The 57,234-nt window shown below is 61.8% G+C and carries 55 protein-coding genes and 2 pseudogenes (1 of these 57 only partly in view); 44 read left to right on the top strand and 13 right to left on the bottom strand.

Features of this window, described 5'->3' with window-relative positions; all coding sequences use genetic code 11:
• Positions 1–94: 94 nt before the first annotated feature.
• From AB0O81_RS10410 to AB0O81_RS10450, 9 genes and pseudogenes are all read left to right on the top strand, one after another.
• Positions 95–1,129: pseudogene (locus AB0O81_RS10410) on the top strand (rhodanese-like domain-containing protein); the annotation flags it as partial.
• A 21-nt stretch (positions 1,130–1,150) separates the two neighbouring features.
• Positions 1,151–1,939, top strand: a complete 789-nt coding sequence (locus tag AB0O81_RS10415; protein ID WP_363583960.1) for a sulfite exporter TauE/SafE family protein — start codon at positions 1,151–1,153, stop codon at positions 1,937–1,939.
• Positions 1,940–1,985: 46 nt separating this feature from the next.
• Entirely contained in the window at positions 1,986–2,360 is a 375-nt protein-coding gene (locus AB0O81_RS10420; RefSeq protein ID WP_363583962.1) for a rhodanese-like domain-containing protein, read from the top strand.
• Between the two features lie 162 nt (positions 2,361–2,522).
• Positions 2,523–4,244 carry an AMP-binding protein gene (locus AB0O81_RS10425; protein ID WP_363583964.1) on the top strand — a complete coding sequence of 574 codons (1,722 nt, stop codon included), beginning with the start codon at positions 2,523–2,525 and terminating at the stop codon, positions 4,242–4,244.
• A gap of 123 nt (positions 4,245–4,367) precedes the next feature.
• Positions 4,368–5,174 carry a universal stress protein gene (locus AB0O81_RS10430; protein ID WP_363583965.1) on the top strand — a complete coding sequence of 269 codons (807 nt, stop codon included), beginning with the start codon at positions 4,368–4,370 and terminating at the stop codon, positions 5,172–5,174.
• Positions 5,175–5,232: 58 nt separating this feature from the next.
• Complete coding sequence (locus AB0O81_RS10435) at positions 5,233–6,894, top strand: GAF domain-containing protein (RefSeq protein WP_363583967.1); 1,662 nt, start codon at positions 5,233–5,235, stop codon at positions 6,892–6,894.
• Positions 6,891–7,535: a response regulator transcription factor gene (locus tag AB0O81_RS10440; RefSeq protein ID WP_363583969.1), complete on the top strand. Its 645-nt coding sequence runs from the start codon at positions 6,891–6,893 to the stop codon at positions 7,533–7,535. Before AB0O81_RS10435 ends, AB0O81_RS10440 begins: the two co-directional genes overlap by 4 nt.
• 103 nt (positions 7,536–7,638) lie before the next feature.
• Complete coding sequence (locus AB0O81_RS10445) at positions 7,639–8,079, top strand: pyridoxamine 5'-phosphate oxidase family protein (protein ID WP_363583971.1); 441 nt, start codon at positions 7,639–7,641, stop codon at positions 8,077–8,079.
• Positions 8,080–8,180: 101 nt separating this feature from the next.
• On the top strand, positions 8,181–8,813 hold the full coding sequence (locus AB0O81_RS10450; protein ID WP_363583973.1) for a pyridoxamine 5'-phosphate oxidase family protein: 633 nt from the start codon (positions 8,181–8,183) through the stop codon (positions 8,811–8,813).
• Positions 8,814–8,857: 44 nt separating this feature from the next.
• Here the strand turns inward: AB0O81_RS10450 and AB0O81_RS10455 are convergent, their stop codons facing one another.
• The 3 genes and pseudogenes from AB0O81_RS10455 to AB0O81_RS10465 form a co-directional block, all read right to left on the bottom strand.
• A complete protein-coding gene (locus AB0O81_RS10455) occupies positions 8,858–9,250 on the bottom strand; it encodes an HsmA family protein (protein ID WP_363583975.1) in 393 nt (130 codons plus the stop codon).
• 27 nt (positions 9,251–9,277) lie between these two features.
• Positions 9,278–10,941 (bottom strand): annotated as a pseudogene (locus AB0O81_RS10460) (SulP family inorganic anion transporter).
• Positions 10,938–11,300, bottom strand: a complete 363-nt coding sequence (locus AB0O81_RS10465) for a metalloregulator ArsR/SmtB family transcription factor (protein ID WP_363583977.1) — start codon at positions 11,298–11,300, stop codon at positions 10,938–10,940. Before AB0O81_RS10465 ends, AB0O81_RS10460 begins: the two are co-directional and overlap by 4 nt.
• Positions 11,301–11,410: 110 nt before the next feature.
• Between AB0O81_RS10465 and AB0O81_RS10470 the strand changes: the two genes are divergently transcribed.
• From AB0O81_RS10470 to AB0O81_RS10495, 6 genes are all read left to right on the top strand, one after another.
• Positions 11,411–11,770, top strand: coding sequence for a DUF2200 domain-containing protein (locus AB0O81_RS10470; RefSeq protein WP_363583980.1), 360 nt, complete (start codon positions 11,411–11,413; stop codon positions 11,768–11,770).
• A 103-nt stretch (positions 11,771–11,873) separates the two neighbouring features.
• Positions 11,874–12,797 (top strand): L,D-transpeptidase, encoded by a 924-nt coding sequence (locus AB0O81_RS10475; RefSeq protein WP_363583982.1) that lies wholly within the window; start codon positions 11,874–11,876, stop codon positions 12,795–12,797.
• Positions 12,798–12,816: 19 nt separating this feature from the next.
• Complete coding sequence (locus AB0O81_RS10480; protein WP_363583984.1) at positions 12,817–13,809, top strand: aldo/keto reductase; 993 nt, start codon at positions 12,817–12,819, stop codon at positions 13,807–13,809.
• A gap of 72 nt (positions 13,810–13,881) precedes the next feature.
• Positions 13,882–14,850, top strand: a complete 969-nt coding sequence (locus tag AB0O81_RS10485) for a hypothetical protein (RefSeq protein WP_363583987.1) — start codon at positions 13,882–13,884, stop codon at positions 14,848–14,850.
• On the top strand, positions 14,820–15,257 hold the full coding sequence (locus AB0O81_RS10490) for an HNH endonuclease signature motif containing protein (protein WP_363583989.1): 438 nt from the start codon (positions 14,820–14,822) through the stop codon (positions 15,255–15,257). The genes AB0O81_RS10485 and AB0O81_RS10490 overlap by 31 nt, the downstream gene beginning before the upstream one ends.
• Positions 15,258–15,327: 70 nt before the next feature.
• On the top strand, positions 15,328–15,792 hold the full coding sequence (locus AB0O81_RS10495; protein ID WP_363583991.1) for a DUF3052 domain-containing protein: 465 nt from the start codon (positions 15,328–15,330) through the stop codon (positions 15,790–15,792).
• A gap of 26 nt (positions 15,793–15,818) precedes the next feature.
• Here AB0O81_RS10495 and AB0O81_RS10500 read toward each other — a convergent pair whose 3' ends face one another.
• Positions 15,819–16,190: a DUF1294 domain-containing protein gene (locus AB0O81_RS10500; RefSeq protein ID WP_363583993.1), complete on the bottom strand. Its 372-nt coding sequence runs from the start codon at positions 16,188–16,190 to the stop codon at positions 15,819–15,821.
• A gap of 158 nt (positions 16,191–16,348) precedes the next feature.
• Between AB0O81_RS10500 and AB0O81_RS10505 the strand changes: the two genes are divergently transcribed.
• The 5 genes from AB0O81_RS10505 (at position 16,349) to AB0O81_RS10525 (ending at position 21,964) form a co-directional block, all read left to right on the top strand.
• Positions 16,349–16,648 (top strand): DUF1905 domain-containing protein, encoded by a 300-nt coding sequence (locus AB0O81_RS10505; protein ID WP_363583995.1) that lies wholly within the window; start codon positions 16,349–16,351, stop codon positions 16,646–16,648.
• Positions 16,649–16,861: 213 nt separating this feature from the next.
• On the top strand, positions 16,862–17,446 hold the full coding sequence (locus AB0O81_RS10510) for an A24 family peptidase (RefSeq protein ID WP_363583997.1): 585 nt from the start codon (positions 16,862–16,864) through the stop codon (positions 17,444–17,446).
• Between the two features lie 101 nt (positions 17,447–17,547).
• Positions 17,548–18,633, top strand: coding sequence for a YihY/virulence factor BrkB family protein (locus AB0O81_RS10515; protein ID WP_363583999.1), 1,086 nt, complete (start codon positions 17,548–17,550; stop codon positions 18,631–18,633).
• Entirely contained in the window at positions 18,630–19,385 is a 756-nt protein-coding gene (locus AB0O81_RS10520; RefSeq protein ID WP_363584001.1) for an NAD(P)H-hydrate epimerase, read from the top strand. The genes AB0O81_RS10515 and AB0O81_RS10520 overlap by 4 nt, the downstream gene beginning before the upstream one ends.
• 92 nt (positions 19,386–19,477) lie before the next feature.
• On the top strand, positions 19,478–21,964 hold the full coding sequence (locus tag AB0O81_RS10525) for a glycogen/starch/alpha-glucan phosphorylase (protein WP_363584003.1): 2,487 nt from the start codon (positions 19,478–19,480) through the stop codon (positions 21,962–21,964).
• 29 nt (positions 21,965–21,993) lie between these two features.
• On the opposite strand, the gene AB0O81_RS10530 is transcribed toward AB0O81_RS10525, so the two are convergent.
• Positions 21,994–22,725, bottom strand: a complete 732-nt coding sequence (locus tag AB0O81_RS10530; RefSeq protein WP_363584005.1) for a glutamine amidotransferase — start codon at positions 22,723–22,725, stop codon at positions 21,994–21,996.
• Between the two features lie 106 nt (positions 22,726–22,831).
• On the opposite strand from AB0O81_RS10530, the gene AB0O81_RS10535 reads away from it, so the two are divergent.
• Both AB0O81_RS10535 and AB0O81_RS10540 read left to right on the top strand, forming a co-directional pair.
• Positions 22,832–23,065: a response regulator gene (locus AB0O81_RS10535; protein ID WP_337337709.1), complete on the top strand. Its 234-nt coding sequence runs from the start codon at positions 22,832–22,834 to the stop codon at positions 23,063–23,065.
• Complete coding sequence (locus AB0O81_RS10540) at positions 23,052–23,696, top strand: CYTH domain-containing protein (protein WP_363584008.1); 645 nt, start codon at positions 23,052–23,054, stop codon at positions 23,694–23,696. Before AB0O81_RS10535 ends, AB0O81_RS10540 begins: the two co-directional genes overlap by 14 nt.
• Before the next feature lie 68 nt (positions 23,697–23,764).
• On the opposite strand, the gene lpdA is transcribed toward AB0O81_RS10540, so the two are convergent.
• Positions 23,765–25,165, bottom strand: coding sequence for a dihydrolipoyl dehydrogenase (lpdA, locus tag AB0O81_RS10545; protein WP_363584010.1), 1,401 nt, complete (start codon positions 25,163–25,165; stop codon positions 23,765–23,767).
• 10 nt (positions 25,166–25,175) lie between these two features.
• Positions 25,176–25,835 carry a copper resistance CopC family protein gene (locus AB0O81_RS10550; protein WP_363584012.1) on the bottom strand — a complete coding sequence of 220 codons (660 nt, stop codon included), beginning with the start codon at positions 25,833–25,835 and terminating at the stop codon, positions 25,176–25,178.
• A 163-nt stretch (positions 25,836–25,998) separates the two neighbouring features.
• Between AB0O81_RS10550 and AB0O81_RS10555 the strand changes: the two genes are divergently transcribed.
• The 3 genes from AB0O81_RS10555 to AB0O81_RS10565 all read left to right on the top strand — a co-directional run bounded on the left by AB0O81_RS10555 (position 25,999) and on the right by AB0O81_RS10565 (position 27,793).
• The gene (locus AB0O81_RS10555; protein WP_363584014.1) at positions 25,999–26,463 is read left to right on the top strand and encodes an FHA domain-containing protein; all 465 of its coding nucleotides are present in this window, start codon (positions 25,999–26,001) and stop codon (positions 26,461–26,463) included.
• Positions 26,463–27,152 carry a MerR family transcriptional regulator gene (locus AB0O81_RS10560; protein WP_363584016.1) on the top strand — a complete coding sequence of 230 codons (690 nt, stop codon included), beginning with the start codon at positions 26,463–26,465 and terminating at the stop codon, positions 27,150–27,152. Before AB0O81_RS10555 ends, AB0O81_RS10560 begins: the two co-directional genes overlap by 1 nt.
• Before the next feature lie 95 nt (positions 27,153–27,247).
• Positions 27,248–27,793, top strand: a complete 546-nt coding sequence (locus tag AB0O81_RS10565; RefSeq protein ID WP_363584018.1) for a MerR family transcriptional regulator — start codon at positions 27,248–27,250, stop codon at positions 27,791–27,793.
• Positions 27,794–27,849: 56 nt separating this feature from the next.
• Here the strand turns inward: AB0O81_RS10565 and AB0O81_RS10570 are convergent, their stop codons facing one another.
• Positions 27,850–28,659 carry a ParA family protein gene (locus AB0O81_RS10570; RefSeq protein ID WP_363584020.1) on the bottom strand — a complete coding sequence of 270 codons (810 nt, stop codon included), beginning with the start codon at positions 28,657–28,659 and terminating at the stop codon, positions 27,850–27,852.
• Between the two features lie 73 nt (positions 28,660–28,732).
• On the opposite strand from AB0O81_RS10570, the gene AB0O81_RS10575 reads away from it, so the two are divergent.
• Genes AB0O81_RS10575 through def form a run of 3 tightly spaced genes read left to right on the top strand, consistent with a single transcriptional unit; the run spans position 28,733 to position 34,147 of the window.
• Complete coding sequence (locus tag AB0O81_RS10575) at positions 28,733–32,140, top strand: pyruvate carboxylase (RefSeq protein WP_363584022.1); 3,408 nt, start codon at positions 28,733–28,735, stop codon at positions 32,138–32,140.
• Between the two features lie 46 nt (positions 32,141–32,186).
• Positions 32,187–33,650 (top strand): AAA family ATPase, encoded by a 1,464-nt coding sequence (locus tag AB0O81_RS10580; RefSeq protein ID WP_363584024.1) that lies wholly within the window; start codon positions 32,187–32,189, stop codon positions 33,648–33,650.
• A gap of 5 nt (positions 33,651–33,655) precedes the next feature.
• The gene (gene def, locus AB0O81_RS10585; protein ID WP_363584026.1) at positions 33,656–34,147 is read left to right on the top strand and encodes a peptide deformylase; all 492 of its coding nucleotides are present in this window, start codon (positions 33,656–33,658) and stop codon (positions 34,145–34,147) included.
• 100 nt (positions 34,148–34,247) lie between these two features.
• Here the strand turns inward: def and AB0O81_RS10590 are convergent, their stop codons facing one another.
• Complete coding sequence (locus tag AB0O81_RS10590) at positions 34,248–36,074, bottom strand: long-chain fatty acid--CoA ligase (RefSeq protein WP_363584028.1); 1,827 nt, start codon at positions 36,072–36,074, stop codon at positions 34,248–34,250.
• A 169-nt stretch (positions 36,075–36,243) separates the two neighbouring features.
• Here AB0O81_RS10590 and AB0O81_RS10595 point away from each other — a divergent pair, with 169 nt between their 5' ends.
• The 3 genes from AB0O81_RS10595 to AB0O81_RS10605 all read left to right on the top strand — a co-directional run bounded on the left by AB0O81_RS10595 (position 36,244) and on the right by AB0O81_RS10605 (position 39,275).
• Positions 36,244–37,179, top strand: a complete 936-nt coding sequence (locus AB0O81_RS10595; RefSeq protein ID WP_363584030.1) for an ROK family glucokinase — start codon at positions 36,244–36,246, stop codon at positions 37,177–37,179.
• A 3-nt stretch (positions 37,180–37,182) separates the two neighbouring features.
• Positions 37,183–37,869 (top strand): lysophospholipid acyltransferase family protein, encoded by a 687-nt coding sequence (locus AB0O81_RS10600; protein ID WP_363584032.1) that lies wholly within the window; start codon positions 37,183–37,185, stop codon positions 37,867–37,869.
• A gap of 68 nt (positions 37,870–37,937) precedes the next feature.
• Positions 37,938–39,275, top strand: a complete 1,338-nt coding sequence (locus AB0O81_RS10605) for a class II 3-deoxy-7-phosphoheptulonate synthase (protein ID WP_363584034.1) — start codon at positions 37,938–37,940, stop codon at positions 39,273–39,275.
• A gap of 128 nt (positions 39,276–39,403) precedes the next feature.
• Here AB0O81_RS10605 and pknB read toward each other — a convergent pair whose 3' ends face one another.
• Complete coding sequence (gene pknB, locus AB0O81_RS10610) at positions 39,404–41,344, bottom strand: Stk1 family PASTA domain-containing Ser/Thr kinase (RefSeq protein ID WP_363584036.1); 1,941 nt, start codon at positions 41,342–41,344, stop codon at positions 39,404–39,406.
• A gap of 82 nt (positions 41,345–41,426) precedes the next feature.
• Complete coding sequence (locus tag AB0O81_RS10615) at positions 41,427–42,689, bottom strand: LysM peptidoglycan-binding domain-containing protein (RefSeq protein WP_363584039.1); 1,263 nt, start codon at positions 42,687–42,689, stop codon at positions 41,427–41,429.
• Positions 42,690–42,878: 189 nt separating this feature from the next.
• Between AB0O81_RS10615 and AB0O81_RS10620 the strand changes: the two genes are divergently transcribed.
• Positions 42,879–43,229: an Rv2175c family DNA-binding protein gene (locus AB0O81_RS10620; protein ID WP_363584041.1), complete on the top strand. Its 351-nt coding sequence runs from the start codon at positions 42,879–42,881 to the stop codon at positions 43,227–43,229.
• A gap of 11 nt (positions 43,230–43,240) precedes the next feature.
• Here the strand turns inward: AB0O81_RS10620 and AB0O81_RS10625 are convergent, their stop codons facing one another.
• Entirely contained in the window at positions 43,241–44,344 is a 1,104-nt protein-coding gene (locus AB0O81_RS10625; RefSeq protein ID WP_363584043.1) for a polyprenyl synthetase family protein, read from the bottom strand.
• A gap of 66 nt (positions 44,345–44,410) precedes the next feature.
• Between AB0O81_RS10625 and AB0O81_RS10630 the strand changes: the two genes are divergently transcribed.
• The 10 genes from AB0O81_RS10630 (at position 44,411) to AB0O81_RS10675 (ending at position 55,226) form a co-directional block, all read left to right on the top strand.
• Positions 44,411–44,785 (top strand): DUF3040 domain-containing protein, encoded by a 375-nt coding sequence (locus AB0O81_RS10630; RefSeq protein WP_363584045.1) that lies wholly within the window; start codon positions 44,411–44,413, stop codon positions 44,783–44,785.
• A 195-nt stretch (positions 44,786–44,980) separates the two neighbouring features.
• Positions 44,981–45,412: a division/cell wall cluster transcriptional repressor MraZ gene (gene mraZ, locus AB0O81_RS10635; protein WP_363584531.1), complete on the top strand. Its 432-nt coding sequence runs from the start codon at positions 44,981–44,983 to the stop codon at positions 45,410–45,412.
• Between the two features lie 103 nt (positions 45,413–45,515).
• Positions 45,516–46,469, top strand: a complete 954-nt coding sequence (gene rsmH, locus AB0O81_RS10640) for a 16S rRNA (cytosine(1402)-N(4))-methyltransferase RsmH (RefSeq protein WP_363584047.1) — start codon at positions 45,516–45,518, stop codon at positions 46,467–46,469.
• Positions 46,466–47,056: a hypothetical protein gene (locus AB0O81_RS10645; protein WP_363584049.1), complete on the top strand. Its 591-nt coding sequence runs from the start codon at positions 46,466–46,468 to the stop codon at positions 47,054–47,056. The genes rsmH and AB0O81_RS10645 overlap by 4 nt, the downstream gene beginning before the upstream one ends.
• Before the next feature lie 4 nt (positions 47,057–47,060).
• Positions 47,061–48,839, top strand: coding sequence for a penicillin-binding protein 2 (locus AB0O81_RS10650; RefSeq protein ID WP_363584051.1), 1,779 nt, complete (start codon positions 47,061–47,063; stop codon positions 48,837–48,839).
• A 25-nt stretch (positions 48,840–48,864) separates the two neighbouring features.
• Positions 48,865–50,277 (top strand): UDP-N-acetylmuramoyl-tripeptide--D-alanyl-D-alanine ligase, encoded by a 1,413-nt coding sequence (gene murF / locus AB0O81_RS10655; RefSeq protein WP_363584053.1) that lies wholly within the window; start codon positions 48,865–48,867, stop codon positions 50,275–50,277.
• Positions 50,274–51,377, top strand: coding sequence for a phospho-N-acetylmuramoyl-pentapeptide-transferase (gene mraY, locus AB0O81_RS10660; RefSeq protein WP_363584055.1), 1,104 nt, complete (start codon positions 50,274–50,276; stop codon positions 51,375–51,377). Before murF ends, mraY begins: the two co-directional genes overlap by 4 nt.
• Entirely contained in the window at positions 51,374–52,912 is a 1,539-nt protein-coding gene (gene murD / locus AB0O81_RS10665; RefSeq protein WP_363584057.1) for a UDP-N-acetylmuramoyl-L-alanine--D-glutamate ligase, read from the top strand. Before mraY ends, murD begins: the two co-directional genes overlap by 4 nt.
• Positions 52,878–54,128: a putative lipid II flippase FtsW gene (gene ftsW, locus AB0O81_RS10670; protein WP_363584059.1), complete on the top strand. Its 1,251-nt coding sequence runs from the start codon at positions 52,878–52,880 to the stop codon at positions 54,126–54,128. The genes murD and ftsW overlap by 35 nt, the downstream gene beginning before the upstream one ends.
• A gap of 9 nt (positions 54,129–54,137) precedes the next feature.
• On the top strand, positions 54,138–55,226 hold the full coding sequence (locus AB0O81_RS10675) for a UDP-N-acetylglucosamine--N-acetylmuramyl-(pentapeptide) pyrophosphoryl-undecaprenol N-acetylglucosamine transferase (RefSeq protein WP_363584061.1): 1,089 nt from the start codon (positions 54,138–54,140) through the stop codon (positions 55,224–55,226).
• Here AB0O81_RS10675 and AB0O81_RS10680 read toward each other — a convergent pair.
• On the bottom strand, positions 55,223–55,594 hold the full coding sequence (locus tag AB0O81_RS10680) for a GntR family transcriptional regulator (RefSeq protein ID WP_363584063.1): 372 nt from the start codon (positions 55,592–55,594) through the stop codon (positions 55,223–55,225). The genes AB0O81_RS10675 and AB0O81_RS10680 overlap by 4 nt on opposite strands.
• 122 nt (positions 55,595–55,716) lie before the next feature.
• Here AB0O81_RS10680 and murC point away from each other — a divergent pair, with 122 nt between their 5' ends.
• Positions 55,717–57,135 carry a UDP-N-acetylmuramate--L-alanine ligase gene (gene murC / locus AB0O81_RS10685; protein WP_363584065.1) on the top strand — a complete coding sequence of 473 codons (1,419 nt, stop codon included), beginning with the start codon at positions 55,717–55,719 and terminating at the stop codon, positions 57,133–57,135.
• 6 nt (positions 57,136–57,141) lie between these two features.
• Positions 57,142–57,234, top strand: partial view of an FtsQ-type POTRA domain-containing protein gene (locus AB0O81_RS10690; RefSeq protein WP_363584067.1) — the 5' end (the start) only. It continues 915 nt past the right edge of the window; 93 of the gene's 1,008 nt are visible here — the first part of the coding sequence; the start codon lies at positions 57,142–57,144; its stop codon lies beyond the right edge, outside the window.

Genomic DNA, 57,234 nt, shown 5'->3' on the forward strand with positions numbered 1-57,234 from the left:
TTGAACTCTTCCGAATACCTCATCATGATCAATTATTCCGATCTCGCCACCCTCGCGGGAAGCGGACAGGAGTCAACCAAACCTTCAGCAGACCCTTGTGACCGACGGTGCGCAGGCGACTGCTCCGGGCTTCATGCTCACCGGAGACTTCGTTTTCGTCGGCGACCTTGGTCGCCCCGACCTTCTTGACGAAGCCGCGGGTTTTGTCGACACGCGCTTCGGGGGAGCGAAAGACCTCTTCGCCAGTCTGCGCGATCAGTTCCTGCCCCTGCCGGACTATGTGCAAGTGCTGCCTGCACATGGTTCAGGTTCGGCGTGTGGCAAGGCCCTCGGCGCGATCGCTTCGTCAACGGTCGGGTACGAACGCAACTTCTCTTGGTGGGCGAAATACCTTGAGAACAATGACGAGCAGGGGTTCGTCAACGAATTGCTCAATGGCCAGCTCGATGCCCACGCATACTTTGCGCGGATGAAGAAGCAAAATAGGCTTGGCCCCGCCGTTATGGGAACGGTCCCTGAGCTGCGTGAATACTCTGTCGACGAGCTGACATCTGCGCTCACCGCTGACAGCGTGATCTTCGTCGACACGCGAGCCAACAGCGCCGTACACGAGGGCACCGTTGAGCGTTCACTGAACGTGCCGGGCGTAGCAAAAGCAGCAAGCTACGGTGCCTGGGTGTATGACCCAGAGCACGAGCAGCGCCCGCTCGTATTGCTCGCTGATTCCCGCGAACAGGCTGAGCAGATGCGCGACCACTTCGTGCGAGTTGGCATTGACACCGTCGACGGCTACGTGCTGTCACTTGCCGGACTTGAGCTCGTGAAGCCCGCAACCGTTGATCCAGCGGATCTTGACTCGGTGGATGCTGCGCTCTTGCTCGACGTGCGAAACCGCACCGAGTATGCCGAGGGGCACTTGCCAGGCGCCGCACAGCTATCGGGCGGTCGCCTCATGTGGCACCTCGACGAGTTGCCCGCGGAAGGCACGATCGTCACCTACTGCCAGAGCGGCGTGCGCAACAGCGTTGCTGCGAGCGAACTGCGCCGCGACGGCTATGACGTGGTGGAGCTCGAGGGTAGCTATCTTGGCTGGCTCGCAGTGCCGGGCAATACCCCTGTTGCTGCATAGCGTGTCTGGTTGCCGTCGCTGATGGAGTCGCTAGTAGTAATTGCGCTGCTTCTCGCCGTGCTGGTGGGAGTCTCGCTCGGCCTGCTCGGCGGCGGTGGGTCGATTCTTACCGTCCCGATCCTGACCTATGTGCTGGGCATGCCACCTAGAGAGGCCATCGCTGCGTCGCTGTTCATCGTCGGAACAACGAGCGCGGTACGCGTGATCTCTCACGCCCGAGCAGGCCGGGTGGTCTGGCGAACCGGCATCATCTTTGGCCTCGCGGGCATGGCGGGTGCATTTGCCGGAGGATTGCTTGGAGGGTTCATTCCCGGGGCGGTGCTTCTCATCCTCTTTGCCGGGATGATGATCGTCACCGCAATCGCGATGATCAAAGGCCGCAAGCCGCGTGCCACGGGCGAATCTGGCGCTGCGCACCCCCTGCCCGTCGTGCGCATCGTGATCGATGGGTTGCTGGTAGGTATCGCCACGGGCCTGGTGGGAGCCGGCGGCGGATTTCTGGTTGTTCCCGCCCTGACCCTGCTGGGTGGGCTTCCGATGGCAGTTGCCGTTGGCACGTCGTTGCTGGTCATCGCGATGAAGTCGTTTGCCGGGCTTGGCGGATATCTGATTTCCGTGCAGCTCGACTGGCCAGTCGTCTTAGGATTCACCGCCGCAGCGGTGGCCGGCTCGTTCGTCGGTGTCGCACTCGCGGGCAAGATTCCCGAGCGTGCGCTTCGACGAGGATTTGGGATCTTCGTCCTCGCGATGGGGGTTTTCATCCTCGTCCAAGAAGTTCCGCAGCTGGTCGCGACGCTCGCCGTCGTGTGACCAAAACAGTTCTTTGATCCAACCGTCTCTACTGAAAGGAACGCTCATGCGTCGCTCCATTCCTCTTGCTATCTCTGCCATCTTTCTCACACTGGGCCTCGCTGCCTGCACGTCGACGACGTCGGCGAGTGACGCCACCCCTGAGCTCAGCGATGACACGATCATTCTTGATGTGCGCACTCAAGAGGAGTACGACGCGGGGCACCTTGAGGGTGCCCAGCTGCTCGACTTCAACGGCGGCGAAGTCGCGGCGGCCATTCCGACGCTAGACCCCGACGCCGAGTATCTCGTCTACTGCCGTAGTGGCAACCGAGCAGGCCAAGCCATAGCGCTCATGGAAGAGGCAGGCTTCTCCGACCTCACCAACCTTGGCTCGCTCGAAGACGCAGCCCAGACAACGAGCATCGAGATCGTCCGCTGAGCGTGGCCCGGCAATGGGCGCAGTCGATCAGGTGCGACTCGAGAGCTAGGTGATGACCGACACCAGCGCGGGTCCTGACGCTCTCGTGGCAGCGAGGAGTGTTCACGCCCGCGCCTGAGCGCGACGTCGTGCGATGCTGTTACGTGGCTTAGGGAGAACCAAATGACATTCGTGCCCCGTCAGGCAACGGCAGCGACAACGGCGATACTTGAGCAGCGCGAGGCGCTGTTCGCGAGCTCGCATGACTATGACACGGCGGTGTCAGGCTTTCGCTGGCCTCAGCTGACGGAGTTCAACTTCGCACTTGAGTGGTTCGACGTTGTCGCCGGCGAGCACCCTGATCGCGCGGCGGTCACGCTGGTTTCGGCCGATCTGAGCACCCGATCGTGGTCGTATGCTGACCTCTCTTCCCGCAGTGATCAGGTGGCTAACTGGCTGACCGAGATCGGCGTGCGCCGTGGCGATCACGTGATCGTCATGCTCGGCAACACCATCGAGCTCTGGGAGGTGATGCTCGCCATCACCAAGATCGGTGCGGTGTCGGTACCAACGTCGACATTGCTTTCGGCAGCCGACCTTGAGTACCGCGTGGAGCACGGCGCCATGCGCGCCATCGTCACCGAGTCGAAGCTGGCACCGATTACCGAAGCGATTGACGCGGACGTGATTCGGGTCGGAACAGGAAGTGTTGCTCCGGAAGGATGGATCCCTTGGGATGACTCCTATGAGGCTGATCCCGCATTCGCCCCGGACGGCCCCACACCCGCGGGTGACGCCGCGTTGTTGTACTTCACATCAGGAACCACATCGCAACCCAAACTCGTGCGCCACACTCATGTGTCTTATCCCGTGGGACACCTGTCCACCATGTGGTGGCTGGGTGTCAAACCGGGCGACATCCATTTGAACATCTCGTCGCCTGGCTGGGGCAAGCACGCGTGGAGCAACTTCTATGCGCCTTTTCTTGCCCAAGCGACGGTGTTCGTCTTCACCTACGAGCGCTTCGACGCAGCCCAGCTGATGCACGTAATGCACACACACGAGGTGACGACTTTCTGTGCACCTCCGACCGTCTGGCGAATGCTGATTCAAGCCGACCTCAGCCTGCTGGCCACTCCGCCTAGAGAGTTGGTAGGCGCCGGTGAGCCGCTCAACCCTGAAGTCATCAGTCGCGTTCGAGCGGCGTGGGGCGCCAGTATTCGCGACGGATACGGACAAACCGAGATGACCTGCGCGATCGGAAACGCACCAGGGCAGCCGATCAAAGACGGTTCGATGGGCAAACCGATGCCCGGGTATCCGGTCGTTCTCGCTGATCCAGTCACTGGCGCGGTACGCGACGACGAAGGCGAGATCTGCCTCGATCTTTCCGTGCACACCCTCGGTCTCATGGACGGATACCACAACGACCTTGCGCGCACCGCCGAGGCGTGCCGCGACGGCATGTACCACACCGGTGACATCGCTTCTCGGGATGCTGATGGGTATCTCACCTATGTGGGCCGAGCCGACGATGTCTTCAAGGCCTCCGACTACAAGATCTCACCGTTCGAAGTTGAGTCGGTGCTCATGGAGCACCCGCTCGTCGTCGAAGCAGCGGTCGTACCAAGCCCCGATGAGCTTCGCCTCGCCGTGCCGAAAGCATACGTGCGTCTCACTGACGCTGGCCACGACCATGAAGCGGCGGCGCGGAGCATCTTCGCTCATTGCGACGAGCGCCTATCCGCCTGGCAGCGCGTGCGCATTCTTGAGTTTGCCGAAGACTTGCCCAAGACCATTTCGGGCAAGATCCGTCGCGTGGAGTTGCGCGGCTGGGAAGCGCAGCGTGTCGCCCAAGGCGGCGATGCTGCCGGTCAGCACTTCGAACGTGACTACCGCGGCTGATCAGTTTAGGCGCCGCCGTGCTCGTGCCACGGGACCTTGGGCCCTGTGGCATCGCCCCTGCCTTCTTTAATCTCGGGACTACGAGCGGTAATGCGTCGCTTGCGCCGATGAGGGGAGTCGTTCGTGGACACCGTGGTGGTTGGATTCGACGGCACAGCGCCCAGCGTGAATGCTCTCGAATGGGCAGCGCACCGCGCAGCGAAGCATATAGCGCAGATAAGAATCGTCACGGTTGCCGTCGCTGCCGAGGATCCGCTTCTCGACGCGGGCGCCGGAGGTGTACAGCAGGCGCAAGCAATCGCACCGGCAGTCGAGATCGTCGCGTCGCACGTGATTGGAAAGATGCCGCAAGCGCTATTGGATGCTGCAGCAGGCGCCACACTTCTCGTAATCGGTGCACACCGCCAACGCCCAGTGCGGGCAGCCCTTGCTGGATGGCCGCCACTGCGGCTGGCATCGAGGGCCGAGGGCCCGGTTGTGGTAGTGCCTGAAGACTGGTCGGATTCTGCCGGCCCGGTTCTGGTGGGAATTGACGACGATGATTCTTCCGCAAGAGCTGTGCAATTCGCTGCCGGCGAGGCTGATCGGCTCGGCCTGCCATTGTTGCTTCTGCACGCGTGGCAGATGCCGTCCCCAACGACGGACGGGGCATTCGCCTACTTGGCATCGCCGCTGGAGCAGAAGACCGTTCACCGCCGCATCCTCGATGACCTTCGCAGCGAGGTGCGAGCTCAGCATCCAGAACTGATTGTCGAGGCAGCCCTCGTGCAAGGTGCACCCAGCGGTGCGCTGCTCAGCGAGGCCAGGCGATGCTCGCTGATGGTGATCGGCACCCATCGCCGCAGCTTGCTCGAGGGCGCACTGCTGGGATCGGTGGCCCAGGATACGCTGAGGGGGTCGCGTATTCCGGTTTGCGTAGTTCCTTCGTAGCGAAGAGCAACCCGAAGTTGGCATAGCGTGACAACCTTCGCCCGACGGGAGACGCGGAATGTTCGAGAGCGGCGATACGCCCCTGCCGACGCCGCGCGAGGCTGAGCCTGAGCAGCACCGGCGCCGCATGCATGACCTGCTGCGCGCGAGCACTTCCATAGTGGAACGGCTCGACCTCGATGTCGTGTTGCGACGCATTGTCGAGGCTGGAATGAGACTGGTTGACGCGAAGTACGGCGCGCTCGGCGTGATCGGCTTAGACGGCGCACTCGAGCGCTTCATCCATGTCGGCATGAACGCACACGTCGTCGCGCAGCTGGGTCACCTGCCCACGGGCAAGGGGCTGCTTGGCGCTGTGATTTCCGCTGGCGAGCCGATCCGCTTGGAACATCTGTCATCGGATCCGCGCTCGGCTGGCGTGCCCGACCATCACCCTGACATGGACTCCTTCCTCGGCGTGCCCGTGAGAGTCGGAGATCAGGTCTACGGCAACCTTTACCTCACCGAGGGAAAGAACGGTGCGTTCAGCGCAGACGACCAAGAACTGATCGTTGCCCTCGCTGCTACCGCCGGCATCGCAATCGAGAACGCTCGCCTCTACGACGCAGCGCGCACTCGCGAGGCCTGGCAGGCGGCTATTGCTGACGTCGTCACCGCCATGCTCGATGTCAGCGGCGACAACGTGTTGGATGTGATCGCCGATAGGGTGGCCGCAGCAATCGAAGCCGATCTCGTGGCGGTCGCTACTCCGCACGGCGACGACGATCTAGAGCTGTCGGCGGTGCACGGCGTCAACGCGGACGCACTACGCGGTCGGGTGTATCCCGCCGAAGGAACGCTGACCGCCCACGCGCTGAATACTCGTCGTGCGGTGAGCGCCGACGCGCAACGTAGCGGCGAGATGTCTGAGTGGCAGACGGCCTTGGGGCCGTCGGTTGCTATTCCGTTGTTCGTAGGTGATGAGCCGCTGGGTGCTCTCGTGGTGTCTCGCAAGTCCGGAGGTCCCGGCTTCACCGCGGCCGACCTCGAGATGGCTTTCACGTTCGCCGCGCAAGCCAGCATCGCGCTTGAGGTGGTGCGTGCCCGAGAGGAACGCAGCCGCACCGCGACCAACCGCGACCGCGCCCGCATCGCCCGCGATCTGCATGATCATGTCGTACAGCGGCTCTTCGGCGCTGGCCTGTCGCTGCAAGCAGTTTCAGCGAGTGTGGATTCGCCCGCATCCGATGCCATCGAAACGCAGATTGACGTGCTCGACGCGACCATCAAAGACATTCGCACCATCATCTTCGCGCTGAGCAGTGGCGACCGAAAGGGGGTCAAGCAGCTGCGCGATCGCCTGCTCGATGTCGTTTCGGACGTGACGGGAACGTGGTCGCCGCCGCCTCACCTGTCGTTTGCAGGACCGGTAGACAGTCTCACGTCGTCGGCGCTCGCCGATGATGTCGTTGCAGTGCTTCGCGAGTTGCTCACCAACGTTGGCAAGCATGCACACGCGACGGTGGTTTCGGTACGCGTCGCTCTTTTTGACGGCTGGATCCAGCTCGAAGTGCAAGACAACGGGCGAGGCATTGCAGAGGGTGCGGCTCGCAGTGGGCTGGCGAATATCGCAGACCGGGCGTTGCTACGCGGTGGGCAATGCGAGATCATCAGTGAGCGAGACGGTGGCACGCACGTGCGGTGGAAGGTGCCTATAGACGACCGGAGCCACGAATCATGATCCGCGTATTTCTCGTCGATGACCATGAAATCGTGCGGCGCGGTATCGCACAACTCGTCGACACTCAGCCTGACCTCGAAGTGGTGGGTGAGGCGGGTACCGTCGCGGAGGCGCTTCGCAGAGTCGACGCGTGCTTGCCCGATGTGGCCGTGCTCGACGTGCGGCTTCCCGACGGGAACGGGGTGGATCTGTGCCGAGAGATTCGCTCGGCGCATCCTGCGGTCGCATGCTTGATCCTCACCGCGTACGACGACGACGAGGCGTTGCGTTCTGCCGTGCTTGCTGGGGCGAGCGGGTACGTGTTGAAGGACATTCGCAGTGGCATGCTCGTGGAGGCGATTCGCCGCGCCGCGGCCGGAGGCACGATTCAGGCATCCGAGGTCATGATGCGTGCGGCACGCACGCTCCACTCCGACCGCGAACGCCGCGATGAGAACAGCGCTCCTGCGCTCTCACTTCGGGAGAGTCAGGTGCTCTCGCTGATCGCTGAAGGGCTTACCAACCGAGAGATCGGCGAACGATTGGGTCTTGCCGAGAAGACGGTCAAGAACTACGTCAGCGGTCTGCTCGCAAAGCTCGGAATGGAGCGGCGCACACAAGCGGCTGTATATGGCGCGGAGCGCAAACACCAGTCGGGCTGATGCTCACGCGCTCACGGGACCTTCGGCCCTTTACTCTCGGGCGATCGAGGAGTTGAGTAAGGGGTAGCACGGCATCAGCCGTACGCAGTCGAAGGGAGACGCCGTGGACTCCGCGATCGAGAGCGTTGTCGAGCAACTCAGCGCCGAGACATGTTGGGAATTGCTCGGTCGCGCGCAACTGGGTCGGCTTGCGCTCGCCGTTCACGATGAGATTGACATCTTTCCAGTCAACTTCGTCGTGCATGAGGGCTCGCTTCTGTTTCGCACGGCCCCGGGCACGAAGCTGTTCGAGCTGACGGTGAATCCGCGCGTCGCTTTCGAAGTGGACGAGTTCGACGAGGGCGTCGCTGCGAGCGTCGTGCTCAAGGGCGAGGCCGAACGGGTGGAGGCTCAAGACGAGGTGGATGAAGCCGACGCGCTCGAACTGAAACCATGGATTCCCACCCTCAAGTATCGGTGGGTGCGAATTACACCCACCTCGCTGAGCGGACGTCGCTTTGTGCGAGCGCCTGAGCCAGATAGGTATGACGTCATCGACGACTGATCCCGCAAGGCGTCGCCCAGAGGCCCCAGAAGTCATCGACAAGAAAGTCCTGCATCACCACGGTCCACAGCAATCACGTTCGAGGAAAGGAGCCGCACATCATGACCAGTTCTGTACCAGCTAAAGGCGACGGTGCACAACAAGTGTCTGCGTCGGAAGTCCAACCACGCACTGAAGCACCCAACCCCTATTTCATCGAGCCGCACAACGAACCCAGCGCCGCGAGCCTCGGTGTGCAAGAGATTCCAGTCGATGAATGTTGGCGGCTGTTGGAATCGGTTGATCTTGGCAGACTGGCGATCGTGGCTGGGGACGGACGCCCCGACGTGTTTCCAATGAACTTCTTGGTCTACGACGGCAGCGTCATCATCCGCACCGCACCTGGCGGAAAATTGCAGGCGTTGCACTCGAACCCGGCGGTGGCGTTCGAAGTGGATGGATCAGACGTGTGGCGACACTGGAGCGTTGTGATGCGCGGCGACGTCGTGCGCATGGACGCCGATGAGCTGATCGAAGCATCAGGTGCGCTGGAGTTGTTCTCGTGGAGTCCGACCGCGAAACACAACTTTCTGAGGTTGACCCCAGACTCTGTCTCGGGTCGTCGCTTTCGCAAACGTTTGCCCACGGCCGCAGCCGAGGGGGAACCCGGGGCCACCGGCGAGGGACAAGACGAAGAAGGTCGCGTGCACGACGAGAAACCATCGCCCATCCCGCACTACGCTCCGCTCGAATGAATCGAACCGCCTAGCCTCACGAAAGGGCAAGCACAACCGGCGTCTCAGCCGATCATGGCACCAGCGGCACCAGCAACATAGGGGATCAGCCAGATCACCCACACGACAACGCTGAACCGGTGGAACGTGTGAATCTCTTTATCGCGACCGCGTAGCAAGACGATGACTGCCCACACCAGGTGGAAGGCCATCAGTGCAATCGCGATCAGGCCGCTCCACGCCATCACGGTGTCTAGAGCGCTTGCCTCAACGCCCGCGGCGCGGCGTTCGTTCGCGATGCTGCTCATCATGAGCGTGCCGGTGGTGTCGGCAGCGAGCCCGAGAGCGAAGAACGCGACGTGCCACCATTTCAGCACCTTTTGGATGCGCTCAGCCCACACCCCGATCGTGTAGAAAACGAGTGCGAGCGTGATGGTGACGATGGCGGCAGGCAGCATAGGGATCCTTTCTGGACTGTTGCGAGCCTACCGGCGGCCGCGCGGCTCGTTGCCCACAGCAGATCGTGCCACGTGTGATCTCGCATGGTCGATCGCGGGTTGTAACTCGGTGAATAGATGGTTGGGATGTCTCAGTGAATCCACCGTGCCCAGTCGCTCGAGCACCTGCAGGTGTTCGGTCCTGATGCCCTTGATCAAGACAGTAACGCCGCGCTGTTCCAAGGTTGTGACGAGCTCGGTCAAGGTGCGGGCTCCGGTCGCATCGATCAACTGCAACTGCGATAAGCGCAGGATCACCACCTCAATACCTTGTTGACCGCTGATGCGATCGAGCAACCGCTCTGCAGCGCCGAAGAACAACGAACCGTCAATTCGGAACAGCCCGATTCTCTCGTCGCCTGGCAGCGCAGGGCTCGGCAGTTCCTCTCGGCGCACGTCGCTCGCTTCGCTGAGAGCACGCAGAGCGAAGAATGCGGCCGCCACAATGCCGATGCCGACCGCAACGATGAGATCGAAGCTCACCGTTATCACCGCGGTGATGACAAACACGACGGCATCTGCTCTGGTGGAGCGCAGCACCAGCGCGATGAGTCGAGGAGACATCATGCGCGCGGCGGTCACCATGAGAACCCCAGAAAGCGCGGCCAGCGGAATAGTTGCGACGACGGATGCTGCCGCGTAGACGACTGTCAGTAGCGCGAGCGAATGCACAAGCGCAGAGACTCTGGTGCGCGCGCCCGAACGCACGTTGACCGCTGTGCGCGCGATCGCTCCGGTCGCAGGCATCCCACCGAAGAAGCCGGAGGCAATAGAAGCGAGACCCTGCCCGACGAGCTCACGGTCGGCGTTGACGGGCCCGGTGTCGGCCATCGACGCAGCAACGCGCGCTGAGAGTAGTGACTCGATCGCGGCAAGCGCAGCCACCGCGAACGCTGGGCCTATCAGGCTCAGCGTGGTGTCCACGGTGAACAGCGGCAGGCTTGGCGCTGGCAGAGAGCGCGGCAGTTCGCCGATCGTCGCGAGCGGCAACGTGAAGATGGCCGCAGCCAGTGTCACGACAACGATGGCGATGAATGATGCTGGTAGGCGGCCGCTCACCTTGCTCAGCAGCACCATGATCAGGGCTACCACAATCACCGCAGCGACAGGCAGCAGTGCGGCAGGCCAGTCAGCATCCGCCACGGATTGAACGGCCGCGACCAGTGCGTTCGTGCTGTGGCCGGTACTGGCGACTCCTACGGCGGCGGGAACCTGCTGAAGAAGATGATGATGCCAATGCCGACCGTAAAGCCCTCGATCACCGGCCATGGGATGTAGCTCACGGTTCGCCCGAGCCGCAACGCTCCGGCGACCAGAACTATGCACCCAGCCAGAATGCTGACGATTACAACGGCCTCGACACCGTGCAGAACCACGATGGGCGCCAGCACGACGACCATCGCCCCCGTCGGGCCAGAGACCTGCACGTTTGATCCGCCGAACACCGCCGCGACGATGCCCGCAACGATCGCGGTGATAAGTCCAGCTTCGGCACCGACACCCGAACTGACGCCAAAAGCGAGGGCCAAGGGCAGAGCGACGATGCCGACGGTGATGCCCGCGGCGACGTCACCTCGCCAGCTTCGGCGCAACCCGCGATAGTCGTCGCGGTTGGGCAACAGGGTGCGCAGCGACCGTGAGGGAGCGCTCATCGGGCGGCGGAGATTGCAGGAAGTGAGTTTGCGATCGCTCTTTGGTCGGCAGACGCGTGCAGCAACTGGTCGAGCAACTGCCGAGCAACCATCAGCAGATCTGCAACCTGCGGGTATGCCAGGCGGTAATACACCACACTCGCTCGGCGCTCCGAGACAACCAGCCCGTAGCGTCGCAGTACCGACAGATGCTGCGAAAGATGGGAGGCTTCAAGCCCGGTTTGCATGAGCATCTCTGAGACGGATGCTTCATCGGCACTCGAGAGAATCTCGAGCACGCGAATGCGATACGGATGCGCGAGCCCCTTGAAGAGGTTTGCTTTGATCTCGTAGAGCGGGCGCTGATCGTTGTCGAACACTGGGTGACTCCGGCCTCTAGAGAATTGCGAATTGATGGAGTCATCATATCGCAGCTGAGTTCACGCGATATCGTGAACACGGTCAGTCCATTCGTCAGCAGGAGCCCTTCATGCCAAGCGATCGCATCCTTCGAATGACTTTCGCGAGCATCTACGTGCTCTATGTGCAGAAGGTTGAGCGCAAAGGCAAAACCAAAGAAGACGTCGATACGGTGATCGAGTGGCTCACCGGTCACGATGAAGAGAGCCTCGCCAAGGCAGTCGCAGATGAGGTCGACCTCGAGACCTTCTTCGCCGAGTCGCCAGCTTTCAATCCCGATGCGTCACTCATCACGGGTGTGATCTGTGGCTACCGTGTCGAAGACATTGAAGACCCGCTAATGCAAAAGATTCGCTATATGGACAAGCTCGTCGACGAAGTTGCACGCGGCAAGAAGATGACATCGATCCTTCGCACGTCCGCAGTCTGAACGGTTCGCGCTGCAGATCGTACAAACCCCATGTCACCTGCCAATGCGCTGAGCAGCGCGGGTCTGTGTTGCGGCACGCGGCCGCGCCCCCGACGATGGAGGAGTGACGACCCCTGACGAGATGACTGCGGCCCCGCGCCGCTGGCCTTGGATCGCCGCAGCCGGTGCCCTGGCGGCCATCGCGGTAGTGGTCTTTTCGATGTGGATGCTACGCCCCGCCGAAACGGCAGCCTCCACGCCCATCGCCACGCCCACGGCGACAGCGATGCCCACAGCCACCCCTACGCCGACGCCCACCCCGACTCCCACCGGGTTCCCGGCAAATACAGCGACGTACGACGTGACGACGCTAGAGCAGGTGAGCGTGTTCTCGGTGCTTGAGAAACTGCCGGTAGATGACGAGCCAGCGGCATCCTTCGTGGGAGAAACCGCCCTTGCTCTCGGAGTCGGCGCGCCCGTCTTCGCCGACCCTGAGGGAGAGCCCGTTGCGTACGTACCGCGCGAGTTCCCCTATGACGGCACCTTGCTTCCGGTAATCGAACGCCAGACCAATTGGGTGAAGGTACTGCTCACTGGTCGGCAGGCCATTCCGTCGACGGGGGATCCGGCACAGGTGAGCGGATGGTTGCGCGTGCAAGACGTTGAACTCGCGCCGAACGATACCGTGGTCAAGGTCGATATCTCAGAGCGCACCCTCGACATCGTGACAGACGGCGAAGCGCAGCGTATCGCCAACGACTTTGCTTGGGGCACGGACGCAACGCCTACCCCGCTCGGGCGCACCTTCATCATGACCACTCGTGTGGTCGAGGAGTTCTGGTACACGCGCGGACATCCGATCGTATATCTCGCCGTGCAATCGCCAACGCTCGATGGTTTCGGGGGAGCGGACGTCGCAATCACCGCATTCCACTACCATGACCAGCGCTCGGGTGCTATCTCGAACGGGTGCATTCGACTGGATGCAGATGCGATAGATACGCTCGCAGAGTTGCCGATCGGCACCCCGGTCGTCATTGAGCAATAACCGTCACACAAGGAACCTCATGAACCAGCGCCCCCTCGCTCGCACCGGTCGAAGCATCTCCGCTATCGGGTTGGGAACCTGGCAGCTCGGTGCGGATTGGGGAGCGGTCAGCGAAGAAGACGCGACCGCGGTACTTGCTGCGTCGGCCGACGCTGGCGTGACGCTGTTCGACACCGCCGATGTCTACGGTGACGGCCGCAGCGAGTCGATCATCGGTGCATTCCTTGCTTCGCGCCCCGGACACGGCATCACCGTTGCCACCAAGATGGGTCGGCGGATGGCGCAGGAGGCAGAGAACTACGGCTCCGAGAACTTTCGCGCGTGGACCGATCGCTCGCGCAAGAACCTCCGCGTGGACGCCCTCGACCTCGTGCAACTGCACTGCCCGCCTACCGCGGTGATCAAAAGTGATGAGACTTACGACGCGTTGGATGCCCTGGTCGCCGACGGCACGATTGCTGCCTATGGCGTCTCGGTAGAGACGGCCGCGCAAGCGCTCGCCGTCATCTCGCGCCCGAACGTGTCGAATGTGCAGATCATTTTCAACCCGTTCCGGTTGAAGCCCCTGGATGAGGTGCTGCCAGCGGCCGATGCGGCAGGCGTTGCGGTCTTCGCGCGCGTGCCTCTTGCCTCAGGATTGCTGTCGGGCAAATACACGGCCAACACGACGTTTGCCGAAAACGATCACCGTACGTACAACCGACACGGCGAGGCCTTCGACCGCGGCGAGACCTTCTCGGGCGTGGACTTCTCTGTGGGCCTCGAGGCGGTAGCGGAGCTGACCAGTGCGTTGCCAGAAGGTGTCACGCTTCCCGCGGCGACTCTCGCGTGGATTGCCTCGCGCCCTGGGGTGACGGCGGTGATCCCTGGCGCGCGCAGCGTTTCGCAAGCGCAGGGAAACGCTGACGCGGGCGAGTTGGCCGAGAGTGGATTTGACGTAGATATGTTCGATTCTGCAGTTCGTGATGTGTACGAGCGATTGTTGCGAGATGCCATGCATCATCAGTGGTGATTCTCTGATTTGCTGGATTCTTTGCAAGGCGGAGGTCTTGTGAGTGTCGTACCTATGTACTAATATGTGGTTATGGATGCGGCGCGTTTCGATGACGATGATCGCTTCGTAGATGATCGCGATCGCGAGGTTTCTGAGGCGTATGCCCGAGATTATGCCGAGATTACGCACGAGCAGATTCTGAGCTTCATGTATGACGCGGTCGAAGAAGATCAGTTCGATGTGAACCGTCGCATGGCCGGTCGTGCAGTGAAATTGGCAGATGCGTTTGCATTCGCGCGAAGCCATCCGTGGATCTATGTCGAAGCGAATATGCCGGATGCTGAGCAGTTTGCCGAGCGCTCTGCGGTGCTCGAAGCATCGTTGAGGTTCAATCTTGCGGAGTCGACCCTCCGGTCGATTGCGCACACGGCTGACGTGGGGCGCGACTGCCTCCCACGGTTGTGGGCACGTGCGCGAGATGGTTTCGCCGGTCTTCCTCAAGTGGATGCTGCAATTGCCCTGTTGCCGCGGTTCCGAGGAGACGCGGCACTGATCCGGCAGTTCGATGACTACGCCGCGGAGGCGGTGCTGCACGGTTCGCCCGCGTCGTTCCGCGCCAAGCTGCGGCGTGCGGCACGACGGCTCGCTCCTGGTTCTGATCCAGCGGCGCACGCTGATGCCTTCGGTCAACGTCGCGTGATCATTGAATCGGTCGCCGACGGTATGTCATGGTTGCACCTGTACGGTGCGACAACCGATCTGTTGGCGATCAAGCGTCGCGCTACTTCGACGGCCAAGCACTTGAAGCGTGTTGTGCATGACGACGGCACGCGAGATGAACGGACTCGTGACCAGATTCGCGCGGACCTGACGGTTGCGTGGCTTCGGGGAGCTGGCACAGCGACTGCGGTCAAGACCAAGGTTTTCGTGACGGTGCCGCTTGACGCTCTTACTCCCGAAGCTCAGCACACGGTGCGCCGCGGGGGAGACCTTCGCGATGGCGGTCTTGATCTCGCTTCGGAGCCCAATTGCTCGGCGACGGCGCGATCGACCCGGTGACTGCGAGGCAGCTGCTTCTCGATGCCGGCCGGTTCACCCGAGTCATCACCGATCCAGTGACGGGCGTGATCCTCGACATGGATCGCCGCTCTCGTCTGGTCACCCGCGCGCAGCGCGAGTGGCTGATGCTCACCCATCATTTGTGCGTTCGAGATGGATGCAATCGGGTCGCGATCGACGCCGAGATCGATCATTGGCAGGAGTATCACGGCCCTGAACGCGGAGCCACAAACATCGCAAACCTTCATCCACTGTGCGGGACTGATCATCGGTTGAAGAGTAGGACCAAGCTTTCGTATCGAAGACGGCGCGATGGTTCCGTGGGAATAGCGTCGCCGACCGGATTTGCTACGCATGTGCCGTGGTGGCGAGTTCCCGCTGTCGTGCCCGAGAAGCCTCCGTTCTAGAACCCTCCGCTCTAGACTCACGAGGTAGTTTCTACTAGACGCACGTCGTGCTCGGCGTTGCGGCCTCGGAATGCTTCATCGCGCTGGTGGCTGGTGGCTGGTGGCTGGTGGCTGGTTGCGGTCGCACCGCTTCTTGACTCACGAATGGATATCCACGATGGTTCGCACGGTCGCCGAGAAACTTCAGATCAAGCCCAACACCGAACTGCTTCTCGGTGCTTCAAGCGCGGATCAGCGCGTACTGCTTGACCCGCTCCCCGATGGGGTGACGGTTGTTGACGGCATCAGCGGTGATACCGACGGAGTCGTCGTGATGTTCGCGCACAACCGCCACGAACTTGATGCTCGGCTGGCCGATGCATTTCCGTTGCTGGTAATGCCGCGTGCAATCTGGCTGGGCTATCCCAAGGGAAACAAAGCAGACATCAACCGCGACAGCATCTGGAAGCGCGCCGAGGAATGCGGGTGGACCCTGAACGGCAATATTTCGCTGTCAGACACGTGGTCGTCGGTTCGTTTTAAACGCGTCGTTTGATTCGGGCGCCCGCCGGCGCGGGGCAATCAGCGGATCACGGGAGACAGCAGAAAGACCAGGATCACCAACGCCACGACATTGACGACGATGCTGAGCCAGAACTTGCGGCGGAACGACCGTTTACGTGTCTTGTGGCGAAACAGTTGCTGCGCGAGTAGTGCGCCGGGCCATCCGGCCAGTAGACCAAGCACGAGCAACGTGCGCTCAGAGACGCGGCGACGTGCTCGGGGTGCGGCTGCTTTGTCGATGCCGTAGGACACGAACGTTACGATGCTCATCGCAACGTAGACGACGGGCAACCACCAGGGGAGCGCGAGCGCGACGTAGGAAACACCGAGCGTCGCAGCGAAGACAATAAGTGTCGTCCAGCTGAGCCCTGCGGGGAGCGGCCGGGTCATGTCCCGGCCGGGTCGCTGCGTCGTGGACGTGGGTGGCAGACGGTTGCTTGCGGGTGTCTTCGACGAGGGGCGCGGGTTGGACGGCACGCGCTCGATCCTATTGGCAGGGGTGTGGAGAAGGAGCACGTACGTGGCTCCGGCTGTGGTGGACTACGTGCATGATCATCGAGTTCGAAGGCGAAGTTTTTCTCTGGGATGCGCGCGCCGATGTAGCCATGCATCTCACGGCAGTGCCGCCGGAACTCAGCGACGACATTCGCGAGATCCCTCGCCCATATCGCGGATTTGGATCAGTACGCGTGATTGCGCGGGTCGGCTGCTCCGAGTGGAAGACATCGGTCTTTCCCGACAAGAAGACTGGAACCTACGTGCTGCCGCTGAAAAAGTCGGTTCGCGATGCGGAGAATCTCATGGACGGTGGGCCTGTTCTGGTGCGTCTTGAGGTACTGGATGGCTAGAGCGGCTACGAACATCTTGGGGCTCACGTGACGGCGGCCCCTACTGTTGCATTGATAGTGCTCGTTGGTGCTTTCGGCGTTGCCGCAGGCTACCTCGTCAATGTTCTGATTGATCGGTTCCCAGCGCCTGCGGTCAAGCACTCGAACGAGCCGCTAGCTGTGACACCACTCCGCACGCGCGCGCACCTTTCGGCGCGACACACAATTGTGAACGTGCTGACGTCCGTAGCCTTTGTGGGGGCGACGTTGTTGATCTGCGCCCGCGCAGCGACGAGCAATGCGCTTGAGGTGTGGTCCTTGGTCATCACGATGGTGGCTTTCCTGTATTTTGCCGCCGTTTCGATCGCTCTCACGTTCATTGATGTTGCAACGCATCGGCTTCCGAATGCCATTGTCATGCCGTGCTATCCGGTCGGCGCTGTGCTTCTCAGCAGTGCTTCGCTGCTCGTCGGTGACTGGCAGGCGATGCTGACCGCAGTGGCGGGCACAGCGGCTCTTTTCAGTTTCTACTTCATGCTCCGGTACCTACAGCCCACAGGCATGGGCGGTGGCGACGTGAAGCTTGCTGGGGTGATCGGGATGTATCTCGGGTGGCTGGGGTGGACCTCGCTCGCAGTTGGGGCATTCTCCGCCTTTCTGCTTGGCGGCGCATTTGGCGTTGTGCTGCTGGCACTTGGCCGAGTGAAACGAACGACGCCGATGCCGTTTGGCCCATGGATGCTGGCGGGTGGCTGGCTAGGCATTGTGATGGGCGAAGCGTTCGAAACCTGTTGCGTTGGGCTGTCTTTGCCGAGGTGAGTGAAGAGTGCGTGCCCGAATAGCCTCGGGCACCTATAGCGCTGATAACCTGCTCTGTCCAACCCCACCGCCGCGAGCGTCGGGCTCGCTATCGTGGCGGTATGAAGGAGTTCATCGCGAAAGCAATTGCCTGGGTGCTATCGCTCAAGCTCGTACGATCTGCATTGTTGTACGTAGAGCGGCGTGGGCCGATGCTGGCAGACAGCGTCACCTACCGCGCTCTCTTCAGTGTGTTCGCCGGGGTGATGTTGGGCTTTTCGATCGCAACGATCTGGCTCGCTGGAAACCCTGCGGCATGGCAAGCGCTGATCGACGCAGTCAACAACTTCGTTCCGGGTCTTGTCGGGCCTGACGGCATCATCGCGACCGACGAAATCGATGCACCCGCCGGACTGACCACCGCGGGAGTGATCTCTCTTGTCGCCCTGGTCGCAGCGGCGATCGGAGCGATTGCGACGATGCGTTTGGCGATCCGGTCCATCGCTGACTTCGCGCAGCAAGATGGCTTCTTTCTGTGGGTCATGTTGCGCAACCTGCTGTTGGCCATTGGAATCGGGCTTGCACTCGCAGCCTCAGCGGTCGTCACATTCATCGGCTCGGCGGGGCTTGACCTTGTTGCAGGATGGCTCGGTATCGCCGACAGCTCTGAACTGGTGCAGGTCAGCACACGCGTGCTGACGCTCGTTGTGGTGTTCGCCGTGGATGCAGCCATCATCGCGGTGCTGTTTCTTGCGCTGTCAGGAGTAAAGCCGTCGGCGCGCTCGCTGTGGAGCGGCGCACTGATCGGCGCCGTGGGCCTCACCGTGTTGCAGCAGCTGTCTTCGCTGTTCGTGGGTGGCGCATCGTCCAACCCGCTATTCGCTACTTTTGCATCACTCATAGCGTTGCTGCTCTGGTTCAATCTTTCGGCCCAGGTGATTCTCATCGCTTGCGCCTACATCGTGACGGGAATCGAAGAGGAGCATGATCGAGTTCGTGCGAAGTTCGGTGCATCTACCTTCGCCCAGCGCCGAGTGCTTCGTGCTGAGAACGAAGTGCGATTTGCTAGTAAAGAGCTGCAGATAGCCCGCGAGGCTGAGGCAGCGGAGCGTGAGGGCACTGACGCGAAGGAAGACAGCACGAAGGAAGACAGCGTTAAAGGCGACAGCACGAAGGAAGACAGCACGAAGGTGACGTCGAGCTCATGACGACCTGGGCAACGACGTATAGCGCGGCGCAGGTGCGCGCAGCGGAGGCGCCGTTGCTCGCCGAAGGCGTTCCCCTGATGTTGCGCGCAGCGGCTGCCCTCGCCGATGTGATGAAACAAGAGCTTGCCGGCGTTGCGTCGCCGCGAGTGCTTGTTCTTGCAGGCAGCGGTGACAACGGTGCTGATGCCTTGTTCGCGGCCGCCGAGCTGGCTTCGCAGAGCGCTGCCTCGATTGCAGCTGATGCCGACCCGTTCTCGAGCGTGCAAATGGCGGACGCACGGATAGCTGTTGACGTGCTGCTCGTATCCCCGCGCTTTCATGTTGCTGCGCTCGCCGAGGCTGTCGCTGCAGGCGTGCGACGGATCGACCTCGCACGGCTGAGGGACAGCGCAGCGAGCTACGACCTCATTGTGGACGGCATTCTCGGCATCGGTGCGGGCGCAAACTCGGCGTTGCGCGGTGACGCACGCGAAGCAGTTCAGTCGCTTCTGCCTGTCACACGCACGGGCGCTTTGCGCGTCGTGGCGGTGGATCTTCCAAGCGGTATTCACCCCGACACCGGTGAGGCAGATGACGTAGTGTTGCCGGCCGCGGTGACAGTCACGTTCGGCGCCGTGAAAGCCGGACTAGCCACCGGCCGCGGCCCCGAGCTGAGTGGTGACATTGTGTTCGTTGATCTTGGACTCACGCCGAGCCTCAGAGCTGAAGCGCCCGCGGGCGAGGCCGAGATAGCGCGAGTTGTCGCGGGATAGTGCCTAGCCAACCGCCTCAGGTGACAACCAAGTAAAAGATCTGGTGCGTCGAGTGCGCGGAGAATCGCGCGGAACTCGGTAGTTTCGTACTCATGCATGATCAGCTTCCTCCCACACACCCGCTCGCGCTTGCGCCGGTCACGGCGCCGCCGAGCACGGTCGATGGATTCGTGCGGGAATTTCTGTTGAACCTCAATTCCGGCCGCGGCGTTGTGCTCTCGAATGCGAGTGCGACCGACAAGTACTTCGCTCTCGCACACACAGTGCGCGACTATCTCATGGCGCGCTGGCTCGAAGATCTGAGGCGTCAGCGCGAGGTTCAAGACAAGGGAGTGGCGTACCTCTCTGCGGAGTACCTACTCGGTCGCCAACTCGACAACAACCTGCTCGCCTCGGGTCTCAGCGAGATCGCCGAAGAGGCGCTCGCCGCCTGTGGCATCGATCTCGATGACCTTCGGCAGCAGGAGGTCGAGCCAGGGCTCGGAAACGGCGGTCTCGGCCGCCTCGCGGCCTGTTTCATCGACTCGCTCGCCACCATGGGAGTGCCGAACGTCGGCTACGGCATTCGCTATGAGTACGGCATCTTCCGTCAAACATTCGTCGACGGGCAGCAGGCAGAACAGCCCGACGCTTGGCTCTCGATGGGGTCGCCGTGGGAGTTCCCGCACCCCGAGGCCGCACAGACGATTGCATTCGGTGGACACACCGAAACCTACGACGACGAGGGCGTCGCCCGCTCTCGCTGGATTCCGTCCTGGAACGTGCAGGCTGTGCCTTACAACTACATGGTGCCCGGCTACCAGAATGGGCGCGTCAACACGCTCCGATTGTGGAGTGCTGTCGCCACCAACTCTTTCGATCTTCGGGTATTCAACTCTGGTGATTACGAAGAGGCGGTGCGGGCCCAGACCTATGCCGAGAACATCTCGAAGGTGCTGTATCCCGAGGATTCCACGCCCCAGGGCAAAGAGCTGCGACTGCAACAGCAGTATTTCTTCGTGGCGGCATCGATCAGAGATGTGTTCGGGGTCATGCTCCCGGCTGATTTCGAGCTGACCAACCTGCCCGAGCGAATCATCTTCCAGCTCAACGACACTCACCCGGTGATCGCGGTTCCCGAGTTCATGCGCGTGCTGGTCGATGAGAAGAAGATGGATTGGGATGCCGCATGGGCGGTCACGCAGCAGTGTTTCGCGTACACGTGTCACACTCTGCTGCCTGAGGCGCTTGAAGTCTGGCCCGTCGAGTTGCTGGGTCGGTTGCTGCCGAGACACCTCGAGATCATCTACCGCATCAACGAGGAATTCCTCGTTGCCGTGCGCGAGAAGTTTGGCGATGACGAGATGCGCATACGCGACATGTCGATCATCGGCGAGTATCCGGTGCGCTCGGTGCGCATGGCCTGCCTCGCGACCGTCGCCGGTGCAAAAGTGAACGGTGTTGCTGAGCTGCACTCACAGTTGTTGCGCGACAAGGTGCTGCCCGACTTCAACGAGTTCTACCCGGGCAAGTTCATCAATGTCACCAACGGTGTGACGCCCCGCCGGTTCGTGCGTTTGGCGAATCCTTCGCTGTCAGGGCTCATCACCGACGCACTCGGTGGCGGTTGGGTTACTGATCTCGAGCGGTTGCGCGAGCTCGAAACCTACGCAGAGGATCCCGAGTTTCGTGCACAGTTCGCCGAGGTGAAGGCAATCAACAAGCGTCTCCTCAGCGACGTGTTGCGAGAACGCGACGGATTCGAAGTGAGCGACGGGCACATGCTTGACGTGATGGTCAAGCGGTTGCACGAGTACAAGCGTCAGATGCTCAAGGTGCTGCACATCGTCACCACCTATGAGGGGATCATCTCGGGGCGCCTCGCGGTCAGCGACGTGCAGCCGCGCACCTTCATCTTCGGTGCGAAGGCGGCGCCCGGATATGTCATGGCGAAGCGCATCATCCATCTGATCAACGCGGTCGGCTCTGTGGTGAACAGCGACCCGAGGGTCGAGGGCAAGCTCAAGGTGCTCTTCCCACCGAACTACAACGTCACCCTCGCCGAGCGGGTAATCCCTGCCGCTGACCTCTCAGAGCAGATTTCGCTCGCGGGCAAAGAGGCGTCGGGCACAGGCAATATGAAGTTCGCTCTCAACGGGGCGCTCACAATCGGTACCGATGATGGTGCCAACGTCGAGATTCGCGAGCTGGTCGGTGACGACAACTTCTTCCTCTTCGGAATGAGCGAGCCCGACGTGGAGGCCCTATGGGCGAAGGGATATAAGCCGAGTTCGTTTTACAACGCTGACAATGGCTTGCGCCGCTCGCTTGACCTGATCGCGTCGGGTGCATTTTCGGGCGGTGACCGCTCGGCGTTCGAGCCGATCGTGTCGAACCTGCTCTATGACGATCGCTTCATGGTGCTGGCCGACTACTCGAGCTACATCGAGGCTCAAGCGAAGGTAGACGAAGCGTATGCCGACCAGGACGCCTGGACGCGCTCGGCAATCCTCAACGTCGCGCGATGCGGATATTTCTCGTCGGATCGCTCAATGCGCGATTATATTGAACGCATCTGGCACACACCGCCCTCGTTCTAGGCGGCGTTGCTTCGTACGGGATGAGGCGCTCAGCGCGCGTAGCGCTGAACGAAGGTGCGCAGGATGCGGCTCGGGTGCGAGACGGATGCTGCCCGCACCGCACTGAGCGTCAGCTCAAGCTCATCAGCCGCAAAGTAGCCGTGCTCTGCGTAGGCATGAATGCGTGTGGTGATGCCTTCGACGTCGAGTTCTGGATGAAACTGCGTCGCATACACGTTCTCGCCGACGCGGAACATTTGTACGGGGCACGTCTGCGACGAGGCCAGGAGAGTTGCGCTGTCGGGCAGCTTTGAGATGGCCTCTTTGTGGCCGACGAACGCGCCGAAGGTAGATGGCATATCGTGCAACAACGCATCCGTTGCCCCTGCCTCGGTGACGCTGAGTGAAACCACGCTGATCGGTTCGGAATAGGTGCGATCAATCGTGGCTCCGAGAAACGCGCCTACCGTGCCGACGCCGTAGCAGGCGCCCAGGAACGGAAAGTCACGTGCGACAACTTCGGTGAGCAGCGCGTGAAAGTCTGCTTCCACTCGGTGCTGCACAGCGGATTTCTTCTCGCGGGAGTCTGAAGCGTTGAACGGCCCGCCACCGACGAAGATGCCGGAGAGCTCGTCGAGGTTCAGTTCGGGCATCGGCCCCGCCTCGAGCCGTACGCGGATGAGCTGCTCGGGCGCGAGTCCGGTGTAGCGGAGGAAGAGTTCGTATTCCTCGTCGGCCGGCAGATCTTCGGCTCGGGTAGCGAGGAGAACGAAAGGCTTCACACTGTCCATTATCTCGTGACCATTCGGTCGCCGCGACACTGCTGGTGCTGCTGCCCGAGGCCTCTAGTTCGAAGACAACAGCGTTGCCCGGCGCTAGGCTCGGACTATGGCTATCGCACGATTGCACGGCGGCCCGCTCGACGGGCAGATTCTTCCCCTCGACGATCCCGCTATGGAGCGGCTCATCGTTCCCTACAGCGAGACACAGGTCGTCTACGCACGAAAAGGGCAACCGGAACATACCGGTCAGGGTGATGGGCCGACTGAGTCGGCATTCTGGTTTGTGGAGTCGCAAGACGACATCGATCCAGACCCAGATGCCCCGCGTGACCGCCGCTGACTCGGCAGCGGATGCCGCCGCGCCGACGCGGTCGGTCGAGGTAGAGCTCAAGTTCGACGCTGACACCGACACAGCGTTGCCGGACTGGCTCAGCGTGGCTGACGTCGTCTCAGTCGGCGCCGGCGAGGTGCGAGAGCTGGACGCCCGCTATCTCGACACCACCGAGTTCGCGCTCGCTTCCGCGGGGTTCGCGTTGCGTCGCCGCACTGGCGGAGGCGATGCCGGCTGGCACATCAAAGGACCACGCGTGGGCAACGGCCGTGTCGAGTTGCACTGGCCGCTGGGTAGCGCAGCGGAGGTTCCGCCCCCGGCGCTTGCCGTGCTGGCTGAGGTTACCCAAGACCCGTTGCTTCCGCTCGCCCGAATTCAGAACTATCGCATCGCGTATGCGCTGTGCGATGCCTCGGGCGGCGCGCTCGCAGAGTTTGCCGACGATATCGTCTCGACGCTCGATGAGCGTTCGGGGGCCGCGCGCTCGTGGCGCGAGTGGGAGGTGGAACTCGGGCCCGCGGCACCGGATGATGCCGAGTGGCGCACAGCGTTTTTCGCCGCCGTCGAGGCGGCTGTCGTCGCCGCTGGAGGCAAGGTCGCAGCATCCGACTCGAAACTCGCTCGGGCCCTCGGCTACTGAAGATCTCGTCGCTGAACCAAACAACCCCGAGACTGTTCAGTCCCGGGGTTGTTTCGTTCATGCGTGAATCACATATTGATCATGTGACCGGCGAGACCGTGGAAGGCCTCTTGCACTGCTTCAGAAAGCGTCGGGTGGGTGTGCACGTTGCGCGCCCCTTCGAGAGCGGTGAGGTCCCACTTCTGCGCCAGCGTCAGCTCTGGCAGAAGCTCAGACACATCGGGGCCAATGAGGTGACCACCAAGGAGCTCCAGGTGCTCGCCATCGGCGATCAGCTTCACGAACCCGATGGGCTCGCCCAGGCCGTTTGCCTTGCCGTTCGCCGAGAACGGGAACTTCGCGACCTTGACGTCGTACCCTTCGTCGCGTGCCTGCTGCTCGGTGAGGCCGAACGACGCTACCTGCGGCGAGCAGAACGTCGCGCGGGGCATCATCCGGTAGTCGCCCAGCGCCATGGTTTCGGCCTTGCCGATGGTTTCGGCGGCGACAACACCCTGGGCTTCAGCGACGTGGGCAAGCTGCAGCTTCGCTGTGACATCGCCAATTGCGTAGATGTGCGGAACCGAGGTGTGCATGTAGTCATCGATCTCGATGGCTCCGCGTTCGGTGAGCTTCACACCGGTCTTGTCGAGACCGAAGCCCTCAACGTTCGGGGCGAAGCCGATTGACATGAGAACCTTCGATGCGTCGATCGACTGTGTGTCGCCGCCAGCATTCGGGGTGCAGGTCACCGTGACATGGCTACCGTGGTCGGTGACCGTCTCGACCTTTGTAGAGGTGAGCAGCTCGACGCCGTACTTCTTGTACTGACGGGCGATCTCTTTCGAGACGTCTGCATCTTCGTTCGGAAGAGCGCGGTCAAGGTACTCGATGATCGTGACCTTGACGCCGTAGTTTACCAGCACGAAAGCGAACTCCATGCCGATCGCACCGGCGCCGACAATGACGATTGATTCAGGCAGATCACGCGTCATGATCTGCTCTTCATAGGTCACGACGTTGTCGCTCAGAGTGACTCCGGGAAGCAGGCGAACCGTCGAACCCGTCGAAATGATCGCATTGTCGAAGGTGAGCTCTTCGCTCGAACCGTCTGCCTTTGCGACGGTCATGCCCTTGGGGCCGGTGAACGTTCCGCGTCCTTCGTACTCGGTGACCTTGTTCTTCTTCATCAAGTAGTGGATGCCCTTGACATGCGTCTCAGACACCTTGCGGCTGCGGTCCCACGCGGTGCCAAAGTCGAACGACACGTCGCCCGACATACCGAAGAGCTCGGCTTTGTGATTGAAGATGTGCGCGAGATCAGCATTGCGAAGAAGAGCCTTGGAGGGGATGCAACCTACGTTTAGGCAGACACCGCCCCAGTACTTTTCTTCAACGATCGCAACAGAAAGACCGAGCTGAGCGCTGCGGACCGCTGCGACATAGCCGCCGGGGCCCGCGCCAAGGATGACGACGTCGTAGTGAGGCATGACTAAAACCTTATCGTTTGGTAGTGGGGTCGGAATCAGCGAGAGACTTCTTTTGGCGCGAGCGTGACACGAGCAGGTACGTCACCGCTCCGGCCACGCCCACAACGACGATGCCGCCGACTACCCAGGGCCACACAGCACCGGAAGCGTTCTCGGCATCGACAGCGTCTACTGTCGCGGTCGCGGAGGGCTCAGCGGAGGCTTGCGTGGTCGGTTCGACAATCGGCTCTTCGGTAGCAGTGGGCTCGGGAGTTTCGGTGGGCTCGGGCGCTGCGACAGTGAAGGAATACTCGCCAGAGATTGGGTGCCCGTCGTTTGAAACAACCTTCCAGAGCACCGTTACTTCACCCGTAGCGTCGCCTTCGAGGGGCTGGGTCAGCACGTTGTCGCTGACAGACGGATCGGCCACGGCGAGCGACATGCCTGACACGTCGGTGACCTCAATCTCAGAGGCTCCGTCTTCTTGCGAGATCTCGGCGCTGAAGGTCAGCGTCAACTCGCTAGGCAGAGCGTCAACTGTCGAGTCTGCCGCCGGGTCGGTGCCGGTGAGCTCGTCGTGAGCGTGGGCCGGCGAGGCGAACATCAGCGCGGCGAAGGTGAGGAGCATGGCCGCCAAAATGGCGAACCCGCTTTGAGAGAGCACGGTCACTGATTTCGCTGAAGTACGCATCACCTCCAGGCTACGCCTGTCGAGGAGGTTGAGATTGCGTGCGTCATACTTGCTCGGTGCCTCGGTGTGGCTATGTGCTCGCCATGAATTCGTGATCGCCAAGGATCTGGCCTCGTGTAGCGGGGGATCGATCGGCTAGGCTTGCACCTCAAAGGAGGACCCCGTGGAGGAATATCGCCGTCCCGACGATTCCAGTCGCCCGGTTGACGTCACACAGACGTTTGGGCACGACTCGGATCTGTCGTTTGTGCCGTTCGGAAGTGAGTTGGGCGACGCTGAACTTGAAGCCATCGAGGCTCTTCCCTCTGGTGCGGCCCTGCTGATCGTGCGCTCAGGTCCCGCAGCTGGTGCCCGCTACCTGCTCGACACCGACGTGACCACCGTGGGACGCCACCCTGAAGCAGACATATTCTTCGATGACGTCACCGTGTCGCGCCGTCACGCGGAAATCACGCGGACAAACGCTGCGTTTGAGCTGGTTGACCAGCGCTCGCTGAACGGAACCTACGTGAACGGTGAGCGCGTCGATCGCGCGGCTCTCGTGAATGGCTCTGAAGTGCGAGTCGGAAAGTTCCGTCTCAACTTCTTTGGTTCGCCTGCTGACCTGCCACAGACGCCCGAAGCCTGATGCCGGCTGCTTCTGCCCGCGAACGCGCTGCGTCGTCGGGTCTGCTGAGTATTGGGCAGGTGCTCGCGAGGTTGTCGCCAGAGTTCCCTTCGCTCACTTCGAGCAAGCTGCGCTTCCTTGAAGTGCAGGGGATTATCACCCCACTTCGCACCGAATCTGGCTACCGAAAGTTTTCGCCGGATGATCTCGAGCGGCTCAGGCTCGCGCTTACCTTGCAACGCGATCACTACCTACCGCTCTCGGTGATTCGGGACTATCTGCAGGATGTGGATGCCGGGCGTGACCCGGTGACGCCGACATCCGTGCCGCCGCCATCGATCGTTCCTGCACCGCGCCGCTACCGCAGGGAAGAACTGCTGGCCGCTTCGGGCGCTGCTCCGCAGTTGCTCAACGACGCGATCAGCACTGGCGTGCTCGCGGCGGACGTGTACACAGATCAGTCCGTGGCGCTTCTGCGCGCCCTTGTGGCGCTTGATCGTCACGGAATTGAGCCGCGACACATGCGCACGCTCCGTCAAAGCGCTGAACGAGATGTGTCGCTGATTGAGTCTGCCCTTGCGCCGCTGCTGCGTCGCACTGACTCGTCATCGCGCGGTCGAGCGGGGGAGTTGGCGCCTCAGCTGGCGCAACAACTCGAAGAGGTGCGCGCTATTTTCGTGCGCGCGGCGCTCGAACGACTTGTGGACTGATTCACACGACACGCCGACCGCACACGTCGGATGTCATTGCCGCAGGCGTCTGCCTGTTCTACCGTGGGACTAACGAAGGCGGAGGGGGAACGCGCGTGAGCGATCGCGACAATCTAGACGGTGGTGCGTTCACTGCAGACCTCCTTTTCACCGACGGGCTTCCCGAGATGGACGACGAAGTCGGCTATCGCGGTGCTGTTGCGGCGCGCGCGGCCGGAATTACATATCGTCAGCTGGACTATTGGGCACGTACCGAGCTGGTAAAGCCCACCGTGCGCGGTGCGAGTGGTTCTGGATCGCAACGCCTCTACGGATTCCGCGACATTCTCGTCCTGAAACTCGTTAAGCGCCTTCTCGACACCGGAATCTCGCTTCAGCAGATTCGTACGGCGGTTGATCAGCTGCGAGCCTCAGGTATCCGCGATCTCGCCGGAACGACGCTCATGAGTGACGGCGCATCGGTCTATCTCTGCACGTCGAACGATGAGGTCATCGACCTGGTCAGTCGCGGCCAGGGCGTCTTCGGCATCGCCGTCGGCAAGGTGCTGCGCGAAGTGGAGTCCACTCTCGTCGACTTCGACCCGCAGCTGCCCGATGCCGCTGACGAGCTTGCCGCTCGCCGCGCCGCGCGATCTGCCTGAGAAGGTCTTCCCCACTCATCGCCACCGTGTGGCCGTCGGTGGACTGCGTAGGTGGACTACGTAGGTGTCTCGTTGGGCACCGGCACGCGTCCGGTGCGGATGATGCGGTCAAGCAGTGCATCGAAGTCTGCCGCGAGTTCCTGGGCGGAGTCGCCGGGCCAGATGTGCAGGGGCTTGGCCGCACCCTGAGCCTGCTGCAACGAGGTGCGCTCGGGGAGCTGCGGACTCAGCACCAGGGGGCCGAACATGTCGCGCAGCTCTTTGATGCGGAACTGGTGTTCGATCGACTGCGGACGAACACGGTTCACCACGATGCCCAGAGGCTGAAGACGGGGGGAGAGGCCGCGACGAATCTCTTCGATCGCGCGAAGTGCACGGTCGGCCGCCGCAACCGAGAACAGGCCTGGTTCGGTGACCACGACCACGCGGTCGCTGGCTGCCCAGGCTGTGCGAGTCAGGGCGTTGAGAGACGGGGCACAGTCAACCAGCACCAGGTCGTAGTCGGCCTCGATGGTGGCGAGTGCTTCTTCGAGCTTCCAGACGTCTCTCACACTCGGGTGGGGGCCATCGAAGTTGATCGCCGAGGGGCTGCCGATCATCACGTCGATCGTGCCAGGGTGAACCTTCGCCCAACCGCTTGAGGTGATCGCTTGCCGAACGACCTTGTCTTTCGGATTCGCCAACACATCGGCGACGTTCAGGCGACCTGCTACCTGAATATCCAGCCCCGTAGAGACGTCGGACTGCGGGTCGAGGTCGACGACGAGCGTACGGACACCCCGGGCGAAAGCCGCCGATGCGAGTCCGAGAGTTACGGTCGTTTTGCCGACTCCACCCTTAAGCGAGCTGACGGAGAGGACGTGCACAAGGCTCTACGTTACAGTCCTCTAGGCTGAGAACGCACTCAGGTCCGCCAGCATTGCCGCCCTCGGAGGTCGAATGTTCCGTAAGATCCTCGTCGCTAACCGTGGAGAGATCGCTATCCGCGCTTTCCGCGCTGCCTACGAATTGGGTGCGCGCACAGTCGCGGTGTACCCCCACGAAGACCGAAGCTCCCTGCATCGCCTCAAAGCCGACGAGGCGTATCTGATTGGCGAGGTAGGGCATCCTGTCCGCGCCTACCTGAGCGTCGATGAGATCATCCGCGTGGCGCGCGAAGCTGGGGCTGACGCCATCTACCCGGGTTATGGGTTCCTCTCAGAGAATCCCGAGCTTGCCGAGCAGGCCGCAGCTCACGGGATCGCATTCATCGGCCCTCCAGCATCGGTGCTCGAGATGGCTGGAAACAAGGTCACCGCCAAGCACCACGCGATTGCGGCCGGTGTGCCGGTACTTCGCTCGACCGAAGCTTCAGACGATGTCGATGCCCTGCTTGGGCAGGCTGAAGACATCGGCTTCCCGCTCTTCGCAAAGGCAGTCGCCGGTGGTGGCGGCCGTGGCATGCGGCGCGTCGACACCGCTGAAGAGCTGGCACCCGCGCTGGCGGAAGCCATGCGAGAGGCGGGCAGCGCATTCGGTGATGCGCGAATGTTCCTCGAGCAGGCGGTGCAGCGCCCACGCCACGTTGAAGTGCAGATTCTCGCCGATACCGCAGGCAACACCGTGCATCTCTTCGAGCGCGATTGTTCTGTGCAGCGTCGTCACCAGAAAGTCATCGAGATCGCACCCGCGCCGAATCTCGAGCCGGAGGTCCGTGACGCGCTGCACTCGTATGCCATCGCGTTTGCCGAGTCGATCGGCTATCAGAACGCCGGAACCGTGGAGTTTCTGCTCGAAACTGCCGGTCCCCGCACTGGCGAAGTCGTCTTCATCGAGATGAACCCTCGAATTCAGGTCGAGCACACGGTGACGGAGGAAGTCACAGACGTCGACCTGGTGCAGTCTCAGATGCGCATCGCCGCAGGTCAGACCCTGCACGAGCTTGGACTCGAACAGGATCAGATCCATCTGCGCGGCGCGGCGCTGCAGTGCCGTATTACAACAGAGGACCCCACCCAGGGCTTCCGACCTGACACGGGAAAGATCACCACCTACCGCTCACCCGGTGGGGCGGGCATTCGACTCGACGGTGGCACGACCGCCGCTGGCGCTCAGATCTCACCCCACTTCGACTCGATGCTCTCCAAGCTCACGTGCCGTGGTCGTGACTTCGGCGCCGCTGTGCTTCGTGCTCGGCGTGCCCTTGCAGAGTTCCGCATTCGTGGCGTGTCGACAAACATCCCGTTCCTGCAAGCAGTGCTCGATGACCCAGCATTCGTCTCAGGCGATATCGCCACTTCTTTCATCGACGAACGCCCGCATCTACTCAAGGGTCGCGAGTCGAAAGACCGTGGAACCAAGGTGTTGAGCTGGCTGGTAGACACCACCGTCAACAAGCCGAATGGCGAGAACCCCCTCTCCGTCGAGCCACGACTGAAGCTTCCGGAGCTGGATCTCACCGCCACGGCTCCTGCCGGCTCGCGACAGCGGCTGCTCGAGCTCGGTCCTGCGGGTTTCGCTAAGTCGTTGCGTGAGCAGACCGCCCTGGCCGTCACGGAGACCACATTCCGCGACGCGCACCAGTCGTTGCTTGCGACGCGGGTGCGCACCAAGGATCTCGCCACGGTTGCACCGTATGTCTCGCGGCTCACTCCCGAGCTGCTGTCGATCGAGGCGTGGGGTGGCGCGACCTACGACGTTGCGCTCCGCTTCCTCGGTGAAGACCCGTGGGAGCGTCTTGATCGCCTGCGCGCAGAGCTCCCGAACATCGCCATCCAGATGTTGCTTCGCGGTCGCAACACCGTCGGCTACACCCCATACCCGACCGAGGTCACCGACGCCTTTGTGCAAGAGGCAGCATCGAGCGGAATCGATATCTTCCGAATCTTCGACGCGCTCAATGACGTGGCGCAAATGCGTCCCGCCATCGACGCCGTGCTGGCGTCGGGCACCGCCGTTGCCGAGGTCGCACTCTGCTACACAGGCGACCTGCTCAACCCCGCTGAGGATCTCTACACGCTGGATTACTACCTCGGGCTCGCTGAGCAGATCGTCGACGCTGGCGCACATGTCCTTGCGGTCAAGGACATGGCAGGGCTGCTACGACCCACTGCGGCATCCCGGCTCGTGAGCGCCCTTCGGGATCGTTTTGACGTGCCGGTCCATGTGCACACCCACGACACCGCTGGCGGCCAGTTGGCGACGCTTCTCGCGGCTAGCGCCGCGGGAGCCGATGCAGTGGATGCTGCGGCTGCGCCGATGTCGGGCACCACGAGCCAGCCGTCATTGTCGGCGCTCGTTGCTTCGCTGGCACACACGGAGCGCGACACGGGCATCGATCTTGACGCGGTGTCAAGCCTCGAGCCCTATTGGGAAGCCATGCGGCACATGTACCGCCCGTTCGAGTCGGGTCTCCCCGGCCCCACAGGTCGGGTTTACCACCACGAGATTCCCGGCGGCCAGCTCTCAAATCTGCGTCAGCAGGCGATCGCTCTGGGACTTGACGAGGACTTCGAACTCATCGAAGACATGTATGCGGCGGCCAACAACATTCTGGGTCGCGTGCCGAAGGTGACTCCGTCGTCCAAGGTCGTGGGCGACCTCGCCCTGCATCTTGCTGCGGTAAAGGCCGATCCTGCTGACTTTGCCGAGAACCCGCAGAACTATGACATCCCTGATTCGGTTGTGGGCTTTATGGCTGGCGAACTGGGAGACCTCCCGGGAGGTTGGCCGGAGCCATTCCGAACCAAGGTCTTGGCGGGACGAGACATCTCCATCGAGGTGAAGCCGATCACCCCCGCAGATGGCGCGGCTCTCGCTGCAGACTCGCTCTCACGACGTGATGCGCTCAACCGTCTGCTCTTCCCTGCTCCTACGCGTGAGTTCACGTCGATGCGCGAGCTCTTCGGCGACCTGAGCGTGCTCGACACCTCCGACTACCTCTATGGCCTCGCTCAAGGCTCAGAGCATGTCGTCGAGATCGAACGCGGCGTACAGCTCTTCGTCGGCCTCGAAGCCATCGGTGAGGCCGACGACAAGGGAATGCGCACGGTGATGACCACGCTCAACGGGCAGCTTCGGCCTGTGTTCGCGAGGGATCGCAGCATCACCGTAGAGGCGCGACAAGCCGAGCGTGCTGACACCTCTAAGCCAGGTCAGATCGCGGCACCGTTCTCGGGAGTGGTGACACTAAAGCTCGAGCCTGGTGCGACTGTGACCGCTGGCTCTCCGGTCGCTTCCATTGAGGCGATGAAGATGGAGGCAGCGATCACGTCACCCATCGACGGCGTCATCGAACGGCTCGCGATCGGCTCACCACAGCAGGTGGAAGCGGGCGACCTTTTGGTCGTAGTGCGCCCCGCCCAGTAATCTGGAGGATGGCCCCAGATCCATACCGCCGCAGGAGAAGTGACTAGTGACGCCCGAACGCACCGAACAGACCCCCGATGACGCTGAGCACGGGGTGCTGTCCGACTCTGGAAGCCTCGACACCTCGGGTCTCGGCATTCTCGGTGGCGGCACCGCTCAGGTGAACGTCGCAATGCCTGCCGCAGACGATGATGATGACTTCGTGGACGACGAGGCGAGCATTGCGAACATCTCTGAGGAACCATCTGTCGCAGCGACCTCAGCCGAAGACGCCGCTCGGGCCAAGGCCTTTGATGTCTTCTTGTCTCAGCCGATTGAGGTTGAGTCCGAGGTCGGTGAACCCGCTGTCGCCGACACGCCGGCGACCGCCGCACCGGTGACCGCAGACGAGCCCGAGGCCGACGTTGTTGACGCCGCCGCGGTCGGCGACGCTGAGGATCAGCACAGCCAGATCGAAGACGCGGATGTGTTCTCGACCGAGATCGAGCCAGATCGATCAGCCATCGTGGCACCCGCGCCTGTCACGCTCACCTCGAAGCGTTTGGGCGAGATTGAAGCCGACCGTGAGACGGCAGACCTGCTGACCGCGGATCGACTGCTAGACCCGAGCCACGTCATTCGCTCGGAGCCCGAAGGTGCGTGGCAGCAGCTCGTCTATTCGCTCTCGCTTCGCCGCATCAACCTTGGTGATAGCAAGCGTGCGAAGGCCCGCAAAGAGTTGGACCGGCGCATCGCTGCTCCGCTGGCAGGAGGTGCCCGCTTTGTGCCGGTACTTTCGCGCAAGGGTGGGGTCGGCAAGACCACAGTGACCACCCTCTTGGGTATGGCGCTGGCTGACGCGCGGGATGATCGAGTGATCGCGATCGATGCAAACCCCGACAGGGGTACGCTGTCGGATCGCATCTCGCGCGCCGGTGGCAAGACTGTGCGCGATCTCGTTCGCATGAGCGGTGAGGTTGTCGGATTCAACGATCTTTCAGCGATGGTTGCTCGCGATGAGACACGTCTTGACGTCGTCGCATCCGATGCCGATCCAAGTGTTTCAGAGGCATTCAGCGACACCGACTACCGTGATGTTGCCAAGCTCGCTGCGCACTATTACTCGCTTGTGCTGACCGACACGGGTACGGGAATCGTGCACTCGGTCATGGAAGCGACTCTGCAGGCGGCAGATCAACTCGTCATTGTCGCAGGGCTGAGTGTTGACGAAGCGCGTTTGGCGTCAGAGACCCTGACCTGGCTCGAGACGAACGGATACTCGCCTCAGGTGCGCAACGCCGTTGTGGTCATCAACAGCGCCCGCCCCGGTTCGCCAGTGGTGCAGCTCGACCGGCTCGAGTCGCACTTCAAGACGCGCGTGCGCACGGTGTTGCGAATGCCCTACGACCCGCACATCGCAGCTGGAAGTGCAATCACCTTCCGTGATCTGGACCCCGAGACACGACGCGCGGCACGTGAACTTGCCGCGAGCGTTGTCGAAGGCTTGCGTTCGCTCGCTTCGGCGGCGTAGTCATCATGGCCGTTCGTGCAATCCGGGTGTTCGGTGACCCGGTTCTGAAGTCTGTGTGTGCGCCAATTGAATCCGTCGACGCGGGTGTGAGAGCGCTTGTGCAAGATCTGATCGACACGGTAGAGCTTCCGGGTCGAGCCGGAGTGGCGGCCCCTCAGATAGGCGTCGGTCTGCGCGCCTTCAGCTACAACATCGACGGCGACATCGGCTATGTCCTCAATCCGGTGCTGGTTGCTGTGTCGGGGGAGCCTGAGCCGATCGGTGAAGGCTGTTTGTCGGTGCCAGGCCTCTGGCACGACACGCCTCGCTATCCCTGGGCGAAGGTTGTTGGCATCGACCTTGATGGCAATGAGGTGGTGCTGGAAGGCGACGGCCTGATGGCGCAGGCGCTTCAACATGAGACCGACCACCTCGATGGCACGCTGTACCTTGACAAACTCGAGCCCGCGAATCGGCGCATCGCGATGCGTGAGGTTCGCGAATCCGACTGGTTCTGAGCCACTAGATAGTTGGCACGCCGCGATCGCGGCACCGAATCCACGAATGAGCCCCCAGACCTTTGTAGGTCTGGGGGCTCGTTCTACCTGCGCGTCAGAACTAGGAGAGCGACACGTTCGTGGTGTTTACCGGCACGTCGTAGATGTCGGCGATTTCACCGGCAAAGTCATCCATGATGACGTTGCGCTTGATGCTCATCTTCGGAGTGAGGTGCCCAGTGCTCTCAGTCCATTCGGTGGATAGGATCGTGAACTTGCGGATTGACTCGGCACGCGAAACCTTGGCGTTGGCGATATCGATTGCTCGCTGCACCTCTGCACGCACCGCGGGATCCTTCGAAGCCTGCTCGAGGCTCATATCTGCAGGCTTGCCATTGTTACCCAGCCACGTCGGCAGCATCTCAGGATCGAGAGTGATCAACGCACCGATGAAAGGCTTCTGGTCACCGACGACAACGACCTGACCGACGATCGGGTTGGCGCGAATCGGGTCTTCGAGGGCCGCAGGAGCAACATTCTTGCCACCAGCGGTCACGATGATCTCTTTCTTGCGCCCGGTGATCGTCAGGAAGCCTTCGTCGTCGAATGAACCGATGTCACCCGTCTTGAACCACTCGCCGTCAAACTCCGCTGCCGTGGCTTCGGGGTTCTGCCAGTACTCCTTGAAGACGTTGATTCCGCGCACCTGTATCTCATCGCCGTCACCCAAGCGAACTGCGACGCCAGGAAGAACCGGGCCGACCGTGCCGATCTTGGACTTCGTCGCGAGGTTGACTGTCGCCGGTGCTGTCGTTTCTGTGAGGCCGTAGCCTTCGAGAATCGTGACACCGAGGCTGTGGAAGAAGTGCCCCAGTCGGGGTCCGAGGGGTGCTGAGCCCGATACCGCGTACTGAATGTTGCCGCCCATGGCTTCGCGCAACTTGCTGTAGACAAGTTTGTCGAACAGTGCGAACTTGATCTTCAGCCCGAACGGGATCTTCTTTCCATCCTGCAGTCGAGTCGAGTGCTCGATGGCGGCGGCGGCAGCAGCGCGGAAGATCTTGCCCTTGCCGCCCGCTTCAGCCTTCTGCTCTGCAGAGTTGTAGACCTTCTCAAAAACGCGCGGGACAGCCAATAGATAGCTCGGCTTGAACGAGCCGAGCGCTGGCAGTAGCTGCTTCGTGTCGGGCTGGTGCCCCGTCTTGACGCCGGCTTCGACGTTGAGCAGCGAGATGAAGCGCGCGAAGATGTGTGCTGTCGTGATGAACAGCAGTGTGGATGCTCCGGGCTGAGCAACGACTTCACCCAAAGCGCGGTGCGCGTTGCGCGTGAGTTCGACGAAGTTCGAGTGCGTGAGAACGCAGCCCTTCGGACGCCCGGTTGAACCTGAGGTGTAGATCAGGGTCGCGATATCTGAACCGTTGGCGATGGAGCGCCGGCGCTCGATCTCATCGTCGGTGACGTCAGTGCCCGCTGCGGTGAGGGTCTTGAGGTCATCGGTGTGCATGTTCCACACATTGCGAATGAGAGTGAGTTCGTCGCGAACAGACTCAATGCGTTCGGTGTGGTCGGGAAGCTCGGCAATGACGCCGACCGCACCCGAGTTGTTCAGAATCCAGCTGATCTGCGAGGGCGAGCTGGTTTCATAGACGGGCACCATCACAGCACCTGCGAAGAAGAGCGCGAAGTCAACCAGCGTCCACTCGTATGTCGTGCGGGCGATGAAGCCGATCTTGTCGCCAGGTTCGATGCCGGCGGCGGCGAACCCCTTCGCGAGAGCGATCACTTGCTTGTGGAACTCTGCGGTCGTGATATCGCGCCATCCTTCGCCGTCAGGAACGGCAAACAACGCGAGGTTGGGAGTCTTCTTCAGGCGATCTACGAGCAGGTCTGTAACATTTGCCTGCGGATCGGCGGGGACTATTGCGGGAACTTCGAACTGAACCACGGCAGCTCCTTCGGTACCGGTATGAGTTTCGGGCATTGGTGCTGGCTCAAGTCTAATCGGACGCTAGCCCGCCGAATGACTATTAGCGTCGAAGCGCTAGTTGTGCCGTGGGGGAGCCTAGATAGACTTCAACTCGCCGTCGCGAGTGCGATGGCCGGAAGGGAATGCGGTGCTCAAGGTCGGTATCGACATCGGTGGAACCAAGATCGCGGGAGGGGTGGTCGACCAGGACGGCCGCATTCTCGAGAAGCTGCGGGTAGACACACCGGCCGATACAGCCGACCTCGCCGATGCTGTGGGCGACATGGTCCGCCACTTCGCTGGCGCCCACGACATCAGGGCTGTGGGGGTGGCCGCCGCGGGCTTCATCGACCGCGACCGAGCGATTGTGATTCACGCTCCCAATATTGCGTGGCGCAATGAGCCGCTGAAAGCTTCGCTGGAGTCGCGCATTGATATGCCCGTCTTCATCGAGAATGACGCCAACGCCGCAGGTTGGGCGGAGTTCCGCTTCGGAGCTGGCCGCGACTTTAGCCACATGGTCATGCTGACGATGGGGACCGGTGTCGGCGGCGCCATTGTGATCGACGGGGAACTCTTCCGTGGCGGGCACGGCATTGGCGCCGAACTCGGCCACACCCGTTTCGTTCGCGATGGTCTGCTGTGCGGATGTGGACAGAACGGATGCCTCGAGAAGTATGCGTCAGGGCGTGCGCTGCAACGTGAAGCCAATTCGATTGCCGATCAACAGGGAATTGGCAGCGCCCTCGCTGCGATCAGAAAGGAGAAGGGCACGATTTCAGGGCCCGCGATCTCTCGACTTGTTCTCGCCGGAGACGCCGGAGCGACCGAAGCGCTGCGGCGTGTCGCAACAGCGCTGGGCGAAGCATGCGGTGGGTTCCAAGCGATTCTCGATCCGGAGCTGTTCGTGATCGGTGGGGGAGTTGCCCAACTTGGCGACAGCCTGTTGGCTCCCGTGAAACTGGCGTACGAGACCTCGCTGCCTGGTTATGGAGACCGTGCGGTCGCTGAATTTGCAATTGCGCAACTCGTGAACGACGCCGGTCTCATCGGTGCTGCTGACCTGGCGCTGGCCGAGGGCTGATCGATGTTCTACTGGCTCATGAAGTACGTGGTCATCGGACCGCTTGTGAAAGGAATCCTGCGGCCCTGGATTGTCGGCCGCCGCAATATTCCTACGACCGGTGGTGCGATCTTGGCCAGCAACCACCTCTCATTCGGAGACTCGATCATCTTGCCGCTGATGATCGACCGACCAATGGCCTTCCTCGCCAAGAGCGACTACTTCACCGGAAAAGGGATCAAAGGCTGGGCGACGCGGTTCTTCTTCAAAGCGAGTGGTCAGATTCCCATCGATCGCTCGGGGGGCAAGGCGTCAGAAGCATCGTTGAATACCGGACTGCAGGTGCTCGGTGGTAGCCAGCTGTTGGGAATCTACCCCGAAGGCACGCGCAGTCCCGACGGCCGGCTATACCGGGGCCGCACCGGCATCGCTCGAATGGCACTCGTCGCGCGCGTGCCTGTGGTGCCGATCGTGATGGTCGACACCGATGTGATGTGGCCGATCGGTCAGCGACTGCCGAACATTGTGCGCGTCGGTGTCGTCGTCGGCGAGCCGCTCGACTTCTCACGCTTCTACGGCATGGAGGGCGATCGCTACATTCTGCGATCGATTACCGACGAGATCATGATTGCCCTGCAGCGATTGGGAGAGCAGAAGTACGACGATGTCTACGCCTCCACGGTGAAAGACCGACTCACTTCCCGCCGCTAGCTTCACGCACGGCAAAAGTGAGTTGTCACGCGTTCCGCAGGAGCCTCGCACGCCACTAGACTGGCAGGATGCCTCAGCACCAGGACGCACTCGACCACTGGCGGACATTGCCCATCAAGCAGCAGCCTCAGTGGTATGACGCTTCGGCCGTGGCAGAGGCCTCGGCCGAGCTGGCCATGCTGCCGCCTCTCGTCTTCGCAGGTGAAGTCGACAATCTGCGCGATCGCTTGGCGAGCGCAGCATCCGGCAACGCATTCCTTCTTCAGGGTGGCGACTGCGCTGAAACGTTCGCGGGCGCCACAGCGGAGCAGATCCGCAACCGCGTAAAGACGGTGTTGCAGATGGCAGTCGTACTCACGTACGGCGCCTCGATGCCAGTCGTGAAGATGGGGCGCATGGCGGGACAGTTCGCCAAGCCGCGATCGAGCGATACCGAGACTCGCGGTGATGTCACCCTGCCGGCGTACCGTGGTGACATCGTCAACGGCTACGACTTCACTGCTGCGTCGCGCCTTGCCGATCCGCAGCGCTTGCTCAAGGGCTACCACACCGCCGCATCGACGATTAACCTCATCCGCGCCTTCACGCAGGGGGGCTTTGCCGACTTGCGCGAAGTTCACTCGTGGAATCGCGGTTTTGCGCAGAACCCCGCAAACCAGCAGTACGAGCGTCTCGCGACCGACATCGACCGCGCGATCAAATTCATGGAGGCGGCGGGAGCCGACTTCGAAGAGCTTCGCCGTGTCGAGTTCTACACGGGCCACGAAGGCCTGCTCATGGACTACGAGCGCCCGATGACGCGGATCGACTCGCGAACGAGCACGCCGTACAACACTTCGGCGCACTTTCTGTGGATCGGTGAGCGCACGCGCGACCTCGACGGTGCCCACGTCGACTACTTCTCGAAGATTCGCAACCCTATTGGCGTGAAGCTCGGCCCGACCACGACGCCCGAAACCGCGATGGAGCTCATCGACAAGCTTGACCCAGAGCGCGAGCCTGGGCGTTTGACGTTCATCACGCGCATGGGTGCGGGCAAGATCCGCGACTCGTTGCCACCGCTGCTTGAGGCAGTAAAGGCATCCGGTGCGACACCGCTGTGGGTAACCGATCCCATGCACGGCAACGGCATCACTACGCCAACCGGCTACAAGACGCGTCGCTTCGATGACGTCGTAGACGAGGTGCGCGGCTTCTTCGAAGCTCACCGTGCGGTAGGTACGTTCCCCGGCGGCATTCACGTCGAGCTCACTGGCGACGATGTCACCGAGTGCCTGGGCGGATCAGAGCACATCGACGAAGCGACCCTTGCTACGCGGTACGAGTCGCTTTGCGACCCGCGCTTGAATCACAAGCAGTCGCTCGAGCTTGCGTTCCTTGTCGCTGAGGAACTCGAGAAGCGCTAGCGCCCGCTGAGAACGGGCGAGGAGCCCTGCGCGGTTAGCCCGCTCTGCGCGGTTGACTAGCCCAGTGCGGTTAGCCCGCTCTGCGCGGTTGGCTAGTCCTGCGCGGTTGATTAGCCCTCCGCGGTTAATTAGCCCTGCGCGGTCATCTCGACTTCGACGCGCGTTCCTTTGACGCGGTACTCGCCGGCCGCCGGATTAGAGCTCGTTACTGAGGTGATGCCGTTGGGAAACGCGTCCCAATAGAACCCATAGTCAACCTGGAAACCTTCAGCTTCTAGGGTTGCGATCGCCGAATCGCGTGTCATTCCCACCACGTCGGGGATGGGGAAGAGTGGGGGCCCGGACGACACGATCAACGTGACAGCGTCACCAGGGCGCCACCAGCCTCCGCCCTCGCGTTCCGTCGTAGCGATAACAATGCCTGCGTCTACTGTTTCGCTCGACTGCGAGATGACGTCAGCCGCAACCTCAAGTCCAGCGTTGTCGAGGGTGGATCGCGCGTTCGACTCTGACATTCCTTCGACGGATGGCAATGGTCCCAACGAGACCAGGAGCCTGGCGCTGTCACCTTGGTGAGCGCTGCATCCATCACCGCATTCGATGTCTTCGCCGCCGTCTTGCGGAGTGATTACCACTCCCACTACGGCATTATTGGCGGCCTGCGTGTAGTAGGTAGCCTCGCTGACGACCTCGATGGTCTCACCCGCGAGTTCAGCTGTTACCTCGTCGCGCGAGAGGCCGTTTAGCGTCTCGAAGCTCACCTCGGCAGGACCGGTCGAGACAAAGACCGCGACTTCGGTGTCTTGGTCGACGCGTGCGCCGGGCTCGGGGTCGGTGCGGATCACCCGGCCTGCTTCGATGTTGAGGCTGCTTTCGTCGCGTTGTACTGCGACCAAGGTATCGGCGCCCAGAGCAGACTGAGCTTCTTCGAATGACATGTTCGCGACGTCGACGACCTGAACTTGTGATCCCGGCCCTGTGCCGAACCACCACCCGGCTCCAGCGGCCAAGCCAGCGAGCAACAGAACAAGTAGGACGAGCCAGCCGCCCTTGGCAGCGCGTCGCTTTGAAGCCCGTTGCAGCCGGGTGGCGTTGTCGGTCGTCTCGATAGTCGCGGTCGGCATCGTGTTGGCAGCAGGAAGCACTGCCGTGAGATCGCCCGATGCGATTCCCTCGTCGGGGGTAAAGGTGGTGGCAGTAGCGCGTGCGACGATCGGCGAAATGCCGAGTTCTTGTTCAATGTCGCGGAGGCGATCGAGCATCTCGCGCGCATCCGAAGGTCGGTCGTCCGGATTGCGCTCTGTCGTCCACAGCACCAGCTCGTCGAGTTGCTCCGGGACGCCCGGGTTCTTCACGCTCGGACGCGGGACCGAGTCTGTCGCGTGCTGAAATGCAATCTGCATCGGTTGTTCGCCCTTGTACGGCTGTTCGCCCGTGAGCATTTCGTAGAGCATGATCCCGAGCGAGTAAATGTCGCTGCGAGCATCTGCAGTGCCGCGGGTGACGAGTTCGGGCGCGAGGTAGGCGATGGTTCCAAGTAACTGCGAACCGGTCGCTGTGTTTGCTGTCGTCGCACGGGCGAGCCCGAAGTCGCCGATCTTGATCCTGCCGTCTTCTGCAAGCAACACGTTCTCGGGTTTCACATCCCGATGCACGATGCCGGCGCTGTGTGCGGCGGCAAGCCCCGAAAGCACGGCGTCCATGATCGAGACCGCCTGCGGCAAGGTAAGGCGCTTCTGCTCGCGAAGGAGCTCGCGCAACGTGATGCCCGGAAGGTACTCCATCACCAGGTAGGCGATATCGCCGTCCTGGCCCTGATCAAAGACATTCACTACATGAGGATCAGCGAGCCGCGCTGCCGACCGGGCCTCTTGAATGAAGCGACTCTGAAAAACCGTGTCATCGCTCAGATGCGAGTGCATCACCTTCAGTGCGACGCGTCGTTCGAGTCTCAGGTCAGTAGCGACATACACCGTCGCCATCCCGCCACGCGCAATGCGCGCGCGAACCCGGTACCGCCCGTCAACGAGACGGCCGATCAGCGGGTCCGTCTGCTGACTTGTGCTCACTCTGAGAGTCTACGGATCACTAGTGAGTACTCCGCGGAGCGGCTCACCGGGCGCGGCCCATTGGCCGCGCTATCTTGCGCACTCAGCCCAGGGCAGCGAGCCACGCGTAGGCCGGCGCCTCCCACTGGGCGTAGCGATCTGGATAGGCAGATATCTGCACAGCCTGGGCAGCCTCGGCGAATGTCATGCTCTGCCAGCCTGGGATGTCAAGCAGACCGCGGGTGTTGTACCCATTGGGATCGCTCGGTCCTCCGAAGAAGGTCTTGATCGAACGCACCGGATCGCTTACCTGCTCGGCCGTTCCCCAGCCGGTGCTCGGACGCTGCTGGAACAGACCGAGTGAGTCTCTGTCTCCCCAGTCGAGGTTGCGGATCCAGGACTCCTGCATCGCGGTGCCGAGAGCGATCGCGATTCCCCGATCCGATACGCCGAGGTCGCGACCCACTTGGATGATCAATATCGCGTTCGCGGTCTGCTCGGCATCGAGGCTGGGTGCCGCGGTGCTGGTGCTGGTGCTTGCCGCTGGAATCGCGGTGGAGGTTGTCGATCCAGGAATGCTGATTGTCTGTCCGGGGTAGATGATCGAGGACAGGCTCAGGCCGTTTGCTGCGAGCACCGCGTTGGTACTCACCCCGTTGCGCGATGCGATCGCGCTGATGGTATCGCCAGCCTGAATCGTGTAGCTGCCGGATGCACTTGAGGTCGAAGTCGAGGTGTTCGAGGTCGAGGTCGAGGTGTTTGAGCTCGGGGCTTCAGGCTCAGGCGAAGTGGTGATGGTCGTCGTCGCGCCCGGAATGCTGATGCTCTGACCCGGGTAGATGATCGACGACATGCTCAGACCGTTGGCTTTGAGCACGGCGCTTGTTGTCGAACCATGACGCGATGCGATTGCGCTGATCGTGTCGCCAGCCGTGACCGTGTATGTACCCGATGTGCTTGCACTAGATGCCGAGGTTGACGTCGTCTCTGTCGACGTGATTGCGGTCGCAGTGCCGCCGAGCTTGAGGACCTGGCCCGGGTAGATCACTGATTTCCATGCAAGAGCGTTGAGCGTGAGCACGTCGGTCGTGCGCAATCCATGACGGGAGGCGATTGCGCTGACTGTGTCGCCACGGACGACCGTATAGGTGGCGGGTGTCGTCGCTGCAGGCTTGATTGCCGAGACGGTGACGGCCGGTATCGAGGATGCGCTGACTACCGGCGTGGCAGGCAGTGCGGGCAATGCCCGAAACGCACGCTCGTCGGCACCCATCGTGGTCGCCGCGCGGTCCTCGGCATGGGCCGGGGATGAGCTCAGCGCGAGCGCGACCGCGCCGGCGAGAGCCGTCGGGATTCCGACGGCCATGTTGCGTGATGTGCTCCCACGGTGGGTGCGTGATTCGGGTTGCAAGAGTTTCCCCCATCTGCCAACTTCAAAAACCGTGTCACGGATGTGAATTCGTGTCAACTGGTGATAGGCATGTGGCCTATGTGACTGGAGAGGTTTATGAGCAACTCGTCGTCGTGATGGCGACTGAGATGGGATAGTGGGGGAGTGACTGCTGAAGCTTCCCCGCGCATTGAGACTGAATGGCTAACCCTCCCCGACATCGTCGAATTGACGGGCGAGTCGTTGGGGCGGGTCAAGCGCTACCTTGACGAATCCAACATTGTGGGAACGCGCCGCAACGATGTTTTCGTCGTTCCGGCGGTCTTCTTTGTCGACTCGGCGCCGCTCTCCTCCCTGCGAGGAACGATCATCGTGCTCCACGATGCAGGCTTCAGCGATGACGAAGTCATCGATTGGCTGCTCAGCCCAGAAGAGTCGATTGGTCGGGCGCCTATAGAGGCGTTGACCGCCGGTCATAAGAGCGAAGTTCGCCGTATCGCGCGCACTCTCGCCTGACGAGAGTGCGTCTAGGCGGTGCGGATCGTCGCTGCGCGCGCAAGGTCACGCAGATCGCCCACGGCGCTGTTCCCCAGCCGTGCACCGTTGAGCGAACGTTCCGCCTCGAGCGCGTACTGAGCGATAAGGTCTTCGACGCGGTCGAGTGCGCCCGAATCGACAATCGTTCGTTGCAGCGCCGCTATCTGTTCAGAATCAAGTGTTGGATCGCCGACCAGCTCGTTAAGCAGTCGAGACATATGTGGATCCAATCCTTCTTGGGCATACGCAATCAACACGGTGCGTTTACCCTCGCGCAGATCATCACCTGACGGCTTGCCGGTGGCCCGCTCATCGCCGAAGACGCCTAGTACGTCATCGCGCAGCTGAAACGCCATTCCAAGCGGATGGCCAAACGCCGACAGAGCGTTCATTTGTTCGGCATCTGGGTCTGCAAGAGAGGCGCCGATGCACAGCGGTTGCAGAACGCTGTATCGGGCCGATTTCAGCGATGCGACGCGAAGAGCGCGACTGGCGTGTGTATGCGCGGGCGCTGCGCGGAACGCAGACTCTTCAGCGATATCGAGAAACTGGCCGAGTGTCACCTCACGTCGCATCTTTGAGTATTGATCTCGTGTTGCTCGTGCTCGCTCAATCGGTAGTGAGCTGAGCCCCTCTTCGAAGAGATCGTCGCTCCACGCGAGTAACAGGTCTCCGAGCAGGATTGCTCCGAATCGGCCAAAGGCTTCGGCGTCGCCTGCCCAGGCGGCCGACCGATGCTGTGCTTCCAGGGCGCGGTGCGCTGCCGGCTGGCCACGACGAGTGTCTGAATTGTCAATGACGTCGTCATGCACGAGCGCTGCAGCATGGAAGATTTCAAGTGACGCTGCCGCAGCGACAACCTCGGGGGGCGGGGTCAGGCTCGTCGTCGAGGGCACACCGTGCTCGGCTACAGCGCGCCACCCCGCGAGGGCAAAACGGCCGCGCAATCTCTTTCCGCCGCCGACCGCTCGGGCACCTGCTTCAATGAGCAGCTGTGCTTCGTCCCCAAAATCCTCGTTTAGGCTGAGTTGCGAGGCGACGAAACTTTCTACTCGCTGGGAAATTGCTTCGATCGGTTCAGGCGCGGGCTTCACAGGCCTAGCCTAGTGATCGAATGCACGCGTAGAATCAGAGCAACACAGTCTTTTAGAGGGGGACGCATGCCACTCTCCGAACAGGAGCAGCGCCTGCTGGATGAGATGGAACGCCATCTCATGCGAAACGACGCCGATGTCGTGACCGCGCCACAGGATGGGCGTGGCCTGAGCTACCGCAACATTGTCTACGGAACAGTTCTTGTATTGCTCGGCCTTGGCAGCCTCATCGTTGGCGTGTCAACTCAACTGGTTGTTGTCGGTGTTGTCGGATTCGTCATCATGCTCGCGGGCGTGATCCTGGCAGTGACGCCGACGAAGCAAAACGGATCGTCTCCGACTCCGACAGAAGCGCCACGCAAAGCCAAAGCACCCTCTTCGTCAGCATCCTTTATGGATCGCATGAACGATCGCTGGGACAAGCGGCAGGAAGACCGCTGATCTGATCTGATCAGCGCAGGCTGCGGCCGCAAAGCAAAAGCACCGACCTTCGGGTCGGTGCTTTTCTTTTGCGCCCGCTTTCTACGCGATTAGTGCCTTGGGGGAGCGTTTACTCAGAAAAGAACACCAAAGTGGAGGAAAGTGGAGTAAAGTGGCGCATATCCGGGGGGCCGGCAGAAGGGGGTGGTGGATCCGATGTTGTTGGGCACGCACACTCCCAAGCTCGACGACAAGGGTCGCGTCATCCTTCCGGCGAAGTTCCGCGACGACCTCGGCGCTGGTGTTGTCGTTACTAGAGGCCAAGATCGTTGCCTCTATGTCTTCAGCACCGAAGAGTTCGAACGCGTGCATGAGCGCATTCGCGAAGCCCCTCTTGCCAACAAGCAGGCTCGGGACTTTCTGCGTATGTTCCTCTCCGGCGCGAGCGCCGAGAAGCCCGACAGTCAGAACCGCATAACCCTCCCACCTTCGTTGCGCAGCTACGCCGGTCTTGACCGCGAGCTTGTGGTGACTGGTGTGGGAGCTCACGCAGAAATTTGGAACGCAGATGCGTGGAACACCTACGCAGAAAGCAACGAAGACACGTATGCCGAGTTGGAACAGGAGGTGATTCCAGGCCTGTTCTGAGTCCGGTGGTTTCGACTCCCAGCCGCTCACGCCCTGCCACACTTCCCCGGTGTCAGGTCAGAGCGGATGGGGATCAAAGCCACCGGGACTGGCCTCGAAAATCATGAGCCTTCGCGATATTCACACTCCCGTGCTTCTCGACCGCTGTGTCGAGATACTTGCTCCTGCCCTCACGCGTGAGGGAGCAGTCTTCGTCGATGCCACGCTGGGCATGGGCGGGCACTCTGAAGCATTCCTTGAGCGTTTCGAGAACGTGCACCTGGTGGGACTGGACAGAGACCACGACGCTTTGCGAATCGCGGGGGAGCGGCTTGCTCGCTTCGGAGACCGTGTCACGCTCGTGCACACCGTGTATGACGGCATCGCCGAGGCGCTGGAGAAATCTGGCGTCCCCGCGGCGGACGGCATTCTGTTCGATCTCGGCGTCTCATCACTGCAGCTGGATGTCGCTGACCGAGGGTTCGCCTATTCCCAGGATGCGCCTCTCGATATGCGTATGGATCAATCGGCGGGTACCACCGCAGCGGACATCATCGCCACCTATGGCGAAGGAGACATGCGCCGTATCTTCGAACGCTACGGCGAAGAGAAGCTGGCTGGACGCTACGCGCGAGCGATAATCGCGGCGCGGGCCCAAACCCCCATTGAGCGGTCCGGACAACTCGTAGAAATTCTCATCGCGGCAACGCCATATGCGGCTCAGCGAAGCGGCCACCCCGCGAAGCGTGTTTTTCAGGCGCTTCGCATAGAGGTGAATCGCGAGCTCTCAGTGCTTGAACGCGCGATTCCGGCAGCGATGCAAACCCTGCCGGTGGGTGGACGTATGGTCGTGCTCGCATACCAATCGCTTGAGGACAGACTGGTAAAGCGCGAGTTTGTGAAGGCGGCCGCCTCGACCACTCCGGCAGGACTACCGGTCGAGTTGCCAGAGCATGCACCGAAATTCAAGTTGCTCGTCAAAGGCGCAGAGATGGCGTCTGAAACAGAACGCGAGACAAATCCGAGGGCTACTCCGGTTCGTCTGCGAGCAGTCGAGCGGTTGCGGAGCACGAAGTGAGTGCCGCCGATGGTTCGCTCGCAGCATGGCCGGTCGCTCCGGTACGCTCTCCCGCTGTTGCACCGAATCGGCGGCTGCGCGCACTAGAAACGCCAGCGCCCCGTCGCCGGCCCAAGCTCTTGTACGGCGTGGTGGCGGTGCTCGGCGCCTTTCTGATCGCGGGCTCGCAGATGGTTCTGTCGATCATGACCACGCAAACCTCATACGAACTCTCGACCCTTGAGCAGACCCAGCGTGCACTCACGTACGACAAGCAGATTCTCTACGACGAGGTCGCTGGATTGAGCTCTCCGCAATACCTTGCTGCGAACGCTGCGGCTCTCGGTATGGTCATCGACGAATCGCCGAGCTACCTGCGCCTCAGCGATGGCAAGGTGCTCGGGGCGGAAGAGACCTCGAACGGATCAACATCTGTCGATGCGATCGGACGCGGTGTCGTTCCGAACTCCCTCGTCGAGTCAACGCCGCTCGTCACCGCACCTGACGCGACCATTGAAGGAGCGCCAGTTCTCGCCACCGATCCTTCGGCAGTCTCAGACACTCCGCTTCCGGTGACTGACGGATTGCCCACCCCGAGCACACACTGAATCCATGACGACGCAAGCTACACGCAGTCCGCGCCGACGCACCGTCGTCGCGCTTGCCGTTGTGCTCGCTGTTCTGATCGCCTTCATCGTGCGGTTGGTCGACATTCAAGTCGTCAATGCTGACGATCACATTGCGGACTCGATGGACCATGCCTTCGGCAGCAGCCAACCGCTGTACGGCAGTCGTGGTTCGATCGTTGACGCTGAGGGTGAAACCCTCGCGGGCAGCATCCTGCTCTATGACTGTCAGCTGGACCCGCTGCTCATCACTCAGATCGATGAAGACATCGATGCGGGCGAATCGACCGCCCGCAGTTGGGACGAAGTATCAGCCGACGCAGCCAACATCGTTGAGCTACCCGTCGAAGACGTGCGAGCGATCGTTACTGACGCCTTGGCCGAGAACCCTGATTCGCGCTTCGCGTACCTCAAGCAGGGCGTCACCACAGAGCAGTTCCGCGACCTCGCCGATCTATCCGTTCCGTACATCGCATGTTTGCAGCATCCAGCCCGTTCATACCCTGACGGTGCTGTGGCTGGAAACCTGGTCGGCTTCATCGGAACAGATGGGCCTCTCGAAGGCTTGGAGCTGTCTCAGAATGACTGCTTGACGCCCACCGACGGCACACGCACGTTCTCGCAGGGAAAAGACGGTGTCGTTATTCCTGGAACGGAACGCGAGATCTCCGCGGTCAACGGCGGGACCCTGCAACTGACGATCGATCGAGACTTGCAGTGGTACCTGCAGCAGCTCATTGGCGAGCAGGTGATCGATATGCGTGCTCAAAGCGGAGCGATTATGGTCACCGAAGTTGCGACCGGAAAGATTCGCGCCGCTGCCGAGTATCCAACTGTCGACCCCAACGACGTGACGGCGACTGACAGTGAAGACCGAGCGAGTCGCATCTTTCGCAGTTGGTTTGAGCCGGGATCGACTTTCAAGGGTCTCACGGCCGCGATCGTGATGGATGCTGGCGGGCAGACTCCTGCCTCCACAGTTACCGCCTCAGGCCAAGAGACATTCGCCAACGGTGCGTCAGTACGCGATTCGTTTCAGCACGAAGCCTACGACTACACGCTGACGGGCGCGTTGATCGACTCATCGAACGTGGGCATCTCAAAGTTCAGCGAAACAGTGTCTGCGGAAACTCGCTATGACTACCTGACGAAGTTCGGAATTGGTGAGGGAAGCGCAGTTGGCTTCCCGGGCGAGCAGTCCGGATTGGTCCGCCCCGCCGACGAATGGGATATCCAGACGCTGTACAACACAGCGTTTGGCCAGGGGCTCACCACGACGATGCCAGAGCTTGCCGGTGCGTACGGAGCGATTGCCAACGACGGCGTGCGCGTACCCCTGTCTCTCGTCGAGTCATGCACGGCTGCAGACGGCACCGTCACCACGCCGGAGCTTCCTGATCCGGTTCAAGTGGTGAGCGAAGAAACGGCCACCCAGACTCAGGCGATCCTCGAAAACGTTGCCATGCAGGCGCTGTATGCCGATGATGTTGAGGTGCCTGGCTATCGCATCGCCGTCAAGACGGGAACTGGCGAGAAATCAGAGAACGGCGTGTACAAGCTGGATGCGTATTACACGACGATGATCGGGTTTGCGCCCGCTGACGATCCCGAATACCTCGTTGTCGTCACCCTTGACGAGCCGCAAAAGGTAAAGTCGTCTGCGGCTAACGCGACGGCGTTCCAGAAGGCCATGACGCAGGTTCTCAAGACCTTCCGAGTGATGCCCTCATCGTCGACGCCCGAGGAGTTGCCCAAGTTCGGGTGACCCTGGCGATCTTGCCGGAGACCACATGATTGCTCTTTCCCTCGCTCATATCGCGCGCGCCGTAGGCGGCGACCTTCAGCTCAGCGCTGATGACGTTCCCGAGACCGTGGTTTCGGGAGCAGTCGACACTGACTCGCGACTGATGGCGCCCGGCGGCATCTTCGTCGCAAAGCCGGGGGAGACAACCGACGGGCACGAGTTCGTCGATGCTGCGGTCAGCCAGGGCGCAGTTCTTGCGATCGTCGAACGACCGGTACCGGCATCCGTTACCCAGATTGTTGTCCCAGACGTCGTGGTGGCACTCGCTGAACTTGCTCGTGAAGTCGTGGCGCAGGTACGTGAGCATGGCGACCTGAGAGTTGTCGGCATCACCGGATCGAACGGCAAAACGACGACTAAGAACCTTCTTGCTCGGATTCTTGAGGGCGAAGGCGAGACGGTTTCACCGAAAGCGTCGTTCAACAACGAGGTCGGCGCACCATTGACGATGCTGCGGGTCACCGAGCAGACACGCTTTCTTGTGAGTGAGTTCGGCGCGAGCGCCCCGGGGGAGATTGCGCGACTTGCGGGGCTGGTTGCGCCTGATGCCGGCGTTGTGCTTATGGTTGGCATGGCCCACGCAGGTGGTTTCGGCGGCATCGAAGCAACATTCCACGCAAAGTCGGAACTGGTGCGCGCGCTCCACACCGGCGGGGTGGCGTTGCTGAACATCGACGACCCGCGAGTGGCCGCGATGGCCCCGATCGCCAGCGAAGTCGGTGCCTCGGTTCGGTGGTTCGGTCGCGGTGCTGATGCTGAGGTGCGTGCTGACGACGTGGTCGTGGGCGCGGACGGAACTCGATGCATCGTGACGGTCGATGGGGTGAGCGCACCCCTCCATCTTCGGGTGCTCGGTGAGCACCACGTGTCCAACGCCCTGGCAGCGATTGCGGCAGCCACCGCGTGGGGCGTCTCACTTGCGGACTGTGTGGCGCGCCTTGAAACGGTGCAGATTGCGGAGCGCTGGCGCATGGAGCCAATGGGATCGGACCGCGTACGCATCATCAACGATGCCTATAACGCCAGCCCGGACTCAATGGCGGCCGCTCTGCGCACGCTCGCACAGATCACCGGTGCTGACGAGCGCAAGGTCGCTGTGTTGGGGGCGATGAGCGAGCTGGGTGAGTACGCCGAAGAGGAGCACGATCGGGTGGGGCTGCTCGCCGTTCGGCTCGGTATTCAGCGCATCGTCATCGTGGGAACGCCCGCTCGACGCATGTTTCTCGAGGCAGTTGCTCAGGGCTCGTGGGATGCTGAAGCGGTGTTCTTCGAAACCGCTGATGAGGCGTACGACTACCTGGTAGACGAGTTGCGCGACGGCGATAGAGTGCTCGTGAAGTCGTCGAACTCGGCCGGACTACGTCATTTGGGTGATCGTCTGGGAGAATCCTTCTCGTGAGATCACTTCTGACGGCAGCGGCGATCTCGATGGCCTTTACGCTTTTTCTCACCCCTGTCTTCCTGCGATCGTTTCGCCGGTGGGGCTGGGGGCAGGTCATCCGCACGCCCGAGAGCATCAACAACCCGAGCCATCACACTAAGCGCGGCACCCCCACCATGGGTGGAACGATCTTCATTGCCGGCACGATCGTGGGTTATCTGATTGGTGCCTTCACCGGCAACAATCCACCCACGATTTCAGGCTTGCTTGTTCTTTGGATGATGGTCGGATTCGGGGTTGTGGGCTTCATCGACGACTTCTTGAAGGTTCGGCAACAGCGAAGCCTTGGTTTGTCTGGTTGGCGAAAGATCGTCGGTCAGATTCTGGTCGTGGTGCCGTTCGGCATCGTTGCGCTCAACTATCCCAATGCGCTCGGCCAGACGGCGGCGTCGCCCTATATTTCCGTCTTCAGGGACGTGCCAGTTCTGTCGTTCATGATTCTCGGGCCGGTGATCGGCTGGATCCTTTACCTCACGTGGGTGTCGTTCATCGGCGTCGCTTGGTCAAACAGCACCAACGTCACAGACGGACTTGACGGGCTTGCCACGGGTGTCGGAATCTTCGTGATCGGCGCGTACAGTCTGGTGGTCTTCTGGCAGTTCAACCAGTCGTGTGCATCGGTTGTCGCTGAGCTGAGCACTGGCTGTTATGCCACGCGCGACCCATTCGACTTGGCGATTGTCTCGGCTGCTTTCGTGGGGGCACTTGTCGGCTTCTTATGGTGGAACGCTCCCAAGGCCGAAGTGTTCATGGGCGATGTCGGGTCGATGGCAATCGGCGGAGTGATCGCGGCGATGTCGATCCTCTCTCGCACCGAAGTGCTCGGTGTGATCATTGCTGGCGCCTTCATCATCGGACCAGGCTCGGTCATACTGCAGCGCTTGTATTTCAAAGCCACCCGCGGCAAGAGGCTGTTCTTGATGAGTCCGTTCCATCACCACCTCGAGATGCGCGGATGGTCTGAGATCTTGATCGTCGTTCGCATGTGGATCATTGCGGGACTGCTCGCGGTCACCGGCATCGGCTTCTTCTACGTCGAGTGGCTCGCTAGTACATGAGCATCTCGCGCCTTGGTCCGCTCACCAGTTGGCACGCTGACTGGAAAGGTCTACGAGTAGCTGTTCTCGGACTCTCCGTGACCGGTTTCTCTGTTGCCGACACCCTCGCCGAGTTGGGCGCTGACGTTCTCGTGCTCACCGAGCATGCGGCGGAAGAATACGCCACCCTGATCCCTGTCATCGGCGCTCGGCTCTGGACGGGCCCGCTTGATGCGGCGCCGCAAGAGCTGATCGACTTCAATCCCGAGGTCGTGGTTGCTTCACCCGGATTTTCGCCGACCCACCCGCTGATCGAGTGGACTCAGTCGTCGGATGCTGCGCTCTGGGGTGACGTCGAACTTGCCTGGCGCGTGCGGGACAAGGTCGTGCGCCCAGACGGCACCCCCGCCGACTGGGTGCTCATCACCGGCACCAACGGTAAGACCACCACCACACGCCTCACGGCAAGCATGCTGATGGCGGGCGGTCTGCGAGCAGCTCCGGTGGGTAACATCGGCACTCCTGTGCTTGACGCAGTGCGCGATCCCTCGGGTTTTGATGTGCTTGTTGTAGAGCTATCGAGTCATCAGCTCTGGTATCTCGGTCTGCAGCAGGGCAGTGAGCGGCTCTCTCCGTATGCCGCGGTATGCCTCAACCTTGCCGACGACCACCTTCAGTGGCACGGTTCTGCCGAAGCGTATCGCCAGGCCAAGGCGCATGTGTATGACCACACGCGCGTAGCCTGTGTCTACAACAAAGCCGACCTCGCGACGCGCGCGATGGTCGAAGACGCTGACGTCATCGAGGGTGCACGAGCGATCGGATTCGATCTCGGCGTTCCGGGGCCGAGTGATGTTGGCATCGTGGATGGCATTCTGGTTGATCGTGCTTTTCACGAAGCACGCCGCACCAGCGCTTTCGAGCTGATGACCGTCCCTGACCTCGAAGTGAAGGGTCTTGCCGCTCCGCACATGGCGGCCAATATTCTTGCTGCCGCTGCGCTGGCACGATCCCTGGACGTCCCACCGGCCGCCATTCACGATGCCGTAAAGGCATTCACACTCGACCCTCACCGCATCCAGGTCGTCGCACGAAACGGCGGCGTGACTTGGATCGATGACTCCAAGGCAACGAACCCGCACGCCGCGGCCTCATCGCTTGCGGCATACCCAGGCGCGGTCTGGGTGGTTGGCGGGCTGCTCAAAGGTGTTGACATCTCTGAGCTGGTTGCAACATCAGGCGTGCGCGCGAAAGCGGCAATCGTTATCGGCGTCGAGCGTGAGGCTGTGGTGGCTGCGTTCGAACGACACGCCCCAACGGTGCCGGTGTTCGAGGTCGATACGACTGAGACTGAACAAGTCATGGTGCAGGTGGTTGAGCTGGCAGCAGGGATCGCACGCGACGGGGATGTTGTTCTACTCGCCCCCGCCGCAGCATCCTTCGATCAGTTCGCTTCTTACTCAGACAGAGGCCGCAAGTTTCACGCGGCCGTGACAGACAGAGTCGGAACGGGGGACGCGGGTGACGACGACTTCGCCGCGTCCGACGGCCACTGAGAGCGGCGATAGACACGGTCTTGCTGCGCGAGTTTCGCTCGGCCGCATGTTCGCGCCGGTGCCGAGCGAGTTCTTTCTGATTGCCTCGACTGCGCTGATGCTGACCATTTTCGGTCTCGTCATGATTTTGTCGGCGACCTCTGCTGTGGCAACCGCGGCAGGCGAGCCGCCGTATGACTCGGTGATGAAGCAGTTCGTTTTCGCACTGATCGGCGTGCCGCTGATGTTTGTCGCGAGCAGGTTGCCGGTCAAGTTCTGGAAACGTGTTGCGTGGCCAGCCCTGATCGGCGCCACGATCTTCCAGTTGCTGGTGTTCACTCCGCTCGGTGTCTCTGCTGACGGTAACCGCAACTGGATCAACATCGGCGGTCTGCAGGCTCAGCCCTCTGAGTTCTTGAAGCTCGCGCTCGCGCTCTGGATTGGCTATGTGCTGTTCCGCAAACGCACCCTGCTGGGGTCGTGGAAGCACGTGTACATCCCGCTTGTTCCCGTGACAGTGCTCGTGATCGGAACGGTGCTCGCGGGTAAAGACCTTGGCACGGCGATGATTCTCGTACTCGTCGCGCTTGGCGCACTGTTCTTCTCAGGCGTGCGCCTGCGCGTGTTCGTCTTGCCCGCCATTGGCGCGGTCATTGCGGTTGCAATCCTGGCAGTCACCAGCCCTGACCGCATGCGCCGCTTCATGAGCTTCCTGAACCCTGACTGCCTGGCCGACTATTACAACGACTGCTATCAGCCGCTACATGGCGTCTGGGGCCTTGCGGGCGGCGGTGTCTTCGGACTCGGTCTCGGCAACTCCCGCGAAAAGTACGACTGGTTGCCCGCAGCGGCCAACGACTACATTTTCGCGATCGTCGGCGAAGAGCTGGGCTTGATTGGCTGCGCCGTCGTGCTTGGACTGTTTGCGCTGTACGCAGTCGGCGCCTTCCATATCATCCGCAAGACCGATGATCCGTTCGTGCGCATCGTCGCGGGTGGGATCACGGTGTGGATCGTTGGGCAGGCGCTCATCAACATCGGCGTCGTGCTGCGCGTGTTCCCGGTGTTGGGTGTGCCGCTGCCGTTCTTGTCGCAGGGCGGAACATCGCTGGTCTCTGTGCTTGTGGCATCGGGGGTGCTGCTCGCGTTCGCGCGCACACTGCCGCAGAAGCGAGCGGTGGCGCCTGCCGCGCCCGTGCGCAACGTCCGTCCTCACGGGTCCTCTTCGCGCCGCTAAACTCGGCAAGTGACGACCTACCTTCTTGCTGGCGGTGGCACTGCTGGCCATGTCAACCCGCTGCTCGCTGTTGCCGATGTACTGCGCGAACGTGACCCCGATGCCGAGATCCTGGTGCTCGGTACGCGCGAGGGTCTTGAGGCGCGACTCGTACCGGAACGCGGCTACGAGCTGCTGTTCATCGAAAAGCTGCCGTTCCCCCGACGCCCCGACAAATCAGCGGCTGCGTTCCCCGGTCGCTTTCGCCGTGCCGTCGCAGCCGTAAGGGAGTTCATCTCCGAACGCAAGATCGACGTCGTCATTGGCTTCGGCGGATACGCCTCAGCGCCCGCGTATGTAGCCGCGCGAGGTGCGAAGATTCCGGTGGTCATTCATGAGGCCAATGCTAAGCCTGGGCTTGCCAACGTGCTCGGTGCGAGATGGGCGGCAGGCGTCGGCGTTGCGTTTGAGGGCACCAAGATCAAGGATGGCGAGTTTGTCGGAATGCCGCTGCGACGCGAGATCGTCGCGCTTGACCGAGATGCGCTACGAGCAGAGGCCGCCGCGTACTTCGGACTCGATGCACAGCAGCCGACTCTTCTTGCCTTCGGCGGTTCGCTGGGCGCGCTGCGGCTGAACATCGCATTCGGTGAGGGTCAAGACGGTGCCTGGCGCGATGTTGTCGACGCTGGCTGGCAGTTGGTGCACGTTACGGGTGAGCGCAGCGAACTGCCCGACCCTGACGTGGACGGCTATGCGCTGCGCCGCTATGTCGATCGCATGGATCTCGCCTTTGCGCTCGCTGACGTGATTGTGTCGCGTGCCGGCGCGGCGACGGTGAGCGAAATCAGTGCGCTCGGAATTCCCGCCGTGTACGTGCCGTATGCGGTGGGCAACGGCGAACAGGCGCTCAACGCCTCATCGGCGGTACGTGCCGGAGCGGCAGTGATCATCGACGACGCCGACTTCACCGGTGATCGCGTGCGCAGTGAGATTCTGCCGCTGCTGGCTGATCGTGAGCGTCAGAAGCAGATGGTGGATGCTGCGAGCGAGGTTGGCACTCGTACGGGCGCTGAGAACGTGGTGGCGATGATCGACCGCGCGCTGGCGCAGCGCTAGCCGCGTGCCGGATCTGCGCCCCGCAGCGCGGCGGTGACGAGAGCAAGCGCTTCATCAGCGTCAAAACTGAGCGTGCGAATCTGTTCGGCGAACACGGCGGCAGCGCGCTGTACTTGCTGACGGGTGGGGTCTCCCGTTGCTGAGACGAACGTTCCGTTGCGGCCCCGGGTCTCAATGATCTCGGCTGCCTCAAGTTCGCGGTAGGCGCGAGCCACCGTGCCTGGCGCGATACCCAAGTCTTCAGCGAGCCGCCGCACGGTGGGAAGCTTCTGTCCAGCAGCGAGCTCGTTCGATGTCACGGCCGCAAGCAGTCCGGCGCGCAGTTGTTCGAACGGTGGCACGGTGGCGTCGTGGTCGATAACGATCATCTCGACATCGTGACCGCCGTCGATGAATGTGTCAATACAGTGTCTGGATACAGGGCGCTCACAGCCATATGCCAGCGCGCCGGGGGCGCAGCATCCAATCGCCAACCTAGGATTGAGAGGCCATGATCAGACCCGACCTCACCTTGCCCATCCCCGAGAACATCGAGGCTGCCCACTTCATCGGAATCGGCGGTTCCGGTATGTCGGGACTCGCGCGCATGTTTCTTGAGCGTGGCATCAAGGTGTCTGGCTCAGACCGGGCCGACAGCAAGTATCTGCGGGAGCTCGCCGCGCTCGGCGCCACTGTCTACGTCGGTCACGAAGCGTCCAACCTCGCTGAAGACGTCGACACAGTCGTGCACACGGGCGCGATCTGGCCAGAGAATCCGGAATTCGTGCTGGCCAAAGAACGCGGCCTGCACGTGATTCACCGTTCGCAGGCACTGCACTGGTTCATCGGTACTCGCCGACTCGTTTCGGTGGCTGGCGCTCATGGCAAGACCACGTCCACGGGTATGGTCGTCACCGCCCTTCAGGGCCTAGATGCTGATCCCACCTTCGTGAACGGCGGCGTGATCGCACATCTTGGCGTCTCAAGTGGGAGCGGCTCCGGCGATCTCGTCGTCATCGAGGCTGATGAGTCAGACGGCACCTTTGTGCTGTACGACACTGCGGTCGCGCTCATCACCAATGTCGACCCGGATCACCTTGACCACTGGGGAACCAGCGAGAAGTTCTACAGTGCGTTCGCCCAGTTCGCCAACAATGCCAGTGAGGCCGTCGTCATCTCATCTGATGATGCCGGCGCGGTGCGCGTCGCGCGGGAGGTCTCACATCCGCGGTTGGTGACGTTCGGCCAAGCAGCGGACGCCACGTTCCGTGTGCATGACATCCTCACTGACGGCCCCGTCTCGTTCGCTATTACTCATGGCGACCTGACCGCCCACGCTCAGCTGGGCATTCCCGGCGTTCACAACGCCGTCAATGCCACCGGAGCGGTCGCGGTGCTCGTCACGCTGGGATACGACTTCGCAGCCGCGGTCGAGGCTGTACAGGCTTTTGGTGGCACAGCCAGACGGTTCGAGCTGCATGAGACCAGGCGAGGCGTCAGCGTGTACGACGACTACGCGCATCACCCCACTGAAGTCGCCGCAGCGCTTTCTGGCGCTCGCACTGTCGTCGGTGAGGGGCGCATCATCGCGCTCCATCAGCCCCACACGTATTCGCGCACCCAGGACATGTTCCAGGAGTTCGCCGACGTACTCGAGTCACTGGCTGACCATACGGTGGTGCTCGACGTCTACGGCGCGAGGGAAGACCCCGTGCCCGGTGTGACGGGTGCGCTCGTAAGTGAGGCGTTCTCGGACTCCAGTAAGGTTCACTTCGTTGCGGATTGGCAAGAGGCAGCTGACTACACGGCTACCGTCGCCCGCGACGGAGATTACGTCATCACGCTGGGATGCGGGAACGTCAACCTCATCATCCCGCAGGTGCTTGAAGCACTCGAGAGCTCCGACGCTGTGACGGGGCAGGGGGAGTAGCGGCGCATGCGCCGGCCCTCGCCGCTGCCGCCTCCTCCGGCGAGACCCGCTCCACCGGAGGCTCCCTCGGTCGAGGCGACCTCGCTCACGGGCGCCAGC

Source organism: Microbacterium sp. NPDC076911 (assembly GCF_040687125.1).
Classification (GTDB): Bacteria; Actinomycetota; Actinomycetes; order Actinomycetales; family Microbacteriaceae; genus Microbacterium.

Excerpts from the sequence above, each read along its gene's own strand:
- AB0O81_RS10515 (WP_363583999.1), top strand. The coding sequence starts at position 17,548 with ATGAAGGAGTTCATCGCGAAAGCAATTGCCTGGGTGCTATCGCTCAAG.
- AB0O81_RS10485 (WP_363583987.1), top strand. The coding sequence starts at position 13,882 with ATGGATGCGGCGCGTTTCGATGACGATGATCGCTTCGTAGATGATCGC.
- murD (WP_363584057.1), top strand. The coding sequence starts at position 51,374 with ATGAGCATCTCGCGCCTTGGTCCGCTCACCAGTTGGCACGCTGACTGG.
- def (WP_363584026.1), top strand. The coding sequence starts at position 33,656 with ATGGCCGTTCGTGCAATCCGGGTGTTCGGTGACCCGGTTCTGAAGTCT.
- AB0O81_RS10535 (WP_337337709.1), top strand. The coding sequence starts at position 22,832 with ATGGCTATCGCACGATTGCACGGCGGCCCGCTCGACGGGCAGATTCTT.
- AB0O81_RS10575 (WP_363584022.1), top strand. The coding sequence starts at position 28,733 with ATGTTCCGTAAGATCCTCGTCGCTAACCGTGGAGAGATCGCTATCCGC.
- AB0O81_RS10495 (WP_363583991.1), top strand. The coding sequence starts at position 15,328 with ATGCTTCATCGCGCTGGTGGCTGGTGGCTGGTGGCTGGTGGCTGGTTG.
- AB0O81_RS10550 (WP_363584012.1), bottom strand. The coding sequence starts at position 25,835 with ATGCGTACTTCAGCGAAATCAGTGACCGTGCTCTCTCAAAGCGGGTTC.
- murF (WP_363584053.1), top strand. The coding sequence starts at position 48,865 with ATGATTGCTCTTTCCCTCGCTCATATCGCGCGCGCCGTAGGCGGCGAC.
- mraZ (WP_363584531.1), top strand. The coding sequence starts at position 44,981 with ATGTTGTTGGGCACGCACACTCCCAAGCTCGACGACAAGGGTCGCGTC.
- AB0O81_RS10415 (WP_363583960.1), top strand. The coding sequence starts at position 1,151 with ATGGAGTCGCTAGTAGTAATTGCGCTGCTTCTCGCCGTGCTGGTGGGA.
- AB0O81_RS10440 (WP_363583969.1), top strand. The coding sequence starts at position 6,891 with ATGATCCGCGTATTTCTCGTCGATGACCATGAAATCGTGCGGCGCGGT.
- AB0O81_RS10470 (WP_363583980.1), top strand. The coding sequence starts at position 11,411 with ATGCCAAGCGATCGCATCCTTCGAATGACTTTCGCGAGCATCTACGTG.
- lpdA (WP_363584010.1), bottom strand. The coding sequence starts at position 25,165 with ATGCCTCACTACGACGTCGTCATCCTTGGCGCGGGCCCCGGCGGCTAT.
- AB0O81_RS10420 (WP_363583962.1), top strand. The coding sequence starts at position 1,986 with ATGCGTCGCTCCATTCCTCTTGCTATCTCTGCCATCTTTCTCACACTG.
- AB0O81_RS10435 (WP_363583967.1), top strand. The coding sequence starts at position 5,233 with ATGTTCGAGAGCGGCGATACGCCCCTGCCGACGCCGCGCGAGGCTGAG.
- AB0O81_RS10605 (WP_363584034.1), top strand. The coding sequence starts at position 37,938 with ATGCCTCAGCACCAGGACGCACTCGACCACTGGCGGACATTGCCCATC.
- AB0O81_RS10680 (WP_363584063.1), bottom strand. The coding sequence starts at position 55,594 with ATGATCGTTATCGACCACGACGCCACCGTGCCACCGTTCGAACAACTG.
- AB0O81_RS10630 (WP_363584045.1), top strand. The coding sequence starts at position 44,411 with ATGCCACTCTCCGAACAGGAGCAGCGCCTGCTGGATGAGATGGAACGC.
- AB0O81_RS10500 (WP_363583993.1), bottom strand. The coding sequence starts at position 16,190 with ATGACCCGGCCGCTCCCCGCAGGGCTCAGCTGGACGACACTTATTGTC.
- AB0O81_RS10650 (WP_363584051.1), top strand. The coding sequence starts at position 47,061 with ATGACGACGCAAGCTACACGCAGTCCGCGCCGACGCACCGTCGTCGCG.
- murC (WP_363584065.1), top strand. The coding sequence starts at position 55,717 with ATGATCAGACCCGACCTCACCTTGCCCATCCCCGAGAACATCGAGGCT.
- AB0O81_RS10600 (WP_363584032.1), top strand. The coding sequence starts at position 37,183 with ATGTTCTACTGGCTCATGAAGTACGTGGTCATCGGACCGCTTGTGAAA.
- AB0O81_RS10480 (WP_363583984.1), top strand. The coding sequence starts at position 12,817 with ATGAACCAGCGCCCCCTCGCTCGCACCGGTCGAAGCATCTCCGCTATC.
- rsmH (WP_363584047.1), top strand. The coding sequence starts at position 45,516 with ATGAGCCTTCGCGATATTCACACTCCCGTGCTTCTCGACCGCTGTGTC.
- AB0O81_RS10525 (WP_363584003.1), top strand. The coding sequence starts at position 19,478 with ATGCATGATCAGCTTCCTCCCACACACCCGCTCGCGCTTGCGCCGGTC.
- AB0O81_RS10560 (WP_363584016.1), top strand. The coding sequence starts at position 26,463 with ATGCCGGCTGCTTCTGCCCGCGAACGCGCTGCGTCGTCGGGTCTGCTG.
- AB0O81_RS10520 (WP_363584001.1), top strand. The coding sequence starts at position 18,630 with ATGACGACCTGGGCAACGACGTATAGCGCGGCGCAGGTGCGCGCAGCG.
- AB0O81_RS10505 (WP_363583995.1), top strand. The coding sequence starts at position 16,349 with ATGATCATCGAGTTCGAAGGCGAAGTTTTTCTCTGGGATGCGCGCGCC.
- AB0O81_RS10425 (WP_363583964.1), top strand. The coding sequence starts at position 2,523 with ATGACATTCGTGCCCCGTCAGGCAACGGCAGCGACAACGGCGATACTT.
- AB0O81_RS10455 (WP_363583975.1), bottom strand. The coding sequence starts at position 9,250 with ATGCTGCCTGCCGCCATCGTCACCATCACGCTCGCACTCGTTTTCTAC.
- AB0O81_RS10615 (WP_363584039.1), bottom strand. The coding sequence starts at position 42,689 with ATGGCCGTCGGAATCCCGACGGCTCTCGCCGGCGCGGTCGCGCTCGCG.
- AB0O81_RS10450 (WP_363583973.1), top strand. The coding sequence starts at position 8,181 with ATGACCAGTTCTGTACCAGCTAAAGGCGACGGTGCACAACAAGTGTCT.